The sequence below is a fragment of the Cupriavidus sp. F041 genome (genome assembly GCF_057814235.1).
The window spans coordinates 1-56,171 of the sequence record NZ_JBVASY010000004.1 but is presented as its reverse complement, the minus strand read 5'-3'; the positions used below and the strand labels follow the sequence as shown (position 1 = coordinate 56,171).

The following is a 56,171-nucleotide window of genomic DNA, read 5'->3' as shown; positions in this document are numbered from 1 at the left end:
CTTCGACAACCAGATCATCGGCCGGGTGGAAGCGATCGCCCACCGGCACGGCCACACTGTACAACGCATTGCGAGCGGCGCGGGCCACGACGCACAGATCCTGGCACGTATGTGTCCTGCCGGCATGATCTTCGTGCCGAGTGTCGGCGGCCTGTCCCACAACGTTGCCGAGTTTACCGACGACAGCGATATTGAGGCGGGCGCCAGCGTCCTGCTCGATTTGCTGCTCGAACTAGCCGACCAAAAGGAATAGGAGTCCGATTCATGCCACGCTTTATCAATGTCGCCGCCGCTCAGCTTGGGCCAATTCAACGCGCAGATTCCCGCCGGGACGTCGTCGAGCGCCTGCTCGCGCATCTTCATCAGGCGCATGCCATGGGCTGCCAGCTGGTTGTATTTCCGGAACTGGCCCTGACCACCTTCTTTCCGCGCTGGTACCTGGAAGATCCAGCCGAACTCGATGCTTTCTACGAGCGCGAGATGCCCGGCGCGGAGACCCGCGCGCTGTTCGAGACCGCAGCGAGGCTGGGCGTCGGCTTCTATCTCGGCTATGCCGAGCTTGCGCTGGAACAAGGTGTCGCAAGGCGTTACAACACGTCCATCCTGGTTGGGCAGGACGGCACCATCATTGGGAAATACCGGAAAGTGCATCTTCCCGGGCATGCCGAGCATGAACCCTGGCGCGACTTCCAGCATCTCGAGAAGCGCTACTTTGAACCGGGTCCTGGTTTTGACGTCTGGCGTGCCTACGGCGGTGTGATTGGCATGGCCCTGTGCAATGACAGGCGCTGGTCGGAAACCTACCGGGTGATGGGCCTGCAGGGCGCGGAAATGGTCTTGCTGGGATACAACACCCCGGTACATAACCCGCCCGCGCCAGAGCATGACGATCTGTCGATGTTTCACAACCACCTCGTCATGCAGGCCGGCGCTTACCAGAACGGCACCTGGGTGGTTGGCGTGGCCAAAGGCGGCAAAGAAGAAGGCTGCGAGATGATCGGCGGCACCTGCATCATTGCGCCGTCGGGCGAGATCGTGGCGGCATGCTCGACTAAAGAGGACGAACTGGCAATCGCTCGCTGCGACCTCGATCTTTGCCGCTCGTATAAGACTACGACGTTTAATTTCGACCGCCACCGCCGCCCGGATGCGTATGGGCTGATCACCTCGCGCCGGGGCGCCATCGAACCAGAGCATCTGGCGGCCTGACCGGCAGTCTTACTCAGCTTCCCAAAACAATAATTTCAGCGAGCGCCTTGCGGCGCCCGCAGGGGAGCGTTTTGTCTTAAAAACCAAAGGAGGAACAAGTGAGTGATTCCCTGCAAACGGCCGGCGCCGTCAAGCCCGCTTCGCGCGTTGGGGCAAGTGCGCTGCCCGCGCACGACAATGCCCTGTACAGCAAGGTGGCGTGGCGCCTGCTGCCATTCCTGATGGTGTGCTATATCGCGGCATTTCTGGATCGTGTCAATGTCGGCTTTGCCAAACTGCAAATGCTGGACGACCTGAAGTTCAGCGAAACGGTTTATGGTCTCGGGGCCGGCGTTTTCTTTATCGGATACTTCTTGTTTGAAGTACCGAGCAATGTCCTGATGCACCGCATTGGCGCCCGAAAGACGCTGGCTCGCATCATGATCCTGTGGGGTTGCATCTCCGCAGCGATGGCCATGACGCAGACAGCCACTCAGTTCTACGTGTTGCGCTTCCTGCTCGGTGCGGCTGAGGCTGGTTTTTATCCAGGGATCATTCTGTATTTGACCTACTGGTTCCCATCGCACCGGCGCGGGCAGATCATTGCCGTGTTCATGACGGCAGTGCCCTTTGCCGGCATTCTGGGCGGGCCACTGTCTGGCGGGATCATGCAAGGCCTACACAGTCATGGGGGCTTTGCCGGCTGGCAATGGATGTTCCTGATCGAGGCCGTTCCGTCGATCCTCCTCGGCTTGGCCGTGCTCTGGTACCTGGATGATCGCATCAGCGATGCGGCCTGGCTCAATGCCAGCGAAAAGGCACGCCTGGTCCAGAACCTGGCGGCGGAGAAGGCGGTAAAGGTTGAACATGTGTCCCTATGGAAACTGCTGAAGGACCGGCGGGTTGTTCATATGGCGTTGATCTGCTACTGCACCGTTTCCGGTCTGTCGGGTCTTGCCTTCTGGATCCCGTCAGTCATCAAATCCACCGGAGTTGCGTCCCTATTGGAGATCGGGTTCCTGACCGCGATTCCCAACGCCTGTGCAGTGGTATCCATGGTGCTGGTGTGCCGCCACTCGGATGCGACCCGCGAGCGCCGCTGGCACATGATCATTCCGTTTCTCGTCGGCGGTACCGGCCTCGCCCTGAGTACGCTGTTCAGTCACAACCCTACGCTCGCCGTTGCCATGCTATCGATTGCGGCGGCTGGCTGCATGGTCTGCTCGCCGTTGTTCTGGAGCCTGCCCACCGCCTTCCTGGAAGGCAAGAGCGCCGCCGCCGGCATCGCCGCGATCAATGCGTTTGCCGGTCTAGCTGCCTTCGCCAGCCCATACGCGATTGGCTGGATCAAGGATCTCACCGGCTCGACCAACTGGGGCATGTACTTCCTCGCCTCCTTCACGGTGATCGGCGCCATCCTCGTCTATCGCGTGCCGAAAGCACTGGTGAACCGCTAACCGCCTTGTGTGGGGACGCCCGGCGTCCCTTCTCCCCCCAAATTGGAGTCCAGCATGACAACCGATGTCGTTACCCTGACGCAGGAGATGATCCGCATTCCCAGCCTTTCCGGAAAGGAGGGCAATATGGCAGCACTGATGGTACGGCGCATGCGCGAGTTCGGCTTCAGTTCCGTGACCACAGACCGAAACGGGTCGGTGCTGGGCCTGATTGGCCCGGAGGACGCCGAAGTGGCGCTGTTGTTCGACGGTCACATGGACGTCGTGCCCGTGACCGGTACCTGGCGCTTCGATCCCTTCGGCGGGACCCTTCATGAAGGCCGGATCTACGGTCGCGGAAGTACCGATATGAAGGGTGGGATTGCAGCTGCAATCTGCGGTGTTGCCGCCGCTGCACGCGAGGGATGCCTGCCGCGCCGTGTGGCGGTATCCGCCAGCGTGCTCGAGGAAGTGATCGAAGGCTATGCCCTGTCCTCGGTCCTCGATGCGTGCGCACCCGCTGCGGTTGTCATCTGCGAGCCTTCAAAGCTCCAGATCAAGGCCGGGCAAAAGGGCCGGCTGGAAATCCAGCTCACCTTCCACGGCAAGCCAGCGCATGCAGCCACCCCGCACCTTGGCGTCAATCCGCTGCATGCTGCGGCCCGCGCACTGCTTGCGCTGGAAAAATTGGCGTTGCCCAGCGATCCGCGCCTGGGACAAGCCTTGCTGGTGCCGACCGATATCGTTTCGTCGCCGTACCCTTCGATCTCGATGATTCCGCTTTCCACTACCATTCGCTTTGACCGCCGGACCCTGAGTGGCGAATGCAGAGAGGATATCCTTGGCAGCATCAGCGCCTGTCTGGAAGACGCGGGCTTGAAGGACTTTACGCTGGCTGTAAGCGACGATCAGGTGGAAACGTTCACCGGGGAACGAGCCAGCCCTTCGCGTTGGTTGCCTGCATGGCAGCAGGTCGACGATCACCCGCTGGTACGCGCCGCCGTAGAAGCAGTCACGCGTTCCAACATCGAACCGCGCGTGGGCAGTTGGGCTTTCTGCACCAATGGCTCCGAGTCCGCCGGGCGTCGTCACATTCCTACCATTGGGCTGGGGCCTGGTGCTGAAGAGGATGCTCATACGATAGATGAATCCATTGCTGTTGAGCAATTGGAGGCGGCCTGCGTTGTCTACAAGCACTTGGCGTTGATTGCGGCGGGTAAGGAGTGATTTGGTCGAGCGGCTTTCGCACTGCCGCACGGAGCAATGCCATCTCGCCGCTTTCTTAGAGGCCCGAGACAAGCCGGTTTGTTCTACTCAAGTGGAATACCAGACATCTTGATGAGTTCAGCCCAGCGAGCCGCATCGGCCCTAGTCCGTTGCCCGAGTTCCGCCGGTGTGCTGGACTTTACGATGTAGCCCCCCCGTGGCTTCCATGCGCTTGCGCGCCTGTGGATCCGCCAGCGCGGCGACGATTGAGCGATTCAAGCGCTCCACGATCGCTGTGGGCGTGCCCGCCGGTGCGTAGAAACCAAGCCAGCCGTTCGGCATTGCGAATCCTTTGACTGTGTCGCCGACCGGCGACACACCTGGCAGCGAAGGAATTCGCTCACTGCCCAATAGTCCCAATGCCTTCACCCGACCGGCCTTGATGTACTGAGCGGCGACCGGCAGATTGAGCGCCATGACATCGACCTGGCCACCCAGCAGGTCGTTCAGACCTGGAGGCTCACGCTTGTGCGGCGTTGTGATCCAGTCCACGCCAGCGGTCTTTTTCAAGACCTCCGAAGCGACGCGGGCAGTGGTGTTGCCCACGGCAAACGACACCTTTCCGGCCTCTTTGCGGGCTTGTGCGATCAACTCGGCGACGTTGCCCGCCGGGAAGTTGCTGCGCGCCACCAACACCGCCGGCATTTCGCCTGCCAGCGCCACGGGTGTGAAGTCCTTTTCCGGGCTATAGGGAAGTGTTCTGTAAAGGCTCTGGTTGATGGCGTTGGTCGAATTGGACCCGAGCAGGATCGTATAACCATCCGGTTTGGCTTTTGCTACGTAGCTTGCACCCAGAATACCCCCCACCCCAGCGCGATTCTCAACCACCACGGGCTGACCCAGGTCTTGCCGCATGCGCTCGGCTGCAATGCGCGTCACGACATCACTGATGGAGCCAGCCGCGAAGGCAACGACAATCATCACGGGTCGGGAGGGATCGGTCGGCTGATCGGCCAACGCCGTCATCGGAGCAGCAGCGGCAAGAATCAGTCCGGTCAGGGTACGGTTCACGCGGCGAGTGAAGATGTTGAATTTCTTCATGCTCATCTCCTCAGGAAAGCTCGCGCACCAGCACGTCATCAAACATTCCGCGCTTGACGGGCAGTCGATGTACAGACCCTGATCGACGACCGGCCGTTTTCCGCCTATCAATGGGCAATCCTGATCCTGTGTTTCCTGATCGTCGCGATCGACGGCTTCGATACGGCGGCCATGGGCTATGTCGCACCGACCCTGGTACTGGACTGGGGCATCGACAACTCGACGCTCGGCCCGGTGATGAGCGCCGCGCTGTTCGGCCTGGCATTCGGTGCGATCTTCGCCGGCCCGATGGCCGACCGCGTCGGACGCAAGAAGGTGCTGGTGCTGTCGGTGTTCCTTTTTGGCGCCTGCAGCCTGGCCACCGCTTTCGCGCCCACGCTCTGTTGGCTGACGGTGCTGCGCTTCCTTACAGGACTCGGCCTGGGCGCCGCCATGCCTAACACGGTCACGCTGATGTCCGAGTTCGCCCCCGCCAAGCGGCGCGCCGTGCTGGTGAACACGATGTTCCGTGGGTTCCCGCTCGGCGCGGCGGCGGGCGGTTTCTTTGCCGTGGCAGTCATTCCGCACTTCGGCTGGCAAAGCGTCCTGCTGCTCGGCGGCGTGGTCCCGCTGGTGTTGGCCGTGGTACTGGTCTTCGCGCTGCCCGAGTCGATCCGCTTCATGGTGGTGCACCACTATCCGACCGGCCGCATTGCCGACGTGCTGACGCGCGTGACCGGCGCCAATGTGGCTGGCGTAGAGCGTTTCACCATTTATGAAGCCGCACCCGCCACTCATTCGGCGATTGGCACGGTGCTGGCGCCCCGCTACCGGCTCGGCTCGGTCATGCTGTGGCTGACCTACTTCATGGGACTGGTCATCTTCTACCTGCTGACCAGTTGGCTACCCACGCTGATGAAGGACGCGGGCTTCTCGATCCAGCGCGCCTCACTCCTGACCGCGCTGTTCCCGCTGGGCGGTGGCATCGGCACCATCACGGCCGGATGGCTGATGGACCGGATGAACCCCAACAAGATGGTGGCCGCCATGTACGCGCTGGCCGGCGTGCTGATCTACGCCGCGGGCTATGGCGCCGGAGACCTGGTGCTGCTGGGCGTGCTGATCTTCATGGCCGGTACGGTCATGAACGATGCGCAGGCATCGATGCCCACGCTGGCCGCCGGCTTCTACCCGACGCAGGGCCGTGCCACGGGCGTTGCCTGGATGCTCGGCATCGGCCGCTTCGGCGGCATCACCGGTGCGCTGCTCGGCGGCGAACTGCTGCGCATGCACCTGGGCTTCGACACCGTCTTCACCTTGCTGACGATTCCAGCCTTCATCGCGACCGCGGCACTGGTGGTGAAGTACCTGAGCGCGCGCGGCGTGGCACATGCGACCGATGTGGTCGCGTCGCACTAGGCGGCCGTCAAGGTCGATGGCTGGTCGGGTCAGAGCGACCCGACCAGCGTCCCGAGCGCGATCACTGCGATCAGCGCCAGCACCGGCTCGACGATCCCGACCATCACGATGCCCCCATAGCTCTGCCGATTGGGGCGCCCCAGACAGCGAGCAGCGTGACCACCGCGCCGTTGTGCGGCGGCGTATCGAGTGTGTTGGCACTAATCACCGCTACGTGGTGCAACACGGCGGGGTCCAGTCCGATCTTGAGCGCGCGTGTCAGATAGGTGCCGCCGAGCGCGTCGAGCGTGATTATCAGGCTGCCCGAAGCGGAGCCGGTCAGCGCAGAGAGTACGTTCGTCGCCATGGCCGGCGATACCAGCGGCCCACCCTCGATTGACAGACCCAGTCGCGCACCAGAACCCATCACGGCCCGCAGGCTGATCTGCAGTTGAAGGACGGAGATCGCTGGTTGAGGGCGGAGGGCATGAGCGCATTGTAGGTGGCGCATTGACCTCTCGCGGAGAGACCTGACCGTAGCCCCCGCTTTGGCGCGGTCTCCAAACTGCGGAGACCGCGTCGCTTGATGTGCGGCAGGTCATCTAACCGGACTTCGCGCCGGCCCGCCGGAAGAGATGGAACAGTGGCCCCGTCAGGGCAAGGATTATGATGACCCTTACCGCATGGAAGCCCGTGACGATCGCCACGGACAGGCACAGTGTCTCCGCCGTCATGCCCATGTCGGCCATGCTCGCCGGCGATAACGCCAGGATCAGGGTCGACATGGGCAATCCTGTCAGCGTCGCCGCCCCAGCGGCACCCGCGATGGCGAACGATATGCCTGCCGCGCTGTAAAGGAGAATCGGTGCCAACAGGCCCCACGAATTCCGTAAGGACCCGCGCGAGAACTGGGTCGCCAGGGACGTGGCGATCAGGACTTGCGCGCCCTGGCCAACCCATCGCGGCATCGGGCCCGCCGCGTCGATGCCGGTGCCGGTTGCCACTGCAGTCGCCAGCAGGGGAATCAGCGCGAATGCATTGGGCACCGACATCCTGCGGCCCACGTACGCCAGCATCAGCGAGATGCCGGCAAGAACGAGTAACTTCAGATCCAGCGTCCCCGCCTCCTGCTGGACCAGGCATGAGGCCTGTGGCGCGGAAAGCGCCAGAATCGCCGGCACGCTCGACACGACGAAAATCAGCCGCAGGGCATGGGCGGTAACGACCTGATCGACGTGGGCGCCACGGCGTTCGGCGGCGTTGGCCATTTCCGGGGCGCCGCCCAGCGCAGTGGCAAAGTGGGCCGTGGCGGCGTCCATTGAGCCGAAACGGCTCATGGCCATGCCTCCGAGAGTACCGAATGCGAGTGCACCCAGTGCGCCGAATAGCATCAGCGGCGCGAATGCAACCATCTGGGCCGTCACCGCCGGCGTGAAGTGCAGGCCTAGTGCCACGCCGACGATCCATTGGCCCGCGGACCGGACCCATCGGGGCGTTTCCAGTCGGCCCCCTAGGATGTTGCAAACGGCAACGGTGAACAACGGTCCCGTCAACCAGGGCACCGGGACCCGGACATAATGGCATGCCAGGCCCCCTGCCGCGCCCACTGCCAACGACAGCAATAGGCGAAGTCCGGTGCGTACTCGGGCAAGGCGACTGACAGCAGGCATGTCAGGCTTCGTCGATCACGGGATTGCGCAGTGGCAGGAAGCCGGTGATGGAGACCTCGCAAACATCGCCGTGCTTCATCAACAGTTTCGGCTCGCGTGCCCAGCCGATGCCACTGGGCGTGCCGGTCACGATGACGTCGCCTGCCTCGAGCGTGGCGGTGGCACTGATGATCTCGATCAGCGTTGCCACGTCGAAGATCATGCTGTCCGTGCTGGCGCTCTGGACCACTTCGCCGTTCAGCCGCGTCTGTAGTTCCAGGCCCTTAGCGCCGCGCGGTAGTTCGCTCGTGGTCACCAGTTCCGGGCCAAACGCGCCGGTGGCATCGAAGTTCTTGCCCATGGTCCATTGCGGCGACAGGAACTGGTATTCGCGCACCGACGCGTCATTGAACAGCGCGTATCCGGAAACGCAATCGAGCGCATGCTCCCTGGCGATATGGCGGCCACCCTTTTTCAGCACGACTGCCAGTTCTCCTTCAAAATCCAGGCTGTCCGACACGCGCGGGCGAACGATGGGCTGTCCGTGGCCCACCAGGCTGGTGTGGTAGCGTGCGAAGATGGTCGGATAGGCTGGCTGCTCGAAGCGGCTTTCCTGGGTGTGTTCAGCGTAATTCAGCCCCACGCAGACGATTTTGGACGGCCGCTCCAGCGCCGGGAGGAAGACCATATCCTGTTCCCCAACGAATGCGCCGTCGACATAGTCCGAAGCGAAGGTTTCCAGATCCACCCCCTGGCGCAACAGGGATTCGAGCGACATTTCCCCGAGTACCCGGGCTCCGCCCTCGACTCGCTCTCCGAGATATTTCCTGCCTTTGTAACTAAAACGGACGTAACGCATTTGGACTCCGATACTACGATGATGTTCTTGTTCAGGACGTCGGGAGCACGGCGGCGCACCGCCACGCCGCAGCGCCTTACGCTCTACACATTGATTGCCGTGTCGGACTTCACCTTGCGCCGCAAGGCGAACTTCTGGATCTTGCCTGTCGAGGTCTTTGGCAGCGACTCGAAATAGATAGCCTTGGGAATCTTGAAGCCCGCGAGCAGCGTGCGACAGTGCGCGATCAGCTCATCGGCCTCGACATACATGCCGCTCTTGAGCTCGATGAAGGCGCAGGGTGTCTCGCCCCATTTTGGATCGGGCTGGGCGACCACTGCAGCAGCCAGGACGGCCGGGTGCTGGTAGAGCGCATCCTCGACCTCAACGCTGGAGATGTTCTCACCGCCCGAGATGATGATGTCCTTGCCGCGGTCCTTGATCTTCACGTAGCCGTCCGGGTTCAGCACGCCGAGGTCACCGGTATGGAACCAGCCGCCGGCAAAGGCTTCGCGCGTTGCCTTCTCGTTCTTCAGGTAGCCCTTCATGCAGATGTTGCCGCGGAACATGATCTCGCCGATGGTTTCGCCATCAGCCGGGACCGGTTCCATGGTGTCCGGATCGAGCACGGTGAGCCCGGACTGCAAGTGGTAGCGCACGCCTTGGCGGGCCTTCTTGACGGCGCGCTCCTGCGCGGGCAACAGAGACCAGTCCTCCTGTTCGGCACAGACCGCGGCCGGGCCGTAGACTTCGGTCAGCCCGTAGGTATGGGTCAGTTCGAAGCCCATGCTTTCCAGTGCTTTGAGCACCGCGGCAGGGGGCGGCGCTCCCGCCGCCATGCCCCGCACCGTGCCGCGCAGGCCTTCGCGCATCACTGCGGGGGCATTGACCAGTGCCATGTGCACGATCGGGGCGGCGCAATAGTGGGTTACGCCTTCGCTGCGCATCAGTTCGAAGGCCGCTTCGGGTTCGAACTTGCGCAGGCAGACGTTGACGCCGGCACGCGCCGCAATGGTCCAGGGGAAGCACCATCCATTGCAGTGGAACATCGGCAATGTCCACAAGTACACGGGGTGCTTGGGCATATCCCATTCGAGGATGTTCGAGATGGCATTGAGCACGGCGCCGCGGTGGTGATAGACCACCCCCTTGGGGTCGCCCGTGGTGCCAGAGGTGTAGTTCAGCGCGATGGCGTCCCATTCATCGTCCGGCATGCGCCAGGCGAAGTCGGGATCGCCGCCAGCTAGCAGGCTTTCATAGTCCGTGGCCCCGAATGTGCGCCCGGGTTCGGGGCCCAGGACGTCATGCACGGCAACCACCCGCAGTCCCGGCAACGCTTGCTGGATATGTGTCGCCAGTTCCGCGAATTCCGTGTCGGCGAGCAGGATCCTGGCCTCGCCGTGGCGCAGCATAAAGACCAGGCTGGCAGCGTCGAGCCGGACATTGAGTGCATTGAGCACGGCCCCGGCCATCGGTACCCCGAAGTGTGCCTCGATCATCGCCGGGGTGTTGGGCAGCAAGGCGGCGACGGTATCGCCCTTGGCGACGCCGGCGCGCACCAGCGCACTCGCCAGGCGGCGGGCCCTGGCATAGGTTTCGCGCCAGTTCTGGCGCAAGGGGCCATGCACGATGGCAATGCGCTCGCCATAGACTTCGGCTGCGCGCGCCAGGAAATCAATCGGCGTCAGCGGGACGAAGTTTGCGTGGTTCCTGCCAAGTCCAGTGTCGTAGTCAGTAGGCATGTGTGTTCTCCGCGCGCCTTGCCAGCAAGGCGCCAGGATGGCTGGAATCAGTCGAAAAAATGCCATACGGCAGCAGTTCAGCCGTACGCCGCGTCGAGAATCTCGATCACGTCCTGCGTGGACCGCAGCGGCCTTGGATTGGTCTTGCCCCAGATGTCCTCCAGGGTGTACTCGGCGATGTGCTGGAACTGATCCCGGTGCACCCCGACCTCGCGCAGCGTGCGTGGCATGCCGAGATTGCGGATCAGCAGATCGAGCACCGCCGCCGCCGGCTCGGCCGGGTTGCCGAGACACGCGCTGATGCGGGCCTGGCGATCGCCCACCGTCTCTGCGTTCCACGCCTGAACATACGGCGCCATGACGCAGGAGGTATAGCCATGCGGCACCCCGCAGGTGCCACCCAGCACATGCCCGATCGCGTGGCTCGCGCCCATGGGCACGCCGGAGACGCTAGGAATCTTGGATTGCCAGGCGCCGATTTGACACTTCAGGCGCGCCTCCAGGTCGGCGGGATTCGCCTTGACCCGTGGCAGCCCCGCAGCGAGCAGGCGCAGCGCGCTGTCGGCCATGCCATCGCAAAAGTCATTGGACTGGAGCGAGGCGAGAGTCTCTGTTGCGTGGTCGACCGAGCGGATACCGGTGGACAGCCACAGCCACTCCGGCGTATGCACCGTGATGGCCGGATCCAGTACGATGCAAACCGGTGCCATATTGCGATGGACATAGCCATGCTTTTGCTTGCGCTGCTCGTTCGTGACGCCGGCCAGGGGACTGAACTCCCCGCCCGAGAGCGTGGTTGGCACGCAGATCACGCGCACGTTCGGATTGGCATGGGCCGGCTTCTGCCACTTCCCGTCGTCGTTCATCTTGATGCGGTAGTCATCGAACTGGCTGGCTTGCGTGATGCCGTTCTGCAAGCACAGCGCCAACGCCTTGCCTGCGTCCGTGACGGATCCCCCGCCCACCGTGACGATCAGGTCGGCACCGCAGTTGCGTGCAGCCTCGGCGGCGGCAATCACGTCCCGGCGCGGTACATGGGGGTGGATGCCGTCCCACGTCATCGCGTGGCGCTCGCCGAGCGCCTGCGCGATCCGCGTGATTTCGTCGGTCCGGCGATTCAGCGTGGTGCCCGCAAGAACAAAGACACGCCGGGCATCCCGGTTGCGCGCCGCCTCGGCCACAGCCTCTGCCGCAGGCCTGCCGATGGTGACGCTTTCCGTTGCGCTGAGCGTGATGGTATTCGGTCGAATCATCTTGCTGTCCAGAATGGCGAATGAGTGAATGACAAGGCTTCCGGGCGGAGCATCATTCGGTAGAGATGCCGAGGCGCTTGATCTCTTCGTTCCACTTAGCGGATTCGTCCTTCACCAGGGAAGTGAAACTGATCGCATCCGGAGCCTTCGTCACCTCGATGTACAGATCCTCAAGCTTGGCGCGCACAGCGGGCTTGGCCAGGGACGAGGCAATGGCCTTGCCGAGCCTGTCGACGATTGCGGGCGAAGTCCGTGCCGGGGCGAAGAATCCGAACCAGACCGTTTTTTCCACGCCGCCGAAACCTAGTTCCTTCAGGGTCGGCACATCGGGGAAGAACTTGCTGCGCTCGGGCGCCGCGATGGCGAGCGCCCTGACTTGCCCTGAGATGACGAATGGCGCGGCCGCGGCAGGCGTGACGAACATCATGGTGATCTGCCCGCCGACCAGGTCGATCAGCGCCGGGGAACTGCCCCTGTATGGCACGTGCGACATCGGCACGCCGGCCCGCCTGGACAGCGCATAGGCCTCGACCTGCTGCGGCAGCCCCACGCCGGGCGATCCGTACGTGATGGGCATCCCGCCCTTGCCCAGTGCGAGCAACTCGGCGAGACTCTTGATTCCACTCTTCGCCGAGACCACCAGAACGTCGGGTGCCGTGCCCACCAGAGCGACCGGGGTAAAGTCACTCACCGCATCGTAGGGCTTAGGCTTCACGAGCGCCGGCACGATAGCATTGGTCGCGACATGCCCAATCAGCAGTGTATAGCCATCCGCAGCCGAGCCGACAACGGCTTTGGCGCCGATGATGCCGCCGGCCCCGGCACGGTTATCCACCACGACGGACTGACCCAGGTCATGAGCAATATCGGCCCCGATGACGCGCGCGATGCCATCACTGGCGCCCGCCGGCGGGCCTGGCACGATCACCCTGACCGGCTTGACGGGGTACTCGGCAGCGTTGGCGGCAGCTGCGCCGCACACGGAGTGAAGGATTGCGGCATACATGGCAGCCGCGACTACAGGGGCTTTGCGTTTCATCTTTGTCTCCGGATTCCAGCGGTACCGTGATTGTCCGCGGTGTTTTTAGGAGGCGCAGGCTGCGTTGGATCTCTTGTCCGCTGACGTCCTGCCGCCCCGGAACTGCATCACCGGCGTGCTTATATGCCTACGCCGATCTGTGTCCTGTACATCAGTCGCCGTGATGCAGGGTCGAACGCATCCCGCCGATGCAGGGTGCAGCGGTTGTCCCACATGATCAGATCGCCCGCCGACCAGACCTGGGCCCAGGTGAATTGCGGCTGCGTGGCGTGCGCCCACAGTCTGTCGAGCAGCGCTTCGCTTTGCTCAAGCGTCAGCCCAACGATATAGGCATTGCGGCGGCGCCCCAGCATCAGGTACTTGCGCCCGGTGTCCGGATGCACCGCAATGAGCGGATGGACAGCGCCGACAGTCTTGCGTGGGTCGTCGCTATCCTGGTAGCCAAGACGTAGCTCCCCGGCGCTATTGCGGCTCGCGTCATGGACACACTCGAGGCTCCCCAGCTGTTTCTTGAACTCGGGATCCATAGCCTCATACGCCAGGTACATATTCGCGAAATGCGTATTGCCACCGGTCTGCGGAATTTCTTTTGCGTACAAGCAGGCCCCTTTTGGGGGGTGCTCGTTATATGTCATGTCCGCGTGCCAAACAGCCTCCCCGTCGCCCAGTGCACCCAACGGCTTACCGCCGAAGCGAATGTTGGAGATTACTGTGATCTCAGCGGGCAGCGCTTGGTATTCCCTGCTCATGTCATAACTGACAGTCGGGCGCTTGTCGAGCGGGCCGAAATGGCGCGAAAAGGCCACATGGCTTTCCAGGCTCAGACCGGTCTGGCCGCGGAACCGCAGCACCAGGTGTTCATTCCATGCCGCTTTTATCAGCGCGATCTGCTGTGCGGTCAATGGTTGGTTCAGGTTGACGCCGTCGACGTCGGCACCTAGTGCCAAACCGAACTTCGTGACAGTCAGTTGCTGTTGCGTGGATTCGATTGCTAGGCTCATGATTGCCTCCTATCCGTTGAATATGACCAGAGGTTAGAGCACGCCAATTAATCAGTCCATTCTCATTTTCTGATGTTCTAATTCGATTCACTTATAAATAGGCACACATTGCGTCCAGCAGAGGCCGGCACCATAAACCGCCCGGTCGGATTACAATCGGCTCAGTGCTCTGCGCTGAATGGCCGCACATCCTTGGCGAGTTGCTGGCACACGTCCAAAAAGGTGTTCAGACTCGGTATAGTGCTACGGTGCTTGAGCCGTACCGCGCAAATATTGCGGTAGGCGGAGCGGCTAACGATGCGCCGATACGAAAGCCGCCGCATGTCCACCCGCTCGAGAGCGGCTTCGGATAGCACGCCAATACCCAGGCCGGCATCAATCAGGCCAAGCATCGTGCCGACCTGTGCCACCTCATGTGCGGGGCGAAACAGCGCGCCAAAGCGCGACAATTGCGCATCCACGATCTGCCGCAGGCTGCTGTTGTTGCTGACCGCGACGTGCGCGAAAAGATGGAGATCACGCCAATGCAGGATCTCGCGCGCGGCCAGTTCGTGGTCGCTCGGGAAGATGGCAACCAGGTGATCGTGGAACAGTTCGTTCTGCAGCAGGTCATCGGATTCGCCCGGCGACGGGATCAACGCGATATCTGCCTTCCCGCTTCTGAGCATGGCAACGCAGACATCGGAGAACTCGTCGTGCAGCTTCACGTCGATGTTCGGGTGCAGGCCAACAAAGCGGGAAATGGCATGCGGCGCGAAACCTGTCGCGATGGACGGCCCGGCCGCGATGACAAGCTTGCCGCGCTTGCCTTCGACGAAGTCCTGGATACTGCCCTGCGCCTGCACCATGTTGTCGACCAGCATCTGCGCCATGCCATAGAACTCTTGCCCCACGGCAGTGAGGGAAACGTTGCGGGTGTGGCGATCGAACAGCCGCGCACCCAGCGTTTCTTCGAGCTTGCGGATGTTCATGCTCAAGGCAGGCTGCGAAATATGGCAGGCATGCGCGGCCTGACCGAAGCTTAGCGTATCCGCCACGGCAAGGAAGAACTCGATCTGGCGGAATGACATGGTCATGGTCGATTATGTGAAGTCATGCGTTGGAGGTGGCTTTGTCGCAGTAAGAAAGACCAGCCGGCGAGAAGCCGGCAGTGATGCTGGCTTATGTTGCGAGGGAGTAACTATTCAGCCATCCGGCGTCAGATAGGCGAAGGTACGTTGCCCGAGAATGCAAGGGCCAGCGGCACTGTCACGTTGAGGCATGGCGGCCGCAACGGTGGCACGGGCAGCCCATCGCTCAGAACGCGCCAAACGGATTTTGGGTGGCGCCGGTAAAAAGACGCCACGCATCGAATCGTGCGGCGAGTTGTTTGCGGTAAAGCGACGCGCGCAGCAGATGCCGCTTGATCGCGAAGTGCTGTCGGATCGGGCCGAAGCTCGAGAGGAACGCCTGTGTTCGTTTGCGATCGCGAAAGCCACGCATGCGACGCTCACGTTCACGCATGGGCTGATGGCTGTTCTCGGCCCGATTGTTCAAGCGAGCAGCGGCTTTGACGAACAAGTGTTTGACGTTCGCAAGTTCTGGGATGTCGGCCTTCGCAGCCGGGTAGCTGCGTAATTGGTCGGTGACGATCTTGCGCGGCACGGGATAGGAACGAAGCACTCGTAAGAAGAAGCGCTTGGCTGCAGTCTTGTCGCGTCGCGTCTGCAGCAGGATGTCGAGTTCGGCGCCATGCTCATCGACCGCCCGCCACAGCAGATACGGCTCGCCGCGCAGCGTCACGAACACCTCATCGAGGTGCCAGGTCGAGCCCAGTTCGCGGCGTGCGGCTTTGACACGATGGGCGAAGCCCGCGCCGAACTTGTCACACCAGCGTCGGATCGTCTCATAGCTGACAACAACCTCGCGCTCGAATAGCAACTCCTCGATGTCTCGGAGGCTCAGGTTGAACCGGAAGTACCAGCGCACAGCGTGGCTGATGAGCGCCGCAGGAAACCCGTGGCCGTGATAGAGCGATTTCGTTTTCGTCATCACGCCATCTTACGCGACCGCCTCACAAACGTGACAAAGCCTGACGGCGTGCGTGCCAGCCGTCTTTCCTGTCCAGAACCACAGATCGAAGTCCTGAAGGGGATCGAGGCGTTCGCGCAATGCCTCCAGCTTTGCAAGCTTCTCCATGTGGGAAGCCACCTTCATGCCTTGTCTCCTGAATGCGCGGGCACCGCTGTGCCGCCTTTGTTGTGAAGATAGGCACAGCGCGCCTTGCTGTCAAGAATTTCTATATAGTACTTTGACTTTTCGACTAGTGGATTCCCTAAGTATTCCTTGAAATGCAGGCTTTTCGTTAACTACAGTGCATCAAACACCTGTATAGAAGTCAAAGAAATGCCACGTGCCATCGTACTTAACCCGGCAGACAACGTTGCCACGCTGCTCGATGGCGGCCGTGCCGGCGAGCCCTGCACCCTGCAAGGAGAGGCATCGGGCGAGATGACCCTGCTTAAGGATGTGCCGTTCGGCCACAAGGTCTGTATCGCGGATACCCCGCAGAGCGCCAATGTCCTGAAGTGCGGCCAGGTCATCGGGCGGGCCAGCCGGAACCTGAAGGCTGGCGAACACATGCAAGTGCACAACATCGAGTCGACCCGCGCTCGTGGCGATCTGGAAAAGAGGTAAGCAAATGGCAATGACATTCCTTGGCTACCGCCGCGAGAACGACGCAGTTGGCGTACGCAACTGCGTAGCGGTGATTTCTGTGATGGACAACTGCAACCCGGTCAAGCGCACCATCGCGCAAACCGTCACCGCAGCCACGCCAGCACGAAGCGTATCCAGTAGCTGTTCGATGAAGGTATCAGCGGTGGCTGGCAGGCCCAACAGCCCGAGATACTTGGCACGGTCGCGCTCCCGCTCCTTGGCAGGGATGAGTATTTGGTCGCCATCACGAAACCGCATCGAGTGGTCAATCCACACGCCGCCCCGACGCTGGCAATTTCGTAGCGACATCATCGTGCAGGCAGCGAAGGCCTGATAGCCGCGCTTTGGGTCAGGGTCATGGACGAGGTCATGCCACGCCGTGCCAACGCCAGTCTCCGTAAAGTCTTCTGGCAGAGCATTGAGCTTCCTCGTCTGCAGGTCGCGCCATGCCTTGAGGTTCGCAAAGCCGGGATCGTCCTCCCTGCCGCCGAATTCTAAGTCTGCCAGGCCCGACAGCAGAGCGTGAGCCCGCTGATGGTCACCAGTCAGCGCCGCGCGCACGTGTGACGCAAAGCTCGATTGCGCCGCGTCGGTGACGATGGCCAGGTGCTTCAGAGCTTCATCCACTCGCTGCTTAGTGGACTTGCTCTTGTCTTGCAAGACAGCCTTGGCCTTGAGCGCCTGCTGCCTGTCTTCCACGGCAGAACGGGTGTGCGTCGACTGCGCCGTGCTGGCCGCGCGTCGGAACAAATCCTGGCTGCGTCGGCTGGTCTGGTGCATCGCGATATCGGTGAGTTCCAGCAAACTCATCCGTAGAAAGGAGACCGCGCCAAACCGGGGGCTGACTAAGCGGCAAGGCGATGGTTTTCTTCTCCGGCGATGGAGGGATACCATCGTTCAACGTAAGACCGGAGCTGGTCATTGAGCATGGCCGTCCGGATTTGCAGCAGGTTGTGCGCGTGCCGAGGCCGCCAGGCCATCTGCTGCCGTTTGACGAACCGCTTGCTGACCACTTGGTTGACGGCTGACTCGACAAAACCCGATGCAATGGGCTCCCCATGCCGATAGCGGTCACTGTAGTTCACGATGAAGTGCCGGTTGTTGTCCAGGTAGACGATGAACTCCTCGAGTTTGCCGAGGAGTTTGGCCTCTTCAGGGCTGGCCTCAGCTTCCAGATCCCAGCCCAGGCTTTCCAATCGGCGCAACGCGGGATAGGGGCAGCCGTGCCACAGGTGCCACTTGGAGCCATGCAGCGCCTTGATCAATATTCGTTGCTCGGGCCGTCGCTGTGTGCCGGGCGGCCCTTGATCATCTGTTCGAGGTTCTGTACCCGCATGGCGATGTGGAGCCAATCGAGAACGTACTCACCGCGGTCACCAAAGCCGAGCTGCGCAAACCGTACGGTATCGCCTCCATCCGACAGAAAGGTCACCGGTTGACTAGGTTGCACACCTTCACGTAGCAGGAAATTCAACATACGATCGGCCGGCCGGTGCTCCAGCTTGTGCACGTAGGCAAAACTATGGCCGGCTTCCTAATCGCGCATTGACTTCCCGACGATCACTTCAAACCAGCCGTCCTGCCGGCGCCGGTGGCCGGCCAGCCGAAGGTAGCCGCCGTCAATGCCGACGGCGCGGACCGGACTGGGCTCCGGGATGTCGGGCGAACCGACGCTCGCGGCCACCTCCGCGTGCTGCCGGGCGTCGGTGGCCTGTTCCGCTTCCAGCCGGCGACCGAGCCCGGTGACCTGGCGCCGGATCGAGCTGGCTGCCAGCACATGATCGAGCGGCAACACCTCTTGCAGGACGTTGACGGTCAGACCATACGACATCAGCGCTGCGAACTTGACCTCGAGATACTGCAGTTCTGGACTGACCCGCTCAGGCAAGCAGTTGGCGACCGGACTGAAGGTGGGGGCGTCACCCTGGCATTGCCGACAGGGATACAGCCTGGGACTGTCAATCGACAGTCGCCCGAACGCGCTCCGGAAGACCAAGTGATGGTGGCCCTTGCAAGCCAACTGCGCACCGCACGTGGGACAAACGCTGGTCCGGGCAACTGCCTCGGCAACCTGTGCCGCGACCATCGTGCGCTGCAGCCGACCCAGCAATGATTTCGCCTCCTCCAGATGCAGGCCCAGCGAGCCCACATCAAGGCTGTCTCTCTCGAACTGGGCAATTTCGGTGACGGTGGCTGGCACCCCTCCCTCGTCCTGCACTACGAGTTGCAAGCTGATACGCATGGCCGCCCTCCTCCCTTGGAAGCTGCGGCGACCAGTCTACCCCTCGAGGTGTCGCAACCGATCATTGACGATCTGACGGTCAAAGCGACGATCCAGCCAAGTCAGCCATCGGTCGACCTCATCGCGTAAGTCTTCCAGCACGATTGGACCCTCGCGCAGCGACTCGAGCCAATCGAGGAACTCGTATTCACTGCGTTCGTCCCTGGCCTCCAGATACCTCTCGATCCCGCCAACGTCCTCTGGCGGGCAAGGCCCGCAACCCGCCACGCAATGTGGCAGCCGGCCAGGATGTTGCCGCAGCATACGCCGCTCCACCCGTATCTCGTGGCGCCACCACGCGTTGAAGTCATACACATAGACGAAGCCTTCGTGTTCGCGGAGACGAAACGCGGTCAGCGGCAGTTCGTTTGCCACTGTGGAGAACTGCAGGACGTCCTCATGAGCTTCGCCGTAATGCCTGCCACGAATGCCGAACTGGTGCAGATGTTCGTCCGCCCAGCCCATGACTACTTGGATGACATTGTGCAATTGTGGGAGCGTCAAATACTCGGGAACGAGGACGCGTCGCCAAACCGGCGGGCTCAGGCCGCGCAGAGCAATTCGAAGTTGAAGGATGGAGGTCGCCGCCCCAGGATCGGAAGTCATGCGCGCATTGTAGGTGCCTCATTGGCCTCTCGGCGGTGGTCCGGTCGTTCGCCCCCGTTTTGGCGCGGTCTCCAGGCTGCGGGCGTGCTTCGGTACTCGCCCACCAGGCAAGCCGGATACATGCGTGCAGACCGCTTCTCATCATCAAAAGCTTGCAAAAGGCGTCGGGTCCATACATGCACCAGAGCCGTGCGGCGTTACCGCGTCGCGCCGGAATCGACCGCCGCCTGAACCGCCTTGTAAAAGGCCTGGCGCTGCGGGCCGGCGCTGTCGGGCATGGTCGCCTTGGGCCAATCGCCATTCGATGCAATCACCAGCTTGCGCTTGGGATCGATGAAGATGCCCTGGCCAAAAATGCCCTGCGCGGCAACGCTGCCGTCATCGTACGTCCACCACTGGTAGCCATAGCCGCGGCCGGGCACGCCAATGTCGGCCTGCTTGGTGGTTGCACTGGCGAGCCAGTTGGCCGGCAACACAGGCTTGCCGGCCGCAATCCCGCCTTCCAGGATGAACTGGCCGAAACGCGCATAGTCCGACAGCCGGGCCGAGATGCAGCAGCCGCTGATCTCATTGCCGCTGTCGTTGGTGACCCAGATCGCATCCGCCGCCATGCCGTATGGCTTCCAGATTTTCTCGGACAGATAGGCGGACAGCGTCTTGCCGGTCGCCTTGCTGACCAGCACGCCGATCAGGTTGGTTTCGCCCGTCTTGTAGACCCATTTGGAACCGGGCGCGGCCTCTCTCGGGAGCTTGCGCATATAGCTGACCGTGACGTCCATGCCCGGCTCGGGATTAACATCGTTGAACTGCGCGACGTCCGATTTCGGGTCGGCATAGTCCTCGTTCCACTTGACGCCCGAGGTCATGGTGAGGACTTGGCGAATCGTCACTCCGTCGTAGCCGCTGCCGCCCAATTCAGGGATGTAGCGCGTGATCGGATCGTCGATGCTCTTGAGGTATCCATCCTTGACGGCCGCCCCGACCAGCGTCGAGGCCAGCGACTTGGCAACCGAGAAGGAAGTCCAGCGCCCTTGCGGGCCAAAGACCAGTGCATAGCGCTCAAACCGCACCTTGCCGTCCTGCAGGATGATCAGGCCCGCATTGCGCTGCGCCGCCATATAGGCGTCCATCGTCAGTGGCTTGCCGCCGACGGTCAGCGTTTCGGGAAAGACCGTTCCCTTGGGCAGTTCGCGTACCGCGCCGCCGGCGGCCACGACATTGCCGCGGGCGAATTTTTCGATTTGGCGAAAGCGCGCGTCGCGCTGGTCTTGCGTCCAGAACAGCATATTGGTCTCGGACTTTGGCAGCATGGTGCTGCCGCATCCCCCAAGCGCAAGGCAAATCCCGATGCTGGTGATGGTCAGTTTGCTCATGGAAGCCCTCACTTTCGTAATAAGAGTTGTGATTTGCTTGACGAGATTGAGGCCGCGGCTGCGCAAGAGCCCCACGCTCGCAGCATATTATTAAATGACCGCGTTAAGAATATTAAAACAATATCGTTTTAATATTAAATACTAGTTTTCGGACAACCACCGGGGTAGTCGGACACCAACCCACGATGTCCGAACTCCTCAGAAGTCTCTGAATGCGGGCAGCAGGGCGCGCTTTCAGTTCGGTAACAACGGTTGACGAGCGCACTAAAATCATTGGCGAACGCATTAACAGCATTTCGCCAAAGGAATTTGAAGTGCTTAAAACGGTTAGCGGCCAGAAGATTTCCGTCATGCGCAAATTAAACGTCCGGACGGATCAGGAGCTGATCGCCTTTTGCCTGGAAAGCGGGCTCTTCCAGTAGCGGATGGCGACGAGCCCGGCCCCTTCGAGGCCATGCGGCTCGATGCCGAGTACCTCGGCCCGGTCGGCCACGCGCTGACACACGCCGGCAGGGCCAACCAACGGGTGGGCTAATCCAGCCGGCGCTAGCCTTCATCTACATGTCATCGAGGGGATAGATCGGCCGCCGTACATTCTCGAAAGTCAGCTTGCCGAAGTCGGAGGTCGTCACGCCGATGCTGTCGCACTCGAACACATGCGCCGCCAGGTCGCCGAAGCCGGCGCGCCAGTGAACGCGGCTCTTCATCACCAGGAACTTCTTTCGCGCGGGATCGATGCCAAGCGCCTGGAAGCAACCGGGATCGAAGGGCTCCATGTGCGAGGAGACCACGATCACCTCGATCGCACCGGTATCCAGCACTACCGTCTTGCCGGTGCTCACTTCCACGCCGGCATTCATGGGACCGCACAGACGGAAGCGCCCGTCGCTGATTAGCCGCACGCGCGCGGTCAGCCGGATGGGCTCATTGCGATCTCCCGTCGCCGGCAACGCGGACCGCCCTCCAAGCGCAAGCGAGACCTCGTTGCCGATGCCGGCCAGAATGGCTTCTTCGACGGCAATGGGATCGTGAATCGCATAGAAGACGGCGTCCTTGAGTTCCTGCCGCAAGACCTCCCGGAGCACCGCGGTGGTGTCCATGGTACCGCCCGAAGCAACATTGTCGCAGTGGTCCAGCAACACGACCGGGCTGCTATCGGCCGCCTTGGCGTGGGAAACGGTTTCGGCCAGCGGCGCGCCCTGGTAGAGAAAGCCGGCGCGCTGGTCCCACGCCTGATCCAGCAGCGCCTGGCAAGCCTGCCGCGCGCTGTCGGCGTCGCCATTGGCGCAGATGACCGCGGACAGGCCGGCATTGCGGACATCGGCATGCGGAAAGCCAGTGAACAGTGAGGCGGCGAGGATGCCGTTCCCGGCTTGTTCGAACGCGATGCACGATGCCTGCAAAGACCGGTTGGGCTCGGCATGGGTGCCCTGGCGCATCACATGCGGCAGCATGGGCCGGTTGTCCCATGCCAGCACCGGACGGACTTCCCCCTGGATGGCGCGGCACAGCAGTTCCGCGGCACGCTTGCCGGCGGCCGCCATGTCGATGTGCGGGTAGGTGTGGTATCCGGTCAGCACGTTGGCGCGGGCGATCATCTCCGGATAGAGGTTGGCGTGCATGTCGAGCGCGACGCCGATCAGCGTGTCCGGCTGCACCTCCCGCAGGCGCCGCAGCAGTTCGCCCTCGCCGTCCTCGAAATCGCGCGTCACCATGGCACCGTGCAGATCCAGCAGTATGCCGTCGAACGCCTGGCTGGCCGCCGCCTGCACGATCATGCCGCAGATGCGCTCGTAGGCCTGCGGATCGACCGGCCCACTTGGCGATGCCTCCGCCACCACCGGCACCACCATCTGGGCGCCATGGCGTTGCGCCACCTCGATGAATCCGCCGAGCGCGGTGCCCGTGCCGCGCCGCGCGGCGATCGCCTCGGCGCCGCCGAGGACCGCGCCGTCGCGGAAAAAGCGCTGGAACGGTGTAGGAACAGGTGAAAAAGTATTGGTCTCGTGTTTGAACGAGGCAAGCAGCAGCCGCATCGTTTCTCCTTATGTTGAGATGGTTTCAGCGTCAGGCGATGCGCTCAGGCAACCGCTTGCGGCGGTTGCGGCCAGGATCGCTGCGCGGGACGCATGTCTTCCCAGGCCCTGGCCATCTGCAGAACGCCGAGATCGTCGAAACGCCGCCCGGCAATCTGCAGGCCGATGGGCATGCCGTCTGCCGCGAATCCGCAATTGACCGATGCCGCCGGCTGCTCGGAGAAGTTGTAGACGATCGTGAAGCTTGCTTGATGGATCGGTTCCACGCCCTCGTACTCCACGTGCGTCTGCTCCGCCCCGAACGCGGGTTGCGGAAAAACGGGGGAAAGGACGTAGTCGAAATCGCGCGTGGCGGCGACCGTCGCGGCGCGCAGCGCCATCCCCTGGGCATGCGCGCGGTACAACTGCTCGGCGGTGACGCCCTCGCTGCGTTGCACCGCCCATTGGATGGCGGGAGAGGCCTTGCTGCGCCGTTCCTCGGGCAGCGAAGCAAGGGCCATGCGCGTGCGCATGGCCCAGAAACTGCTGATGCCTTCCAGCATGTCCGGCTCGATCCAGGGCCGGATGGGTTCGACGATCGCACCCGCCGCTTCGAATGCCCTGGCGGCTTTCTCCACCGCGGCGCGTACCTCTGGATCGACCCGGATCCCGCTGTCGAGCTCGAGCCACAGGCCGATGCGCAGGCCCTTGAGATTGCGCTCCAGCCGATTCCACTCAATGGGCTGGTAGGGCAGGCTCATGTGATCGCGCGCATCGGGCAACGACAGGACGCGCATCAGCAATGCGGCGTCCGCCACGGTACGGGCCATCGGGCCGGCGACGCGCGCCGGGTATGGCGGATCGATCGGGATACGGCCAAGGCTCGGCTTGAGTCCAAAGATGCCACAGAAGCCGGCCGGCCCACGGACCGAACCGCCGATGTCCGTGCCCACATGCAACGGGCCATAGCCGGCCGCCGCCGCCGCCCCGGCGCCCGAACTGGATCCGCCCGGATTGCGGCCCAGGTTCCATGGGTTGCGCGTCAGCGGGTGGAAGCTGGACATGGCGGCGCCAAGCATGCCAAGGTCCGGCATCGTGGTCTTGCAAATGAACACTGCACCGGCTTCGCGCAGGCGCGCGGCCACGGGAGCGTCCTTGACCGCGGGCACCAGTTCGGTCGCCGCGCAGCCCAACGGTACCGGAACACCCTGCGTGGCAATGTTCTCCTTGATTGTCACCGGCACGCCGTCGAGCGGGCCCCGCGGCGCACCGCGCTGCCAGCGCGCCTCGGACTCGCGGGCCATCGCGAGCGCGCCCCCGGTGTCTAGCGCATAGGACGCCTGGATGTGCGGCTCCCAGGCTTCCACGCGCGCCAGCACAGCTCGCGTCACGGCCACAGGCGATAGCGCCTTATTGGCGTACAGGTCGAGCAGCGTCGTGGCGCTCAGTTCATGGAGGTCAGTCGTCATGGTTCCATCCTTAGGTGAGGGGGATTCAACCGGCACCGAATGCGTAGCCTTGGCCGGGGGCGGCGGCGAGCAAGGCTTGCGTGTACGGCTGGCTGGGCGAAAGAAAGACTTCCCGGGCGCTGCCTTGCTCGACGATGCGCCCGTGCTGCATCACGATCACGCGATCGCAGATCTGGCTGGCGACTCGCAGGTCATGGGTAATGAAGATAATGCCCAGGTCCAGGCGCTGCTGGATCTCGTCGAGCAGCGCAATGATCTGCGCCTGCACGGAGACGTCGAGCGCCGAGACGGCCTCGTCCGCGATCAGCACTTTCGGTTCGCAGGCGAGCGCGCGAGCGATGCAGATCCGTTGCCGCTGGCCGCCCGAGAACTCGCTGGGATAGCGCTGCAGCGCATCGGGCTTCAGGCGCACCAGATGCATGAGCTCCTCCGCACGGCCCCAGGCCTCGCGCGTAGGGACGCCGAAGTTCAGCGGTCCTTCGACAATCGATGCACCCACCGTGCGCCGAGGGTTTAGAGACCGATAGGGATCCTGGAACACCACCTGCACCGAGCGCCGGAAGTCGGATACCTCGCGCCTTGCCGCCTTGGCCATGGATCGGCCCTGTGCCCATATCTCGCCGGCGGACGGTTCGATCAGACGCGCGATGCAGCGTGCGACCGTCGATTTGCCGGAGCCCGATTCGCCCACGATGCCGACCGTCTCGCCAGGATGGATCGACAGCGCGACATCTTGCACTGCCTGTACCACCCGGTGCCTGCCCAGCCAGCCTTTGCTGACATAGGTCTTGGTCAGCCCGCGCGCATCGAGCAGGGGCGGCGCGGCCTTAAGCGCCGGCCGGTTGGCGGGCCGCAACGAGGGCACAGCGGACAGCAGCATTCTGGTATAGGCTTCGCGCGGGCTGCGCAGTACTTCTTCCTTCGGGCCCTGTTCGATCATCTCTCCCAGCTGGAGCACCGCGACCTCGTCCGCGATCTCGGCGACCACGCCGAAATCGTGGGTGATGAATAGCACGCCGGTGCCGCTCTCGGCCTGCAATTCGCGAATCAGCGTGAGGATTTCAGCTTGCGTCGTCACGTCGAGCGCGGTGGTTGGCTCGTCGCAGATCAGCAGCGCCGGTTTGAGAATCATCGAGATGGCGATCACAATGCGTTGGCGCTGTCCGCCGGATAGCTGGTGCGGATAGGCGCCATAGATTCGCTCCGGTTCGGGCAGCCGCGTGCGCGCAAAGATCTCCAGGACGCGTGCCCGGCGCTCGGCAGGCGCGAGCTCGGTGTGCTCGGCGAGGATTTCGTCCACCTGCGCGCCGCAGGTCATCACCGGGTTGAGCGCGGTCATTGGCTCCTGGAACACCATTGCCATGGCGACCCCGCGCAGCGCGCGCAGGCGCCGCGGGTCGGCCTCCAACAGGTTTTCGCCGAGCAGCTCGATACTGCCGCCGCCCGGCTTGAGCGCGGGTGGCAGCAACCCCATCACGGCATGGGCAATCACCGACTTTCCGGACCCGGATTCGCCAAGCAGGCACACGATGCGGCCCGGCGCCACCTCAAAGCTGATATGCCGCACCGCCTGTGGCCGATCGCCGCCGGCGGGCAGCGTGATGGAGAGGTCTCGTACCACCAGCACCGGTGCGGTGGCCGCGCCTGCCGTTTGGTCTCTGGTCTGCATGGCTCATCTCCCGCGTTTGCTGAATTTAGGGTCGAGGGTGTCGCGCAGTCCGTCGCCGAGCATGTTGACGGCCAGCACGCATATCGCGAGGAAGAGGCCCGGCAGCAATACCGTATGGGGAAAGCTGTTGAACTGCGACCGTCCTTCGGACATGACGTTGCCCCAGGTCGGGATCTCCGGCGGCAGCCCGATGCCCAGGAACGACATGCCTGCCTCCACCAGCATCGCTGCTGCGCAAACGTACGTGCCCTGCACGATCAGCGGTGCGATGGCGTTGGGCAGGATGTGGCGGAACATCAGTGCTGGCAGGGTGCTATCGAGCGCGATGGCGGCCTCCACATACGGTTCTTCCCGCACCGTCAGCACCACCGAGCGCACCAGCCGCGCGACGCGGGGAATCTCGGGAACCGTGATGGCAAAGATTACCGTCATCAGGCTTGGCCGCCATAAGGCCACCAGCACGATGGCGAACAGGATGCCTGGAATGGCCATGATGCCGTCCATCACACGCATCACGACGCCGTCGATACGCCTGAAGTAGCCCGAAAGCGCCCCCGCCACGAGTCCCAGGCAAAGCGAGAGCGCCGCCACGACGCCGCCGACGGCCAACGACACGCGGGTGCCATAAAGGACGCGGCTCCAGATGTCCCGGCCCAGGCTGTCGGTGCCGAACAGGAACCAGCGCTGGATCGGTTCCCCCCCGGAAAGGCTCATGAACTCGCTGTGCGCGAGCGGCGTCAGGTTGGCGGCGGCCGGGTCCATGGCCGTGGGATCGATCGTGTAGAGCCAGGGCGCGCCTGTCGCGAGGATCAGCAGCAGGATCAAGGCGCCGCAGCCAAGGCGCACGCTGGTGTCGCGCCATGCCAGGCGCCACAAGGACGGGCGGCGCGCGGGCACCTGCACCGGCAGGGCCTGCGGCTGGCTCGAAAGCAGATTGGAAGACATGTCGGCGTCTCGATGGTTCAGTAGCGGATGCGTGGATCGAAGAAAACGTAGCTGAGATCGACCAGGAGATTGACCAGTACGTAGACGAAAGAGAAGAACAGCGTCACGCCTTGAATCACCGGGTAGTCGCGCGAGAGGATTGCCTCCACGGTCAGCGCGCCGAGGCCGGGGATGGCGAACACCGTCTCGGTGATGACCACGCCGCCGACAAGCAGCGCGATGCCTAGGCCGATCACCGTGACAATGGGAACCGCCGCATTGGACAAGGCGTGCCGGATCAGCACGCGATATTCGGGGATGCCCTTGGCGCGGGCCGTGCGCACGTGGTCCTCCGTCAGCGCCTCGGCAACCGCGGCGCGCGTGACCCGCGCGATCAGGGCGATGTAGACGATAGACAGCGTGACGGCCGGCGCTACCAGCTGCCGCATCCAGTCACCGAGCCCCTCCGAGACGCGAATGTATCCCTGCACGGGCAGCCAGCCGAGCTTGAGCGCGAAGAGCCAGATCATCAGATAGCCGACCACAAACACGGGAATCGAGAAGCCGAGGACCGAGAAGCTCATCAGGCACCGGTCCAGCACGCCTCCGTGGCGCCAGGCGGCGAGCACGCCGAGCGGCACCGAGATCAGTACCGCCAGCACGATCGTCACGCCCGCGAGGGAGACGGTTGGCTCCAGGCGCTGCAGGATCAGCTCGCCAACACCACGCTTCAGGTAGAACGACTCGCCAAGGTTGCCTTGAGCAAGCTGTGCCGCCCAGGCGAGGAACTGGTGGATAAGCGACTGATCCAGCCCGAGCTGCAGCCGGACGCGCGCGATATTGGCCGCGCTGCCGGCGTCGCCGACGATCACCGCCGCAGGATCTCCCGGCGTCAGTCTCAGCATCAGGAAGACAATGAGCGCCACGATCGCGAGGACGGGCAAGGTCGCGAGCATGCGACGCAACACAAAGGAAGCCATGGTCGACTCAGGTCGTTGCGCTTTGCCGCGCCCACCGGGCGGGGCGCTGCAAAGCGGGGCGGATTGAAGGGAATCGCGCGTACGTGGCGCTGTGTCAGGGAATGCAGTTCAGTGCTTGCGGATGTTCCAGTACACGAATGCTTGTGCCGACATGACGCCGTCCACGATGCCCTTGCGCACTGCCGTCGTCAGGTAGCCCTGGCCGATCGGCGCCATGAGGCCAGTTTCATAGACGCGCAATTGGATCGCTTCGGCCAGGCGCTTGCGCTCCGCCGGATCGGGGGTCGCCGAGAACGCCGACTTCAGCGCCTCCAGCTTGTCGTCGGTCGCCCAGCCAAACCAGCCTTTCTCCCCGGTTCCCGTCAGGAAGGACATGAACATTGGGTTGAGCAGCATGGCATCCGGCCATACGCTGATAAAGGCATTCCATCCGCCTTTCTCTGCCGGATCCTTCTTCGCCCTACGCGTGATCAGGGTGGACCAATCCATGGTCTGGAGGTCGACGTTGAAACCGGCCTGCTTCAGCAGCTGGGCGTAGACGACCGGGTACTTGTTGAGCGAGGCAAGGTCGGAAGCGTGGAGCAGCACCACCGGCTTGCCGTTGTAGCCGGCTTCCTTGAGCAACTGCCTCGCCTTCTCGAACTGCGGCTTGCCGGTAAAGTCGCCGGCGTTCTGGCTTGCGTACAACGTGCCGCAGGGGTAAACGGAGATGCAGGTGCTGTAGAGTTCGCGATGCAGCCGCTGTGCGCGCATCATCGCTTCCTGGTTGATGGCAAGGAGCGCAGCCCGCGCGATACGCGGATCATTGAATGGTGCGACGAGATGGTTCAGGTGCAGGGTCGCCATGCCGCCCGTCATCTTCAGTAGCTCCACCGCTGGACTCTTCTTTAGCGCGTCGTATTGCCCGGACGGCAACAGTTCGACCATGTCCACCTCGCCGTTCAGCAGCGCGTTGACCTGCGTCTGCTCGTCCTTGAGAATGACCCATTCGACGCGGTCCACATAGACCCGCTTGCCGCCCGCCGTGCCCGACGGCGGCTCCTGCCGCGGCTGATATCGCGGGTTCCTGGCATAGACCACTTTCTCGCCGGGACGGAACTCGTCCTTCTTGAAGATGAAGGGACCGGACCCGGTGTAGTCGTCGATCTGTTTGTCGGCCGGCGTATCGGCTACGCGCTTGGGCATGACAAACGGCGCACTGGTGTCCGGCTTGGCCAGGGCATCCAGCACCAGTGGGAACGGCTGGCGGAAGACAAGCCGGAACCCGTTGGGAGGCACGGCCTCGATCGTTTCCAGCGCGGCGAACATGCGCTGGCCGAGCGGATCGCGCTTGGCCCATCGCGAGAGGGAGGCAACCACGTCGTCACCTGTTACCGGCTTGCCGTCGTGAAACGCCAGGCCCGGGCGGAGCGTGAACGTCCAGGCCAGGTTGTCTTTGCTGACCGTGAACTTATCCACCATCTGCGGCTGTACCTTGCCTTGCGCATCCAGGCCGAACAGCGTGTCGTAGATCATGTAGCCATGGTTCTGCGAAATGGTGGCGGTGGTCCAGATCGGATCGAGTACCTTGAGATCCGAAGTCGGCACCGCGCGCAATGTCTTGACTGGCTCCTGCGCGACTGCCGTGCCCGCAGCGGCAGCGATCAGTGCAGCCGCCGCGAATCCCCTCAACGATGGATAGAACATGGATACCCCTCCTGGGGATTGACGAATCTATGCGGCCCGCCTCGGCTTCGCGCTGCCGGCGCTCTTCGCGTGGCGTTCGAGCGCGTCCGTCAGCTTGTCGATGCAGCGGTTAAATGTCTTGAGCTCCGACTCGGTCAGGGTGGCAAGGAAAGTCTCTTCGAGCGTGTTGCCGCGCTCGTAGGTCCGCTTCACCATGCTTTTGCCATCGGGGCTCAGGAACAGATTGATCTGCCGGGCATCGAGTTCGCCGATCTGGCGGTACAGGAACCCCTGCTTGACAAGGGCGCTTACGATCTTTGACACCAACGTCTTTTCGAGCAAGGACAGCTCGATAAGCCGGCTCAGTGTCAGTCCTGGTTCCAAGGCAACCAGGCGCAGCACGCGCAAATCCCGCACCGTGACGCCGAACTCTTTTTCGTAGTACTTGGATCCCGTCGCTTTGCTCAACTCGCTCAACCGGTCCAACCGGAACGACAGGTACTCGAGGATGGGATGGTCAGAGGACGACATGGCGGGATAAGGAATAAGTAGATATCGACAATAGATTCTGTTCGCATTTGTTGATGGATGCAACTAAGTACAAACACTGAGCGGGGGCGTCATCTTCCGCGGAGACGCTTGCATGCTAATGGGGTGGTCCCAAGCTGAAAGCGGAGAGCGCGCCAAACCGGGGGCTGAGATCAGTCATCGCTCAAGAGCAGATGTTCATCGTCCGGCCCATGACAACCTCGATGGCATTGCGAAGTTACCCCGTGCGCTATGTGCTCGGGGGAACGAGTACGCGCCGCCAAACTGGCGCGCTCTGGACGAATTGTGCCTCTGGATCGGTGAGCATCTGCATATGGACCTTACGGTGGAGATACTGGCAACCCGGCTTTCAACCAGCGTCAGGACGCTGATACGCATGTTCCAGCGAGAATTGCAGACCACTCCCGCGAGATACGTTGAAGACGTCCGGCTCGACGCGGTCTGTCGTTCGCTTGAGCTCGGGGAGCGATCGATGGAAGAGATCTGTCGTCGGAGCGGTTACCACAGCGTCGACGTGCTAAGGAAGGCATTTACACGCCGCTTCGGGGTGAGCCCAAAAGAATACGCGCGGCGGTTCGCGACAAGCAGCGAGCTACCTCTGGTCGGCTAGCATTGGCCGGTTGGGCGTGACCGTGCTCAGTTCTGCGCAGAGACATACTGCGTCATACGTTCAAATTTGAAATCTGGACCCGGGTCAGCAAGCGCTGTCAAGCCGCGCAGAGCAATTCGGAGACCGCGACAAAACGGGGGCAACGACGATGTTCTCTACCGAGAGGCTAATAAGCCATCTGCAATGCGCGCATGGCTTCCGATCCTGGGCGGGCAACCTCCGTCCTTCAACTTCGAATTGCTTCGCGCGGCTTGAGCCCGCCGGTTTGGCGGCGCGTCCTAGTTCCCGAGCACTTGACGCTCGCGCAATTGCACAATGTCATCCAGGTAGTCATGGGGTGGACGGACGAACACCTGCACCAGTCACCATTCGTGGCACGCGCTACGGCGAAGCCCACGAAGGCGTCCTGCAATTCTCCACGGTGGCAAACGAGCTGACGCTGGCCGCGTTTCGTCTGCGCGAACACGAAGGCTTCGTCTATGTGTACGACTTCAACGTGTGGTGGCGTCACGAAGTACGGGGGGGAGCGGCGCATGCTGCGGTAGCGTCCTGGCCTGCTGCCACGTTACGTGGCGGGTTGCGGGCCTTGTGATCAAGGGCCGGCCAGCACACAGCGATGGTCCGAGCAATGCGACATTGATCAAGGCGCTGCAAGGTGCCAAGTGGCACTTGTGGCACGGTTGCCCCTATCCAGCGTTGCGCCGGAGTGACCGCTATCGCCACGGGGAGCCGATTGCATCGGGCTTCGTCGAGTCGGCCGTCAACCAGGTGATCGGCAAGCAGTTCGTCAAACGCCAACAGATGGCTTGGCGGCCGCGCCACGCGCACGCACTGCTACAAATCCGGACTGCCGTGCTCAATGACCAGCTCCGATCGCACGTTGAACGATGGTATCCCTCCATCGCCAGAGCAGAGAACCACCGCATTGCCGCTTAGTCAGCCCCCGCTTTGGCGCGGTCTCCCGAAATTGGCATCGAATTGGCATGAAATGGCTCCTCGATTTCATCTGGCGGCACTCGTATGGTCAGTTCAGCGTCGCTGACTTGGTTTTGGACACCATCCTTAGGCGCAAAACAAAATTCTTGTGTTTATTGGGGAACCAAGTCATCCAAAAATGGTATATAGGCGTTGGTCTCTGTGGTGATCGTAACAGGTACTCCTACACAATCAGACCAGATGAAGACCGAGCAGCCCAAAAAATACATCACTTGTTTGGTCGCCATGTACATCCTGTGCGGCTTGATTTATATGGGCTGGCGCGTGGAGGCGATCAATATGACCGCCCCGCTGCTCTCGATTCCGCTTTACGCGGCGGAGATGTACGGGTATGTCAGCGGCTTGCTCTTCGTGCTGATGACCTACCGGCTGAGCGTGCGCGAGGCGCCGCCGCCCGAACCGGGGATCTCGGTCGACGTCTTTGTTCCAACGTATAACGAATCAGTAGACCTGATCCGCCGAACCCTGCTCGCGGCCAAGCGGATGGACTACCCGCATGTCACCTGGCTGCTGGATGATGGTCGCCGCGAATCGATGCGTGCGCTGGCGGAAGAACTGGGCTGCCGCTATCTCGCCCGCGACAATTCCGCGCACGCCAAGGCCGGCAACCTGAACAACGCCCTGCAGTACAGCCAGGGCGAGTTCGTTGCAATATTTGACGCTGACCACGCGCCTCGCCATGACTTCTTGGTAAAGACGCTGGGTTATTTTCGCGCCCCCAAGGTCGCCTTCGTGCAGACGCCGCAGGACTTCTTCAATATCGACTCGTTCAACCACCGGCTGGGCAAGAGGAGGGTCTGGGACGAACAGGCGCTGTTCTTCAAGGTCATCCAGCGCGGCAAGGATGCCCTGAACGCGGCGTTCTTTTGCGGCAGTTGCGCCGTCATCCGCCGTTCCGCTATCGAGGCTATTGGTGGCTTTGCGACAGAAACCGTGACGGAAGATGTCCATACGGCCATCAAGCTGCACAAGCTCGGCTACCAGTCTGTGTACCATGCGGAGTCGCTGGCGTTCGGGCTGGCACCGCACAGTATCGACACCTACCTGAAGCAGCGCATGCGCTGGGGCATGGGTGCGATGCAGGTCTTCCGCCGCGAGAACATCCTGTTTAGCCGGGGGCTGACGCTGGGCCAGCGGCTCAACTACTTTGCGTCGGCGCTGTTCTTCTTCGAGGGCTGGCAGAAGCTGATCTTTTTTTCTTATGCCACCGGCCGTCTTCCTGTTTGGCGTGTTGCCGATCGTTTCGCCGCTTAACACGTTCCTACTGCTGTTCAGCCTGTATTACCTCCTGTCGATACTCGTGCATCTGGAACTGGGACGTGGCTATAACTCATCTCCTTATACAAAACGCAGCCCGACTTCGGCATGAAGAAATTCGTTTACGTTCAATGACATAGCACAGGGGCTTGTAAACTTCACCGCGATAGCGTTTACTTCCGCATTTTTGGCGGACGCATGAAGGCAAAGTCAGCGGGTTGGGGGCACGAGGAGTTGGAGGGATTGGACTTGGGGGATGCGAGGCGCAATGAACGAGCGAAGACGCTGGTGACGCGGTTTGCTGCGAATCCGACGGCAAGCATTCCTGTCGCGTGCAATGGCTGGGCCGAGACAATGGGGGCCTATCGATTTCTCGAGAATGAGGAAATCGATTGGCGAGGCATCCTGGAGCCCCATTGGCAGCGCACGGAAGAGCGCATGGGCGCGCACGGGGTGGTGCTGTGCCTGCAGGACACTACGGAGCTGTAACGCGGTGCACCGCGTTACAGCTCAAATGCTGAGCATATTTTAATGCGGAGTCGTCGTTGATGAAGGCTCCGCTTGTGAGTCAAGTTGTCCGTTTGTCTCTCCGCATAAGGGAACTCGATTTCAGAGAGGCGATGAGCTCATCCGTTGCCTTGAATCGGCCTGAACGCAGCTTCGGCGCAATAATTCCTTCGAGCGCTTCCAGTTTCACCGAAGGGTCCGCGCGGGTGTATATCTCAGTCGTTTGCATATGTGCATGTCCAAGCCAGAGGGAAACCTTTCTGAGATCCTTGGTGGCTTGTAACATCGTCAGCGCACAGGTATGCCGAAGTACATGCGGAGATATGCGCTTTGTGGATAGCGATGGGCATCGTACTGCTGCCGCTCGAACATGTTTGTGAAGGATGTATTCGAACCCGGATCGAGTCATCTGTTCACCACGCGCATTGAGAAACAGTTCGGGTGCGGAGACCGTGTCGCGTACTGCGAGCCACGCCCGTAACGCCGTGGCGGTCTCCTTCCACAAGGGCAAACAGCGCTGCTTTCGCCCCTTCCCATGCACAAGGACGCTGGGATGCGGCTGGAGTTGCAGGTCATTAAGTCGCAGTCCGATCAATTCGGAAACACGCAAACCTGCGGCAAAGCAAAGATGAATCATGGCCCGGTCCCGGATGCCATCGCACAGGGTCGGGTTGGGCGCATCTAAGATGGCCTGCATTTCGTCTACGGTAAGGTGTCGTACAAGACGGGTATCGGTCCGCTTTGCCGGGATTGCCAAGATGCGAGTGATTTGTTCCAAAGCCGACGGAGTTCGATACTCCATGAAATGCATGAACGACTTGATTGCGGCCAGTCGAGTGTTTCTGGAGTTTGCTCCATTGCCGCGAACCGTTTCCAGATGGTTGAGGAAGCCAAGAACCAGAGGCGCATCAATTTGCTCAAACTGCAATGCCGATGGCGGAACCTTCAGCGTGGCCGCAGCATACTCAAAGAGCAGCCTGAACGCGTAGGCGTACGATTCGCTGGTATTCTCGCTGGCACCGCGCTCGATCGGCAGGCGTTGTCGGAGAAACGCCGTGATATGGGGGGCAACGGGAATCATGGCCGATCCCCCATGACGAAACGCTCGCAACGCTCTGCGATACCGCTCATCAGCTCCGGCGTCGCTTGCAAGTACCAGTAGGTGTTAGCCACCTTGGCGTGGCCGAGATAGGTCGACAATGCGAGCATGTGTTTCGTGATATTGTCGCGCTCATCTGGGCATGCTTCCAGCGCCCTCACTGCAAACGTGTGCCGTAACGAATGTGGTGTGGGTCGAGACATGCCTGGGCCGCAGCGTAGACCTATCTTCGTCGCTGCAGCACGAAATGCGATTTCGACATCGTTGATAATCAATGGCTTTCCCGCCGTCGAAATGAACACGTGATCGTCGAACGGTGCATAGGGCACCCGCCGTTCGAGATAACGCTCCAGCCCGGCCCGAGCGCTTTCGTGCAAGGGAACGATGCGGCTTTTACGAAACTTGGAACATCGAATCAGCAGTCCATCTGAAGTGATATCCTCGTAGCGTAAGCCGATGGCTTCCGATACTCTTATCCCGGTGCACGCGAGTAATGCGAACAGTGTGCTGTAGGTATATCGCCGTAACGTCTCGCGCCCCGACTGCGAGGCTGCGCGAATGAGGCCACGGACCTCATCCGGGGAAAGGATGTATGGGACAGGTCGGATCTGTCGCCCGCTGCCAAAGACCGGCGGGGGCACTTCGTGACGAGGATCTTCGGCTCGCGCGTACCGGGCAAATCGAATCACCTCCCCGAGTCGACGCGCTCGCCGCACCACCAGGCGCGCCGATCCAGCCCATTCGATAGCAGTATCAGCACACACGTGGGATTTACCCATAGCGTCGGAGTAAGTGGCGAAACTGCGCAACAGCTTGCCCTGTGTCTTGAGTTCGAACCCACAGGCACGGCGCACTTGCAGATAGGATTGCACGGCTTGCATTAGCATGGTCCTTCCCCCGGCCACGGTTGGGCGATCTGCCGCAACGAGGCGATGTCCACCTTGGCGTAAAATTCCGTAGTCGCGACAGATTGGTGCCGTAGTACGGAGGCGATATCCTGCAGGGAAGCGCCTTGCGCCAGCATCGAGGTTGCAACTGAATGGCGCAGTACATGAGCGGCACCTCGGGTCAAGCACGTGACGCCAGCTCGCCGCATCGCCTTCTTGACTATGATGGAGATGGCAGCATGATCTGCAAAAGCCTGGAACGGGGCACAAGTGCGCACAAATAGAGCATCGGCATCCGTTCGAGGTCGGCCCTTTTGAAGATATTGCACAATGGCCAGGCCAACTTCCTGCGTCAGAGGCAAGAGAGTCTGCCGCCGATTCTTACCCGTGACGGAGATTGATGCCCCTTTCCAGTCGATATCGTCGAGACGCAGATGCCAAACATCGCTGGCACGAAGTCCCAAGCGTGCCAGTAGCAACAAAATCGCACGGTCGCGCCGACCGATGGGCGTCACCGTGTCACATGAATCGATAATCTGTTCGACTTGATCGACCTGTAAATATCGTGGCAGGCCAGACAGTCGCCAATGCGCCAGTGCGGGTATCGCTCCCTCAAGACCAATAGCGCATTTGCTTTCGGCTATGTAAAACCGGACAAGCATGCGCAATGCGGTCGTGCAATGCTTCGCCACCGCCGCCCCCTTCTTCCTGCTTTGTTCTAGAATGAACTGGCGCAATTCACTTGCATCCAGTTTGGGTTGGGCATCTCCGATACGAGCGAACAAATCTCGAAGCGCAATGCCGTAGTTGTACAAAGTCGCATCGCTGGTTCCACGCTGCTGGCGCATCCATTGGCAGAATGCGGAGAATTGAACGGATTTCAGATCAGCCGCAAGGGCGGCAAGCCCGGTTGGGCGGTGGCTGATTCTACCTTGGTGCATCAGGAACATTCGCGCACCGCACAACGAGACAACGGCGCGCTGATTGCCAAATCCATGGCATTGGCATCGGCTCAAATGCTCGGCGAAGCGTTGAAGAGCCAATTCATCAAGTTCAAGGGTCGATATACCTTCTCCGTCCGACCAATACAGGAAATGCGATGCCGCAGTGATATGGGTGCAGACGGAAATCTTTGCGTAGCCGCGCTGCTGAAGGTACTGCGAATAACCTTCAAGCAGCGAGCCACCGGGACGAGAGAGAAGCCGTTGAACGTGCGACGGTGATTTGAAGTACTGACTCAGCATGACGTCCTCCTTGAGTGGATGTCTCCGGTCGAGTGGCCAGAAGGACGTCAACATTATGCGGAGCAACGCCGGAAAGGTGACACTCGAAATGCCTTGATATCCGGTCCACCTACGTCGATTTCGCCGAGCTACTAAGCATTAAAATTCACACCGCATTTGAGCTGGATTTCAATGGCCAAGAGATAGAAGGCCTTGGCGAGTTGAACTATGAAGCGCGGCGGGGGATGTACTTGCATCCGACCTATGCGGTGACGCCTGATCGTGAGCCGCTGGGGGTGCTGGATGCATGGATGTGGGCTCGCTCGGAGCGGGATGAAGCGGGCCGAAGGGCGGGACCGAAGGAGAGTGTGCGCTGGATCGAGGGCTACGAGCGCATCGCTGAGATTGCGTCGCGCCTGCCGCATACTCGTCTGGTGTATGTGGCGGACCGGGAGGCCGATATCCTGGCTTTAATGCGACGCGCTCACGAACTGGGCACGCCGGCGGATTGGCTGATCCGTGCTCAGCACGACCGTAGTCTGGCTGGGGGCGAGAAGCTCTGGCAGACGGTGGCAGCCGGCGCGGTCGTGGGTGAGATCCAATTCACCATGGCCGCTCGCCACGGACAGAATGCGCGACTGGTGAAGCAGGAAATCCGTGCACAACGCGTGGACCTGCCGGCTGGCAAGGCTGGTGCGATCAGCGTGACGTGTCTGTTGGCCCGGGAAGTCGACGCGCCCAAAGGCGTAAAGCCGGTGGAGTGGCGCTTGCTGAGCAATCGGGAGGCAACGGAGTTGCCGCAGCTTCTCACTTTGATTGACTGGTACCGGGCGCGCTGGGAAGTCGAAGTCTTCTTCCATGTGCTCAAGAATGGCTGCCAGATTGAAGCCCTGCAATTGTCGGCCATTGATCGACTGGAGCGTGCGCTGGCGTTGTTCATGATCGTGGCTTGGCGCATCGCGCACCTGATGCGGCTTGGCAGGACCTGCCCGGATCTGGATGCTGCGTTGTTCTTCGATCCGGACGAAATCCGCGGTGCCTATCTACTGACGAAAAAGCGCGTCCCTGATCGGCCCCCACGGCTTAACGAGGTATTGCGCCTGATTGCGGGACTCGGCGGCTTCCTGGGCCGCAAAGGTGACGGCGAGCCAGGTGCCAAGGCTATCTGGACCGGGCTGCAGCAAGTGATGATCGCCGCTCAGACTTTGCAGGCGCTTCGGGATTGAAGGCCTGACGTTCTGTTCTGTATAAGGAGATGACCGTAGCCCCCGCTTTGGCGCGGTCTCCGATCATCGCAACATCAAGTCCAGGGTCAATGCGATGCTCGGCTTCAAACGCTTCAGGACTGCGGCCGTTACGATCTCCGGAATCGAGTTGATGCATCGCATTCGAAAAGCTCAGTTCAATCTGACGAACCTGGGCCTTAAAGATACCACTGCGCCCGCTGTCTAGACGGCGGTACTCTCAGTTCGCTGAGGTGCACCGCAAGCGGCTGCACTTCGCTGGTCTTCTCTATTTGCACCAGAGCCTCGAGCCCCAACGCGCTGACGAGCGCGGCGAGTTGCGCCGCGCTTAAGTGGGGCGGCAGCGCGCTGGTCGGTTATTCAATGGCTCGCGAATCCGTGTCAGCTGCCATCACCACTAACTATCTGCGGCCCCGCAACCCACGGGGAGACAGTGGTGATGTCCCGCCCATCTTCATTGCATGTGTTGCCCGCCGTTGATGGCGATATTGGATCCTGTTACATAGGCCGCATCCTCCGAGCACAGATATGCAACCAGGGCCGCCACTTCCTCCGGCTTGCCAAGACGACCCACGGGAATCTGCGGCAGGATCTTTGACTCCATGATCTCCTGCGGCACCGCGGTGACCATCTTGGTAGCCAGGTAACCGGGCGAGATGGTATTGACCGTCACCCCCTTCCGTGCTACTTCCAGCGCCAGCGACTTGGTGAAGCCGTGCATGCCGGCCTTGGCGGCGGCGTAGTTGGTTTGACCGAAGGCTCCCTTGGAGCCATTAATGGAGGCGATATTGATGATGCGGCCCCAGCCACGCTCGACCATGCCGTCGCACAACGGCTTGGTGACGTTGAACACCGAGTCAAGATTGGTGCGGATGACTGCATCCCAGTTCACCTTATCCATTTTCTTGAAGGCCATATCGCGGGTGATACCCGCGTTGTTCACAAGAATATCGACCCGACCCAGGTCGGCCAGGATCTGCGCCATGCAGGCCTGGCTCGGTATGCGCGCAGCTCCCGGCCGCTGGCGGCCATGGCAGCAAGCCAGGTCGGCACGTTCGTGTTCCCCGGCGAATGGGTTACGACTACGGTGTAGCCCGCGTCGTGCAGCCTAATGCTGATAGCCTCTCCGAGGCCGCCCATGCCGCCTGTCACAACTGCAATTCGTTTCGTCATACTGTCTTTCGTTCATCGTGAAGTTGATTGACTCCAGGCACCCTTTGTGGTCCCGACTAAATTCCTTTGGCCTTCGACCGAGCCAGTCTGCACGCGATAAAGTGAACGTACTCCGTCCCACCTGACCAACTCGTCGGCGTTTCGAGTTCTGCTTCTGTCTTATTGGCACACGGACTGTAAGCGCTCTACTCCCTCTGACCGGAAAGCTTCGAAGGACATAGCGAGCACCGCCCCTACTAACCTGGCGGCACTTGTGGCGCCGTGAACTGAACTAGGGGGAGGCCCGGTACCGGAGCCTTCGACAGCTGGCATACGGAACCGGAAGACCAAGGCCCAACGAGGACTGCCTGTCTTGCGCAAATCGTCGGCAAGCCTAGCGGACTTGCCTAAGCGGCGCACCACGACAGCGCCGTGGTGACCGATGCACAAGTTCTGCCTAATGACTTGGTTTGCCGCGGTATTTACGCGGCAGCGCGCTTGGCGGTAACCGACGTAGCCTTGTTCGCGCCATCAAAGTTGGTCTTGGCGGCTTCTGCAACTTGCTTGGCTACCTTTTGCACCGCGTCATAGGTACCGTTGGTCGCGGCAAACGCCGCTTGCAACACTGTGGTGGCCGCTTCCGATCCGGCCGGCGCATTCTTGACGACATTGTCAACAAACGCTTGCACGCTGGTGCTGTGTTGTTGGTATTGCGTCTCAAGCACTCTCGCGAACTCCGCCTGCGTGTTCGAAGCGATCTCATACAGGTGGCGCGCATACCCAATTACCGTGTCGGCTGCAGGCTGCGTGAGGTTGCCCGGCACAGCAGCCAAATCCCTCAGATCCTTCCCGGCCAGCACAGCTTGGATGAGGTCCTGGCTCTCGATAAGCGACGATTTGGTTGTCTGCAGGTTCAGTTCGGCCAATTTCTGGAAGCCCTCGAAGGCCGTGTTCGTTAGTGCAAACAGGCTGGCGAGATTCGCTTTGTGGGTTACCGCAAATGGATCCAGCGAAAAGAAAGTCATGTGTTTTCTCCTGTAGATCGACGAGGCGCGTATCCGACAATCTGTGATGTCGCCGGTACAAGGTCGATGTGGGTTTACTGATGGGCAAAGCCGTTACTTTGTATTCGGAGGGGCGACCAGTCCCCTAAAGCGAAGCAAGGCAGTCGTCTTACGCGGACCGCTCGCGGATCCGTTGGGCTGTAGCTGGTCTGCCGCCAGCAAGCTGTGCAGAGTTGCCGTTGTCTAAGCGGAAATGCGGCAGGTCAATGGATACCACCACAACGGATGATCCCTGCAATCTCGGCGCGAGATACTGTCAGTTCCTCGCCCCGTTCGAGCCCATCGAAAGCTAGCATAGAAATTGCCTCGCGCTCAATGCCAACGAGGACGCAAGTCCACGATTCCGGACCTGCACTGGCTATCACACGCAGATCGAACGCGACTTCGGGGTCTATGCTGCTATGCACCGTGATCAGATCTCCCACGGCCGGGTCATCCCCGCGAACGAGTCGACGGCCCGTCGCCTGCGCTAGGCTACAAGTTAGCTCTATGTAGCCTTTGGAAAACCTACCTTCCTGCACGGCGCCACTCCCGATCGAAGTCAAATTTTACAAAGTGTAGATCTCTCGACATCGGGAGCGCCATACAGGATTATTTAAACCTGATTTCGTCTTTTCCCCGACTGCCGAAAAGATTCACTGTGCGCCGTCGCCGTTCATGCAGTCCGGGTCTCAAGCTGCATGGCCAAACATTGCGAGACCAGCCAGCCCTGCCCGGCAGCATGAACGCAGCGCGCCAATCGTGCCACTCGTTGAAAAAAGGGCAGTATTGTGGCGAACGCAGAACGAAGCCAATTGTGCAGCAGTCTGCTGCACAAATTTGCCCCTTGGTCTGCTAGGTAGCGTTGGCGGACTTGCTACCGCAGGAAGCCGCCCATCCGCTGCCTTTGAATGGATTTGAGGAAAACATGACCCTCGATAGTGATCAGCGCGCGATGGCACCCCGGCGAGAGCTGCTCCCGTCTAGCGAGTTGGCGCTCTACCAGCGCATTGAAATCGGCTGGATCGAGGTCAACCGGATTGATCGCGTCCTTGATTAACATCAGCGTTGCAAGTTCATGCGGGGTCAGCATCAGTGTCTCCTGAGCGTAGGCACTACGGTGCTTCTTGAACGTGCTACATGAGGTTGCCGGCGTGCTGTAATGCAATATCGTCGGACTTGCTGTCGGCTGATCGTGCAGGGTCAGCGGAATGTCATACTAGTCTTACTGCAGTAGGGAAATCAAGGAAACCCCACTAAGGTCGGGAAATCCAATCACCAAACGCAATCGCCGGAGGAACAGATCGCGCAGTTTGTTCATGGCACTGAGTATGTTCGAGTTTGAATGGGCGGCTGCGCGCCGACGAAGATCCGAGCCGGAACGTTACCTGACGCGAATTGGGGGGGATCGTACTTTCGTAACCGCGCAATTCAGCACACTGTATTGAGAGTCGTTCTCGGCGAACAGGCGGGCTCGGCCCTATTGCGACGCTCGAGCAGGATCGGCAATGTCCGATGGAGGTACCAGGAATCGCGCGCCGGGGCAGTGCCGGCGCCCTGTCATGTCATCAACCGGGGTTCGTCATTGCGCTCTGCTGGCTGGCGTAGTTGAACGGCAGCAGGTCGCTGATGTCGGCGTCCGCCGCACGCTGCGGCAGCTCGGTGAGAACGTGAAGCAGATACGCATACGGCTCGACGTTGCAGGCGCGGCACGTGAGCATCAGGCTGTAGATCGTCGCGCTCGCCTTCGCACCGGCAACCGTGTCTGCAAAGAGCCATGCCTTTCGCGCGGTTGCAAAGGGTCTCACGTCGCGCTCTATCACGTTGTTATCGAGGGGTGCACGCCCATCGATAACATAGCGGCTGAGGTATTCCCACTGATTGCGCGTGTAGCTGATCGCCTTGCCCAGCAGACTTTCAGGCAGAACCTGCGGTGCCAGTTCGTCCAGCCATTTCCTGAGCGCCTCCAGTAGCGGTACGCTGTGTTCCTGCCGCAGTCGGTAGGTGTAGCCGGCCCGTGTCTCGCCCTCTGGCAGTTCTCTGCGAGCAAGTGTCTCGACCTGATACAGCGCCTTGAAGTACTCGAGCGCCTGCTGTGCGCGACCGCCGGGCTTCTTCTGGCCCTTGTGCGCGTCGACGAACAGTCGTCTCGAATGTGCAAGACACCCGAAGTGCGTGACGGCTTTGAGCGTGCGCCAGGCGCTGTAGCCGTCGGTCATCAGCATGCCTTCGTAGCCGGCGAGAAACGCCTGCGGATATTGCTGACCACGCCCCGGCTGGTAGTCGAACAGCACCACAGGCTGTTCGCAGTCCTGTGCGCTTCTGTAGAGCCACATGTAACTCTTGCTCTGCGCGGTCTTGCCTTCTTCCTTGAGCACTTGCACCGTCGTCTCGTCGCCGTGGATCAGCGGCTGCGACAGCAGCGTCTGGCGCATCGCCTCGTACAACCGGCTGTAGTGCAGTTCGGCAGGCCTGATGATCCAGTTCGCCAGCGTGCCGCGGCCCGCCGGAATGCCCGCACGGGCCAGCGCGTCTTCCATCCGGTATAGCGGCGTGCCATCCACGTACTTGCCGGTCGTCACCGTCGCGATCATCGCCGGACTCGCGTTGCTACCTGGCAGCGGTTGTACTGGCATCGGCGCGACCACGATCGGCGTGCGCTCCGCGTTGCGCTCGCAATGGCGGCACGCGTATTTGAACCGTACGTGCTGCAACACCGAGGCCTTTACCTCGATGTGCAACTGCTCGCTCGTCTCCTCGCCCATGCGATGCAGCGGGCTCTGGCAGCATGGACAGATTTTCTGTTCCTCGGGCAGGTCGTACTCGATGCGCTGGCGCGGCAACGACGCCGGCAGCGGCTTGCGTCCCCGCTTGCGGTGTGCAGACTCATCGACTTCCGGAAGTCCCGTATCGGGCAGCGTGAACGCGTCATCGGGATCGTCGCCAGCAGGTTCTGTCGCGGCGATCTGCTCGGCTTCGTCAAACACCCGATCCTTGAGCTTCTCGCTGCTCGGCGCGTAGCGTTTGAGCTGCGCGAGGCGGAACTGCTCTTCGAGCTGCTCGATACGCTGCGAGAGTTGCTGGGCTAGCGACTCGAGATCCAGATTCTTCTTCTCGAGTTCTCGGATATAGGCCTGGACGTCAGGCGGCAGATCAGGGATGAGGTCATGTGCAGGCATGCCATTCACGATAGCGCAATCGCATCGCCAACAGGTTTACGTCGAATCCATATCAATGGTATCGGCCAATCCCCTGGCGAGCAGCCGCCTCGCGAAGCCTATGGCCAGAGCCCGCACCCTGGCCTCCCTCACGCTGACTCAGCTCGCGTGCCGGTAGCGCCGCGAAGGGTGTCGGCGAACGGCTTCGATGTCGATACCTTCAAGCAGCCAGTGCAGTTGCTCGGTGGTGAGTTCCATCACCGCCTGCTGGCGGCGTGGCCAGGCGAAGTGGTCTGCTTCCAAACGCTTCATCAGGAGCCAGAATCCGGAGCGGTCATAGAGCAGAAGCTTGACCCGATTGCGGCCGCGGTTATGGAACGCGAAGACGGCCCGGGCGAACGGATCGAGTTGCATCGACTGCTCGACCAACGTCACCAGACTGTTCAGGCCGGCCCGGAAGTCGATAGGCTCGCGGTGCAGATAGACCCGCAGGTCAGCGTCGAGGCGGAACATCAGGTGTCCCCCAGCGCCGCGATCATCGCCTTCACGAGCGTCCCATCTTTCGGTGTGCATTCGAGCTCGATGGTTACGCCGTTTGGCAGCCGTGCCGACAGGCGTGCCAATTGTGGCGAAGATGAAGATTGCGGCACGGGAACAGATGTCGATTCCGGCGATGCCGGCCGTGACCGCTGGGCTTGAGGAGGTACGCCGCGAACCTCTACTACCGGAACGAAGGCCGATGGCGCGCCTTCGACGGCGCTATCCATGTCAATACCACCTTGTCTTTCTGCTTTGTACTGCTTGACCCAGCGCCACAATTGGTTCGTGTTCACCCGGGCTCGGATCGCCATGCTGGCAACCGATACGCCGGGTTCAAGGCAAGCCTCGATCAATCTTCGCTTGCCCTGCCTGTCGTAGCTGCGTTTCCCGTTGGCGCCGACATTGGTCACTCGCAGCGGCAGGAAGTCAAAATCGCTATCGTCCATGAATTGTGCCCACGAAAAAAATCGTGGGCACAATCCTGCGCCTTTCGGGGCGTCAACGCTACGTGCGGAGAAAATCGCGCTTACGTACTTTCCGTGAAAGCAATGGCGGTAGCAGGGTGCAGAGCCGCTTGTAGCAAGGTTTCTCGGCGCAATGAACCACACGCGGCCGGAGTATTCGTAAGTCCTTGATAGATCAATACTTTCCGGGGAAAGCCGCCTGAAAATACTTAGATGGACCCGACGCCTCCCTCGGGGGACACTGTCGGCTTCAACCTGACACGTGGAGGTTCGTCATGGAAATCGACATCCTTGGCATCGATCTCGCCAAACAAGTGTTCCAACTCCATGGCGCCGACCACCGCGGACGGCCCGTACATCGAGCAAAGGTCTCGTGTCTCACTCCTGGAGGCGGTACGCACACTGAAGCCAGGGATGGTCGTTATGGAAGCCTGCAGCACAGCGCATCACTGGGCACGGCGCTTCCAGTCGCTCGGCATTGAAGTCCGGCTGGTTGAGAAAGCCGTCCGCGTTCTGACAGCCCGATAGATTGGGGGCAGGGCGAGTCGCGGGTAGCTCCCTTCCAGCGTCCCTCTCGCTACTTCCCGCCGACGGCCGAAAACGAACTCTCCCCCCGGAGTAAGGGCATGAATGTTCATGACCGTACCGGAAAACGGACTACACAATATACAGCAGGCCGAATGCCAGAAGGCAGGCAGCGAGAATGAGGTAGTAACGACTGCCGTGAACACGCTCACCTGCACGATATTCGTGATGGGAGTGCTGGATATGGGGCTTCATAGTGCGTCAAATAAGGGCATAGGTGAAATCTGAAGCTTAGCCAATTCCTTAGCTGGCTCAACTAAGCAGATTCTGTGCCAGCCTGTCGTCTGCCCACCTCAGTGCCTCCCTTGCGGCCTCTGGATACGAAGACAGCGTCTAAACTCTCAAAAAATCGGAGGGACGAGCCATGTGCAACAACTACGCCCCTGTGCAGCGCCAGCTGCTGCGCGACGTCTACGGCGTTGAGCCGCTGCCGCTCGACTATCCTCCGGAGACTTGGCCAGACTATGCCGCGCCAATCATCCGATCAAACCTGGACGGCCGCCGCGAAGTGCTGATAGGCACTTTCGGTATGGTCCCGAAATCCCGCATCCCCCCTGGGGTAAAGAAGTTCGACACCACAAATGCCAGATCGGAGACCATTGGCGAGAAGCGTTCGTTTTCGGGTGCATGGAAGCTCGGTCAAGTTTGTCTGGTTCCGGCCACCAGCTTTTACGAGCCAAACTACGAAGGCGGCTCAAAGTCGGTGCGCTGGCGGATCTGGCTTAAAGATGAGCCAGATTTTGCGATAGCCGGACTATGGCGAGCATGGCCGCGGGAGGCCGGCGCCGAGGTGTTCAGCTTCACAATGCTGACCATCAACTCGGACAAGCACTCCCTGATGAACCGCTTCCATGCCCCGGGTAAGGAAAAACGCATGATCGTGATTGTGCCGCGGGCGGAATGGGATGATTGGCTGACCTGCCGGGATCCCGAGCGGGCGCGCAGCTTCATGCGGCCCTACCCGGCAGAGCTGATGGCTGCCGAGCCGGCGCCGCGCAGTGTGAAAACAGCATGACGAATGGATACTCACCTCCCGGCCGATGTATCTACTGCGACGCGCTAGATGATTTGACCAAAGAGCATATTATTCCGGCCGGCTTCGGAGGCAACTGGGTTTTGCCGGCGGCGAGTTGCGGCAAATGCGCGGCAAAGACAAGCGCTGCAGAACTGCATGTTCTGCGTGTCATGTTTGGCGACTTTCGAGCAACGGCCGGTGTTGGCTCAAATCGTCGCAAGAAGCCTGGCACACGGAATGCGGTGCGAGTTGATGCTGACGGGGCCGAGTTCGCTGTTCCCACTCCTATTGCCGACCTGCCTGCGATCTATCCAGCTCTGGAGATGCCAATACCAGGAATTCTCACCGGCGCCACGACGACCGACATGTATCCCGAAATGAAGGTACACCTCTGCACCGTCCAGGCTGATTTGGGCAGACGGATCCAACAACTAGGGAAATGGAAATCCGAGACTGTACTGGCGCCGACGAAATTCCTTTCGGTCATCGCGAAGATTGCCCACAGCTATGCGGTAGCAGAGCTTGGGCTGGATGCAATCGCATTCCTTCTGCGTGACCTGATCCTGGACAAAGCAAAGCGCCCTTGGGAACTGGTCGGCGGGCCGGACCCCACCGTCTCGGTTCCATCGATTCCTGGCGCTCAGCACATAGTTACTTTGTATGCTCGTGAAGATGGCTATGTTGTGGCGCGGGTACATCTCTTTTCGGGGATTGGAATGCGCCCATATGACGCAGTCGTGGGGCGGCGGAAATAGTCCTCCGCTGGAACTGAGCCTGGAAGGTATCGTGGGGAACCGGGCCGGCAGCAAGTATGCGGCTGGCGTGCGCTCCCGCGACTGGGTGAAGGTCAAGCTGCCTGAACGATTGCGGCGACGACCCGGCGCTGAAGTCCGGCATGGCCTCGCCGTGTGAACACCGGATCCGGACCGAGCCCAAGCGCCGCGACGAAGCGGCCGTGAGGGAGTTTGCCTACGCCATGCACGTGAAGATGGCCAGTAGCCGCGAGAAGGGTCAGGGTGGCTGGTACGACCCCACGCAGTGCACCGTCGAGTATCTCGGCAACCTGCTCGTTACCGCAGTGCTGAAGGGCGACCCGGTCGACGTGGGCAACTTCGCCATGATGCTCCACCAGCGTGGCGCGCCCCATACCGTTCTGACGCAGGCGCTGTTCAAGTACTGCGAAGCGGCGAATTCCCCTCTGGAAGATCCAGGCTGCGCCACCGATGGCGACGAATGCTGGAGCGCCAATGGCCAGGATTACAACCGCGACACACTCGAGGAGCTGCTCGCAGAGAATGACCAGTTCAAGCCAGGCGACACTATCCATGTCGGCCAGTCCGCGCACCCAGATCCGGCCAACTATGTCGACGCCGATGATGTTATCGACGACGCGGCCAATCGCGGTTACGACGATGGCGGCGAATTCGCGGAAGACTATCCCGGCGATATCAGCGAAGAAGCCAAGGAGCAGTTGAACCGCTTCCTGCGCGCTTGGCTGCGCACCTACTGCGCCCCGTCGTTCTACACGGTAGAGAACGAACGCTCCTACGTACTGACCGCCGCCGACTTCGCGGGCCGCCAAACGAGCGAGGAGCTGCCATGACTCGCACCATCATGCGTGAAGCCGCAGACCAAAGATGGCGTGAGTGCAGCCCCCTATTGGCCGAGGGAGGCAAGCAGGCTATCGACGTATCGCTGCGCCCAGAGAATTGCGTGATCCTGCGCCGCTTGACTGGATTCATAGCGTCCGAGCGCCACCGTGGACTCCGCGAAAACCTGGGGGCCTACTTGATCCATCGAGAAGCCACGCCAAAGCGCCCCCTTGATGCGCGTGTGCCGGGCGCTGGCAAAGAGATAGGCGTGGTGAGAGTGCGCCGCGCCCAAGACCTGCACCACCCGCGCCAGCAGCCGCTCGGTCCCGGCTCGCATGTCGATGGGCTCGACGGCTAGCCACAACGCGTCGATGCGGATCATCGCAGCCAGTCCCTGGGCAGTTGGGCACATTGCTGCACCGGCCAGCGCACGATCAGCGTGCCGGCTGCGCGTTGAATCTCAATGTGGATTACCTTGTGCGTCGCCGGCGCCGGCGTCTCGCATCGGTCTGCATCAGCGAGTTGCTCGGCTGCGGGCGAGGGCAGCACCTGTAGCGATACAAACGCGCTGCCGTTCTGCAGCGTTCCAGCATCTGGCGCTGACGGTCTTCGCGCATCCATCGGTGCGCCATGTTGGGGTTCAGGCCGTGGCTGAGTGCCACGCCAGCCACCGAACCGCCCTCCTGGCGGATCTGTTCGAGCACCGTCGTCTTGAATTCGGCGCTGTACTCGCGCCTGCGCGGCCGCGCAACTGTCGACACATTATCCATCGTCTCCACGATCTCCTTCGTGGGGACAATGCAGGATCGCTTCGACCAACTCAAGGTGGGAAAGCTGGACGCATACAATTGCCAGAGCCCAAAACCACCGTATTGCCGCTTAGTCAGCCCCCGCTTTGGCGCGGTCTCACGTGGACGATGCCAAAGGGATCGGTGACTGATTTGTGCGGTCGGATACCGATCATGCACCATCGCCGTAGATCGTGCCCGTCGTCCCCGCATCGTATATCGTTAGCTGAAGTGAGCTCCGTCCCGGCCCGTCTGATTCATCGGACCATTCGCTGCACTGGACATTATTGCGGCCAGACTTCTTGGCTTCATAAAGTAGGGCATCGGTGGCAGCGATCAAGGATTCCTCGGTCACGTCTTTCCCCACAACCGAAAAATTGACGGCTAACACACCAAAGCTGGCCGTAGTTGCAATGCTCCTGCCAGCAGCGTCGACCGCTGGATTGTCCGCAATCGCAGCACGTAGACGTTCCGCAACGTACAAGGCACCGTCAAGGTCCGTTTGCGGTAAGGCCAGAAGAAACTCCTCACCGCCATAGCGCACGACACTATCAACATGCTTGCGCGTCATCGCCTGAAGCATGGCCGAAATATGTTGGAGCACAGTGTCGCCGCTCTGATGACCATAGGTGTCGTTGATCGACTTAAAGTGATCTATATCGCACACCATCAGCGTCAACCAAAGCTCCTGCCGCCGCGCCCTAGCGATTTCCGTCGGCAGAAGAGCGTCATGCAGATGGCGTCGGTTGTAGGAGTCAGTGAGATGATCGCGAACAGAAAGACTCCTGAGATCCATCAAGACCCGGTACTCGTCCCGCCAAAGTCGCTGGTAGCGACGTACCGCCACAATCCCGAAACTGTTGGCAAGCAGCAACAGCATCGACATTGTGAGTGCATCAGATGGTGTTAAGTTTCCCACCTCCACCGCTATCACGATAAAAATTGCCGTGGCAGCGAACGCGATGAACTTCGCAATGAGCAGACGATTGGGAATGAACAGATAGACGACGATCAGCATGATGCACAAGGACATCGCATGCCACGGAATTTCGTGAGGGCGAAACCAGACGATGAGCATGAATGTTGCCATTCCGACAATTTCAGCGGCGCTCGCCGCAAACCAGAGAGTGCCTACTGATTCCGGGTGATCGCGGATCAGGTGCAAGCCCAACATTGCCGTAATGGCGACGAGCATGCGAGCTACCAACAGGAGCAATGCCACACGCCCGTATCCCAGAGCAGCGACATCCGTCAAAGCAAATGCAAGATAGAAGAGAGAACAGAAACTCAGCGTCAGGCGCAGGGACCCCTGACTGCGGTTCACGTGATGGAGTTGGAAGGCGCGTTCGGTTTCTGGACTGCGGAATTCCACGCGCAACGGGTCTACTGCAAATTCAGAAGGGAATTCCGGGTTCACGGTTTTGTGTGCCAACGTATGTTTGGAAATACTTTATTACAATACCGCCAACATCGCAGTGATCTAGCTTGCCTGCCGTCGACGGCTGTCCCGGAAACGCAACATCAATTGCTCAGCGTGGCGCAGGGCAGCAGAGGTTCTTCTCTCTGGTGAGTCTGCCGTTCTCGTTTCGCAGCCAGATGCCGTCAGGCTGCACCTTGTGAGGGACCAAGCCGCTGTCGCGGATGTGGGCTTCAAGGGCGTCGATGGTGATGTCGGATTCAGTGAAGATTTTCGTCAAATTGGTCTCCTGTTCGATATTCGGTGGAACGATGCCGGGACGACATCTGTCACAACGCGGTCCCGGCTGGCGCTCATCAATCCCCGCCAGTGAAGCAGTTGCACTCTATGGAGAGGCTGTCGACTCTCATCAAGGACCGCAAGATCGTTCCGGCAGACAGGATATGCAACCGGCCGACACCAGGGTACGAGTGGAGCGGGCTGAAGTTTCGGTCTGGTGTCATCGGGACCACGTTCGACGGCGCCGCGCTTGCACACGGAAACGAGGTAGATGGAATGGGCTTCAGGCGGCAGGGTTGGCTCAGTCCGGCGCCGGCCCGAACCTATCCAATATCACGTCGTGCTCGAACTCTGCCGGCCAGAATTCTCGAAGGCCTGTGGCGTATTCCATCAACACGCCAGTTTCGGGGCAAAGTACGCTGACCAGGCGACCCCCCGGCGCGCTGTCGTCAATGCAATCGCATACGCTGAAGTCGGCTGCAATGAAGCCGTGGCGCCTGCACGCGCTGGCAAACGCGTCGCGCTCAGTAGTGGGAAACGTCTCTAAATTCGCCACCACCCGAAGAGATTTGGGCCAGAACCTAGCCCGCCAGCCGTCGGACGGCCGGACTGATCTGCTGCTTCGTTCGAACATGGGCATATCCCAACCGGAGATCGGCATAGCCCATGGCTTCAACGCGCTGCGCCGCGGTCCGAGTCGTCCAGTGCAGCGATTGATGCACTGCACACCGCCGAGACCCGCATCAATCCAAGACCTGCCCACCGTCACTCTGTGCACGAAAAACAAGGGGCCCCCTATCAGACTGCCCCCTACTCCTGACTACTGCCGCTCGAGAATGTCGCGCCCGATCACCTCACCGAATCGCCCGCAGCCTCGCATTGACCGCATTCACATCAAAGCCAACTGGGTCGAAAACGCCGCCAACCCACGACCGGAAGTCGTTGTGCTGTTCGTGGGTCTTGTCCCGGAATGCTGCAAGGAATTCCGCGTAACCGTGTGGCCCACCAACGTCTTCCGGAGGGCAAGCGTTTTCGCCAGCCTGGCAAACCGGCAGCGCCAGCGCCAGGTCGGGGTAGCCGACTGATTCGACAATGACGCGGTGCTGCCAGTCATCGCCAAAGTCATAGCGGTACTCGAATTCGGTGGCCGAGCCGAGCGCATTGTTCAGCCGGACGCCCTTCTCCGACCGCAGGCCTTCATCCGAGACGTCCTTATCCTGTACACCGAACCGCTCGCCGTTGATGTCGAATTCATGCAGGTGAGTGTCCTCCCAGCCCATCACGGAATGGATCACCTTGTGGAGCTTGGGGAGTTGTATATCGGCTGGGACAACAAAGCGACGCCAGACCAGAGGCTTGACGTGAAGCAGTTCGATACGAAGGGTTGTGGCAAGTTTGAGCATAGGCGGAAGAGATCATACAGTGGTCCGGAGACCAAGCTAAAGGGCTTGCACGGTGAAACTTCTCAGCCACGACCGAGCGGCTCCCGATGGCCGCGATCGACTTGAGCGCGTCCGGCAGGCCGGGGTGGTCGATGGTCACGCGCATCTTGCCGCGCAGGTCCGCCCAGAACTGCGCGAGCACCTCGGTGGGCGTGCCCATGCTGCCCTTGCGCACCAGACCGTAGAGCTTGTTGGCGGTGGGGGTGATGCCGGGGTCATGCCAATCTTCCGCCGGATTTATAGTCATCGCGAATCGTCATCGGGTAGTCCCGGCGCGTCCGGGAAGCGACCCATCCGATCGCTTCGTTAGGATCCGGCCTATAGAGAAAGACTCTTCTGCGGTCGGATCGCTTCACACGCGCGACTAACGTCTTTCCGATCAGATCGGTGCGATCTTGTAATGCCTCGCTCGTGAACGTTCTCTCGTCAATGGCGACGTAGGGAGGACGAACTGTGGTGGTCTAATTTCCTCAGACAGGTCGATGGCCACGACGCGAGGTGCCAGCGCGCGCACGAGAGCTAGCAGTCCTGCCTCGTCGCTTCCCACGCCGAGCTTGTCCGCCGCGTCCCCGTCAATTAGCCAATAACCCGCGCACGGCATCCACCAATTGCTTGACAACAGCAATCAACTCGTTCACGAAGGCTTGGTCAACCGTCAGATCTCCTTCATATTCTGCGAGGTTCCGCTTGTAATGCGCAACGTCGAGCAAGCGCCATCGCTCCGCCGGCCAGTGAAGAGTGTGCTGCAGGCATTGAAAAACCAGATAGCGGTTATCCGAGCGGTAGCCATGCTGGCGTAATGCCGAAAGCGCGGCCGCGTGGGCCGCGTTATACGCCAGATCAAACTGGCTCTCGATGGAAAGGGACGCATTCTGCGCATCCCCCAAGCGAATTTCGGCGGAGCGCAACAACGCGGCGCACTCTCTCGCGTCAGGAGGCTCGGCCTTCAGTTTCTTGACGCGTTCAAGATTTTGCAGTTCGGGCGAGGGATTCGAGCTCATCCGGATTGCCTTTGACGAAGATCTTCGGTTGGTCAAGCACGCGCATCACGAACGCACGCCCCTCTTGGACTCGCCTGACGAAATCCTCCGGGCTGAAGACGGTGGGATTCACCTTCCGGCCTAGGCGCTCGCTGGCGCGGTCCAAGGCCGTGAGCGCTTCACCGAAGGTAAGGTCCTGAGCGATGATCAGCACATCGATGTCGCTGCCCGCGTGGTCGGAAGCCTTCGCCACCGATCCAAAAACAAAAGCCAGTGCAACATGGGCCCACAGGGGCTGCAATGCCTCTCGCAGGATCTCGCCGACCCCTAGAGTCTTGCTGATGATACTTCGCAATTCCTCGAAGATCGCGGCTTGCCGGTTGGCTTGATAGTGCCGCTGATTGCCGACCCGATGGGACGTAATCAGGCCCGCACTTTCCAGCTTGGCGAGTTCGCGGTGGACGGCGCCGACCCCGGCTTGGGCGAGCGCGACAATCTCGTTCGCATAAAATGAGCGGTCGGGTGCCCCAAACAACACAGCCATCACCCGTTGTTGGGACTTGGTAAATAGTGCATCGGCAAAGGAAGATCCCATAGAGGGAATGTTATCTCCCAAATTGGGTTTTATCAATCCCAATATCGAGAAAAAGGCCGCCCATCCACTGATTGCGGCCACCCCTTGGCGTCCTTTGGAGCTGGATCCGACTACGTTTCGGCAAACACACGTACCACGACTTCAGGGCGCCCTCCATGTAACTTCCACCCAAGTCCGAGGTGCCTTCCAAGCGGAGGGGTGCGGCGCCTAACCCACCCGGAAATGTTCCACGGTCTGCCCGGCGTGGATCGCCCGCTGCAGCCAGTCGGGCATGGCACCGCGGCCGTCCCAGCCCTGCCCGTGCGCGTTGCGGTAGCGCAGCGCTCCTGGCGTTGGAGTCGGCGGCGGCTCGGCAAAGCAGCCCGCGGCCTGCAAGTGGGACAGCGTCAGACCGTGCTGGGCCATCTGGATGCGGATCCAGGTAATCGCTTGCGCGCGCTCGATTTCGATCGACATGGTGTAGGTGAAGAAATTTGGGGCAGCGTCGGATCCCGCGTTGTGCCGTCTGGCGGGAGCGTTGGATTTCAGGGTTGTTCCACGTGATGGCCGCGGTGGGAATCATTGCCGCCGGGAGGACGTGGTCGCCCTCGCTGCTTAAATTTTAATCAAATCGGCTGATACCGTCAGCCATCTGCCCCCGCGCGGCTTGTCCACAGGCTTATCCCGTTACGCGGTGAACAAATCCCCGCCCTCGGGTGCCTCCTCAGGCCAGCCCGGGCTTGAACTTGGTTTTCGTCGCCGGCACCCGGCGCCTGGGCGACACCAGGCGGCGGGTCGCAGTGGTCTCCACTTCAGCGCGCTCGGCCCGCCGCAGCGCCCCTTCGAGTTCGGCTCGCAGGCCTCCCTGTGCCGCCTCGCCATGTTCGAGCGCCTGCCCTGCCTCCGCCAGTTGCCGGTTGAGCGTATCGCGCTCGGCCTGCAGCCGCGCCCGCTCCTCCGCGCCGGCCACGGCGGAGTCCTGCGCCCGCGCCTGCAGTGCCGCCATCTCAGCACGCAATTCCGCCACCACCTGCTCGCCCTTCTGGCGCAGCGTGCGCTCCTGGTCGATCTCCCGCAGCGCGCGGCGTTCGGTGGCGCTGGCCCGCTCCTGCGCGACGGCCACCTGCTCGCGGGTGTGCTCCAGCTCCGTCGAGAATTGGGTACGCAGCTCCTGCAGTTGCCGCTCGAGCGCCTCGATCTGGCGCTGGCCGGCCTCATGGCGCGCCTGCGCGGCCGCATGGGCCTGGCGTTCGGCCTCCAGGTCTCCCTGCAGCGCCGCACGTGCTTGCTGCTCGGCGTCGAATTCGGCTTGCGCCGCCGTCGTCTCCTGCTCGGCCACGACCACGGCGGCCCGCGCCTGGTCGCGCTGCGCCTCCACCTCGCTCGCCTGTAGCCGCGCTTCGGCCCGCAGCGCGGCCAGTTCGCCGGCGGCGGCCTCGTTGGCGGTCTGCCAGATCGATTGCACGGCGTCGGCCGCGATCGCCTTGAGCGCGTCCGGCAGCCCGGGCTGGTCGATGGTCACGCGCATCTTGCCGCGCAGGTCCGCCCAGAACTGCGCCAGCACCTCTGTGGGCGTGCCAATGCTGCCCTTGCGCACCAGGCCGTAGAGCTTGTTGGCGTTGGGGGTGGGAGACCGCGCCAAACCGGGGGCTGACTAAGCGGAAAGGTCACCGGTTGACTAGATCCTATGTAGCAGGAGAGGCAATCAACGGATAGATAGAATCAGCGTGTCGAGGCTTGACCTAATGGAGGGCATCATGCGCACAGATCTGGCAGATACGACGTACACCGGGCACATGGTGCTGGCGGTGTCACTTGAGCTGGCGGCGGCCAAGTGGATGGTTGCACTGCACGACGGCCGTCGTGATAGTCCTACAGTACACACTGTCGCGCAACCGCAGGCTACGCTGCGGCTGCAGGCAGCGCTGGCCCTGACTGAACGGTACAAGGAGGAGTGGTCGCTGCCGGCGGATGTACGGGTTGTCGTGAGCTATGAAGCCGGCCAGGACGCATTCTGGATCTGTCGCGCGCTGCAGGCTCGCGGGATCGAATGTCATGTCGTCGATCCCGCGAGCATTCCCGTTGAGCGCCAGAAACGGCGCGCGAAGACGGATCGCCTCGATGCGATCAAGCTGGTGATCAACCTACGTGCCTGGCTGCGCGGCGAACGCGACCGGATGCGCGCAATCCGGGTGCCCTCTTTGCAGGACGAAGCGTCCCGCCATCTCATGCGCGATCGCGGACAACTGCAAAAAGAAATCCTGCAACACCGCGACCGCATGCGCAAACTGCTGGCCACATTCGGTTGCTGGGATGAGGTCGACAGCAGGAAGTTCGCCGGCCGACTCGCCCGCGGCGAGGTACGGTGTCACGATGGCACACCACTGCCAGCAGAGCTAAACGATCGACTGGTACGCGAGTGCGAACGGCTAGCAGTAGCCGAGCAGCAACTGACCGCACTGGAGCAGACGCTTCCGACGAAGCTGCCTGCGCCAGCACGCGCCCGGGTCGATCACCTCACTCGCCTGAAAGGCATCGGACCGGTTGGCGGCTCGCGACTGGCGCTCGAGCTGTTCTGGCGGGAATTCAGCGACCGCCGCCAGGTCGGTGCGTGCGTTGGCCTTGTACCGCAACCCTACGACAGCGGCGAGAGCCAGGTGGACCAGGGCATTAGCAAACAGGGAAACCGACGGGTGCGGGCACTCCTGATCGAGATGGCGTGGTCCTGGATCCGCTACCAGCCAGAGAGCGCACTGACGCAGTGGTTCAACCAGCGCACCCAGAGCACAGGCCCGAACCGAAGGGCCCGACGGATTGCGATCGTCGCGGTGGCACGACGTCTCGCGATTGCGATGTGGCGCTATCTGAAGGATGGCGTGATCCCCGAAGGGGCACAACTGAAGCCGGCTTAATCCATTGAGGTTTGGAGGAAGATGCAGGGGATGGTGATACGCAATCCATACAGCCTGAAGTGAACATGCCCGTAACAGACCCGGGTTGCACAGGCAACCGATTTTCTAGATGGGGCATGCTCCCGGTGACAATTCCGGCGTAATGCGCATGCAGGATGAGGCTGGCTTCACGCCAGCGGATAGAAGGTGGTGAGACGTCATTTCTCACGAGCGCAAGACCCGGCTTCGGGCCATCGTGTTTCACCGCAACGGAGCCAACCCGCTCTGTCGCGATAAGGGAGGATTCGTATATCGATCAATCAGTCAGTTTGCAAAACGGCTTGACAAGGGACTGCTCATAGAAGGGCCT

The 56,171-nt window shown here is 61.3% G+C and carries 52 protein-coding genes and 11 pseudogenes (1 of these 63 running past the window's edge); 22 read left to right on the top strand and 41 right to left on the bottom strand.

The window, feature by feature from the left end:
- The 4 genes from ACZY0R_RS41495 to ACZY0R_RS41480 form a co-directional block, all read left to right on the top strand.
- Positions 1-253, top strand: partial view of a Zn-dependent hydrolase gene (locus ACZY0R_RS41495; protein ID WP_488867436.1) — the 3' portion only. The gene continues 1,004 nt to the left of window position 1, outside the view; only the last 253 of its 1,257 coding nucleotides appear in the window; its start codon lies off the left edge, out of view; it ends in the stop codon at positions 251-253.
- Between the two features lie 11 nt (positions 254-264).
- Positions 265-1,209 carry an N-carbamoyl-D-amino-acid hydrolase gene (locus ACZY0R_RS41490; RefSeq protein ID WP_488867434.1) on the top strand — a complete coding sequence of 315 codons (945 nt, stop codon included), beginning with the start codon at positions 265-267 and terminating at the stop codon, positions 1,207-1,209.
- Between the two features lie 110 nt (positions 1,210-1,319).
- On the top strand, positions 1,320-2,645 hold the full coding sequence (locus ACZY0R_RS41485) for an MFS transporter (RefSeq protein ID WP_488867801.1): 1,326 nt from the start codon (positions 1,320-1,322) through the stop codon (positions 2,643-2,645).
- Between the two features lie 54 nt (positions 2,646-2,699).
- Positions 2,700-3,851: a YgeY family selenium metabolism-linked hydrolase gene (locus ACZY0R_RS41480; RefSeq protein WP_488867432.1), complete on the top strand. Its 1,152-nt coding sequence runs from the start codon at positions 2,700-2,702 to the stop codon at positions 3,849-3,851.
- A gap of 141 nt (positions 3,852-3,992) precedes the next feature.
- Here the strand turns inward: ACZY0R_RS41480 and ACZY0R_RS41475 are convergent, their stop codons facing one another.
- Complete coding sequence (locus ACZY0R_RS41475) at positions 3,993-4,931, bottom strand: Bug family tripartite tricarboxylate transporter substrate binding protein (protein ID WP_488867430.1); 939 nt, start codon at positions 4,929-4,931, stop codon at positions 3,993-3,995.
- Positions 4,932-5,009: 78 nt separating this feature from the next.
- Between ACZY0R_RS41475 and ACZY0R_RS41470 the strand changes: the two genes are divergently transcribed.
- Positions 5,010-6,329 (top strand): MFS transporter, encoded by a 1,320-nt coding sequence (locus ACZY0R_RS41470; RefSeq protein WP_488867799.1) that lies wholly within the window; start codon positions 5,010-5,012, stop codon positions 6,327-6,329.
- Positions 6,330-6,432: 103 nt separating this feature from the next.
- On the opposite strand, the gene ACZY0R_RS41465 is transcribed toward ACZY0R_RS41470, so the two are convergent.
- From ACZY0R_RS41465 to ACZY0R_RS41420, 10 genes are all read right to left on the bottom strand, one after another.
- Positions 6,433-6,675, bottom strand: a complete 243-nt coding sequence (locus tag ACZY0R_RS41465; protein ID WP_488867428.1) for a hypothetical protein — start codon at positions 6,673-6,675, stop codon at positions 6,433-6,435.
- A gap of 235 nt (positions 6,676-6,910) precedes the next feature.
- A complete protein-coding gene (locus tag ACZY0R_RS41460; protein WP_488867426.1) occupies positions 6,911-7,978 on the bottom strand; it encodes an AbrB family transcriptional regulator in 1,068 nt (355 codons plus the stop codon).
- Position 7,979: 1 nt separating this feature from the next.
- The gene (locus tag ACZY0R_RS41455; RefSeq protein WP_488867424.1) at positions 7,980-8,816 is read right to left on the bottom strand and encodes a fumarylacetoacetate hydrolase family protein; all 837 of its coding nucleotides are present in this window, start codon (positions 8,814-8,816) and stop codon (positions 7,980-7,982) included.
- Positions 8,817-8,899: 83 nt separating this feature from the next.
- Positions 8,900-10,537 carry an acyl-CoA synthetase gene (locus ACZY0R_RS41450; RefSeq protein WP_488867422.1) on the bottom strand — a complete coding sequence of 546 codons (1,638 nt, stop codon included), beginning with the start codon at positions 10,535-10,537 and terminating at the stop codon, positions 8,900-8,902.
- Positions 10,538-10,614: 77 nt separating this feature from the next.
- A complete protein-coding gene (locus tag ACZY0R_RS41445; RefSeq protein WP_488867420.1) occupies positions 10,615-11,790 on the bottom strand; it encodes an iron-containing alcohol dehydrogenase in 1,176 nt (391 codons plus the stop codon).
- A gap of 52 nt (positions 11,791-11,842) precedes the next feature.
- Complete coding sequence (locus ACZY0R_RS41440; RefSeq protein WP_488867418.1) at positions 11,843-12,829, bottom strand: Bug family tripartite tricarboxylate transporter substrate binding protein; 987 nt, start codon at positions 12,827-12,829, stop codon at positions 11,843-11,845.
- A 119-nt stretch (positions 12,830-12,948) separates the two neighbouring features.
- The gene (locus tag ACZY0R_RS41435) at positions 12,949-13,830 is read right to left on the bottom strand and encodes a TauD/TfdA dioxygenase family protein (RefSeq protein ID WP_488867416.1); all 882 of its coding nucleotides are present in this window, start codon (positions 13,828-13,830) and stop codon (positions 12,949-12,951) included.
- 161 nt (positions 13,831-13,991) lie between these two features.
- A complete protein-coding gene (locus tag ACZY0R_RS41430) occupies positions 13,992-14,906 on the bottom strand; it encodes a LysR family transcriptional regulator (protein ID WP_488867414.1) in 915 nt (304 codons plus the stop codon).
- A 220-nt stretch (positions 14,907-15,126) separates the two neighbouring features.
- Positions 15,127-15,861 carry an IS6 family transposase gene (locus ACZY0R_RS41425; RefSeq protein WP_488867412.1) on the bottom strand — a complete coding sequence of 245 codons (735 nt, stop codon included), beginning with the start codon at positions 15,859-15,861 and terminating at the stop codon, positions 15,127-15,129.
- Positions 15,862-15,870: 9 nt separating this feature from the next.
- Complete coding sequence (locus tag ACZY0R_RS41420) at positions 15,871-16,026, bottom strand: hypothetical protein (protein ID WP_488867410.1); 156 nt, start codon at positions 16,024-16,026, stop codon at positions 15,871-15,873.
- A 189-nt stretch (positions 16,027-16,215) separates the two neighbouring features.
- Between ACZY0R_RS41420 and ACZY0R_RS41415 the strand changes: the two genes are divergently transcribed.
- Both ACZY0R_RS41415 and ACZY0R_RS41410 read left to right on the top strand, forming a co-directional pair.
- Entirely contained in the window at positions 16,216-16,506 is a 291-nt protein-coding gene (locus ACZY0R_RS41415) for a UxaA family hydrolase (protein ID WP_488867408.1), read from the top strand.
- 4 nt (positions 16,507-16,510) lie between these two features.
- A pseudogene (locus ACZY0R_RS41410) lies at positions 16,511-16,591 on the top strand (hypothetical protein); the annotation flags it as partial.
- Positions 16,592-16,632: 41 nt separating this feature from the next.
- On the opposite strand, the pseudogene ACZY0R_RS41405 reads toward ACZY0R_RS41410, so the two are convergent.
- The 4 genes and pseudogenes from ACZY0R_RS41405 to ACZY0R_RS41390 form a co-directional block, all read right to left on the bottom strand.
- Positions 16,633-17,352, bottom strand: a pseudogene (locus ACZY0R_RS41405) (Tn3 family transposase); the annotation flags it as partial.
- 20 nt (positions 17,353-17,372) lie between these two features.
- Positions 17,373-18,769, bottom strand: a pseudogene (locus ACZY0R_RS41400) (ISKra4 family transposase).
- A 36-nt stretch (positions 18,770-18,805) separates the two neighbouring features.
- A complete protein-coding gene (locus ACZY0R_RS41395; RefSeq protein ID WP_488867406.1) occupies positions 18,806-19,414 on the bottom strand; it encodes a plasmid pRiA4b ORF-3 family protein in 609 nt (202 codons plus the stop codon).
- 197 nt (positions 19,415-19,611) lie between these two features.
- Positions 19,612-20,787, bottom strand: coding sequence for a serine hydrolase domain-containing protein (locus ACZY0R_RS41390; protein WP_488867405.1), 1,176 nt, complete (start codon positions 20,785-20,787; stop codon positions 19,612-19,614).
- Positions 20,788-20,999: 212 nt separating this feature from the next.
- On the opposite strand from ACZY0R_RS41390, the gene ACZY0R_RS41385 reads away from it, so the two are divergent.
- Positions 21,000-21,209 carry a hypothetical protein gene (locus ACZY0R_RS41385; RefSeq protein WP_488867404.1) on the top strand — a complete coding sequence of 70 codons (210 nt, stop codon included), beginning with the start codon at positions 21,000-21,002 and terminating at the stop codon, positions 21,207-21,209.
- A 135-nt stretch (positions 21,210-21,344) separates the two neighbouring features.
- Here ACZY0R_RS41385 and ACZY0R_RS41380 read toward each other — a convergent pair whose 3' ends face one another.
- The 7 genes from ACZY0R_RS41380 to ACZY0R_RS41350 form a co-directional block, all read right to left on the bottom strand.
- Positions 21,345-22,823, bottom strand: a complete 1,479-nt coding sequence (locus tag ACZY0R_RS41380) for a M81 family metallopeptidase (RefSeq protein WP_488867402.1) — start codon at positions 22,821-22,823, stop codon at positions 21,345-21,347.
- Positions 22,824-22,867: 44 nt separating this feature from the next.
- Positions 22,868-24,271, bottom strand: a complete 1,404-nt coding sequence (locus ACZY0R_RS41375; RefSeq protein WP_488867400.1) for an amidase — start codon at positions 24,269-24,271, stop codon at positions 22,868-22,870.
- A gap of 25 nt (positions 24,272-24,296) precedes the next feature.
- Positions 24,297-25,940, bottom strand: coding sequence for an ABC transporter ATP-binding protein (locus tag ACZY0R_RS41370; protein WP_488867398.1), 1,644 nt, complete (start codon positions 25,938-25,940; stop codon positions 24,297-24,299).
- A gap of 3 nt (positions 25,941-25,943) precedes the next feature.
- Positions 25,944-26,885 carry an ABC transporter permease gene (locus tag ACZY0R_RS41365; RefSeq protein WP_488867396.1) on the bottom strand — a complete coding sequence of 314 codons (942 nt, stop codon included), beginning with the start codon at positions 26,883-26,885 and terminating at the stop codon, positions 25,944-25,946.
- A gap of 17 nt (positions 26,886-26,902) precedes the next feature.
- The gene (locus ACZY0R_RS41360) at positions 26,903-27,844 is read right to left on the bottom strand and encodes an ABC transporter permease (protein ID WP_488867394.1); all 942 of its coding nucleotides are present in this window, start codon (positions 27,842-27,844) and stop codon (positions 26,903-26,905) included.
- Between the two features lie 108 nt (positions 27,845-27,952).
- Positions 27,953-29,530 (bottom strand): ABC transporter substrate-binding protein, encoded by a 1,578-nt coding sequence (locus ACZY0R_RS41355; protein ID WP_488867392.1) that lies wholly within the window; start codon positions 29,528-29,530, stop codon positions 27,953-27,955.
- Positions 29,531-29,557: 27 nt separating this feature from the next.
- Positions 29,558-30,040 carry a MarR family winged helix-turn-helix transcriptional regulator gene (locus tag ACZY0R_RS41350; RefSeq protein ID WP_488867391.1) on the bottom strand — a complete coding sequence of 161 codons (483 nt, stop codon included), beginning with the start codon at positions 30,038-30,040 and terminating at the stop codon, positions 29,558-29,560.
- 112 nt (positions 30,041-30,152) lie between these two features.
- Between ACZY0R_RS41350 and ACZY0R_RS41345 the strand changes: the two genes are divergently transcribed.
- The 6 genes and pseudogenes from ACZY0R_RS41345 to ACZY0R_RS41320 all read left to right on the top strand — a co-directional run.
- Complete coding sequence (locus ACZY0R_RS41345) at positions 30,153-30,668, top strand: helix-turn-helix domain-containing protein (RefSeq protein ID WP_488867389.1); 516 nt, start codon at positions 30,153-30,155, stop codon at positions 30,666-30,668.
- A 191-nt stretch (positions 30,669-30,859) separates the two neighbouring features.
- Positions 30,860-31,105, top strand: coding sequence for a plasmid pRiA4b ORF-3 family protein (locus ACZY0R_RS41340; RefSeq protein WP_488867387.1), 246 nt, complete (start codon positions 30,860-30,862; stop codon positions 31,103-31,105).
- A complete protein-coding gene (locus tag ACZY0R_RS41335; protein WP_488867819.1) occupies positions 31,006-31,260 on the top strand; it encodes a hypothetical protein in 255 nt (84 codons plus the stop codon). The genes ACZY0R_RS41340 and ACZY0R_RS41335 overlap by 100 nt, the downstream gene beginning before the upstream one ends.
- A pseudogene (locus ACZY0R_RS41330) lies at positions 31,197-31,604 on the top strand (ISKra4-like element ISBte1 family transposase); the annotation flags it as partial. The gene ACZY0R_RS41335 and the pseudogene ACZY0R_RS41330, both read left to right, overlap by 64 nt.
- A gap of 240 nt (positions 31,605-31,844) precedes the next feature.
- Positions 31,845-32,997: pseudogene (locus ACZY0R_RS41325) on the top strand (glycosyltransferase family 2 protein); the annotation flags it as partial.
- 122 nt (positions 32,998-33,119) lie between these two features.
- Positions 33,120-33,407, top strand: a pseudogene (locus tag ACZY0R_RS41320) (IS4/Tn5 family transposase DNA-binding protein); the annotation flags it as partial.
- Positions 33,408-33,489: 82 nt separating this feature from the next.
- Here the strand turns inward: ACZY0R_RS41320 and ACZY0R_RS41315 are convergent.
- The 3 genes from ACZY0R_RS41315 to ACZY0R_RS41305 are packed head-to-tail and all read right to left on the bottom strand — an operon-like array spanning position 33,490 to position 36,658.
- Positions 33,490-34,509: a tyrosine-type recombinase/integrase gene (locus tag ACZY0R_RS41315; protein WP_477111631.1), complete on the bottom strand. Its 1,020-nt coding sequence runs from the start codon at positions 34,507-34,509 to the stop codon at positions 33,490-33,492.
- A complete protein-coding gene (locus ACZY0R_RS41310; protein ID WP_477111632.1) occupies positions 34,506-35,408 on the bottom strand; it encodes a tyrosine-type recombinase/integrase in 903 nt (300 codons plus the stop codon). The genes ACZY0R_RS41315 and ACZY0R_RS41310 overlap by 4 nt, the downstream gene beginning before the upstream one ends.
- Positions 35,408-36,658, bottom strand: a complete 1,251-nt coding sequence (locus ACZY0R_RS41305; RefSeq protein ID WP_477111633.1) for a site-specific integrase — start codon at positions 36,656-36,658, stop codon at positions 35,408-35,410. The genes ACZY0R_RS41310 and ACZY0R_RS41305 overlap by 1 nt, the downstream gene beginning before the upstream one ends.
- A 158-nt stretch (positions 36,659-36,816) precedes the next feature.
- Between ACZY0R_RS41305 and ACZY0R_RS41300 the strand changes: the two are divergent.
- Positions 36,817-37,863, top strand: a pseudogene (locus ACZY0R_RS41300) (IS4 family transposase); the annotation flags it as partial.
- A 61-nt stretch (positions 37,864-37,924) separates the two neighbouring features.
- Positions 37,925-38,089, top strand: a pseudogene (locus tag ACZY0R_RS41295) (DDE-type integrase/transposase/recombinase); the annotation flags it as partial.
- A 246-nt stretch (positions 38,090-38,335) separates the two neighbouring features.
- On the opposite strand, the pseudogene phbB reads toward ACZY0R_RS41295, so the two are convergent.
- The 6 genes and pseudogenes from phbB to tnpA all read right to left on the bottom strand — a co-directional run bounded on the left by phbB (position 38,336) and on the right by tnpA (position 44,220).
- Positions 38,336-39,054 (bottom strand): annotated as a pseudogene (gene phbB, locus ACZY0R_RS41290) (acetoacetyl-CoA reductase).
- Positions 39,055-39,515: 461 nt separating this feature from the next.
- Positions 39,516-40,058, bottom strand: coding sequence for a TIGR01841 family phasin (phaP, locus tag ACZY0R_RS41285; protein WP_488867385.1), 543 nt, complete (start codon positions 40,056-40,058; stop codon positions 39,516-39,518).
- Positions 40,059-40,953: 895 nt separating this feature from the next.
- On the bottom strand, positions 40,954-41,169 hold the full coding sequence (locus tag ACZY0R_RS41280) for a hypothetical protein (protein ID WP_488867383.1): 216 nt from the start codon (positions 41,167-41,169) through the stop codon (positions 40,954-40,956).
- A gap of 475 nt (positions 41,170-41,644) precedes the next feature.
- A complete protein-coding gene (gene tnpC, locus ACZY0R_RS41275; RefSeq protein ID WP_488856669.1) occupies positions 41,645-43,255 on the bottom strand; it encodes an IS66 family transposase in 1,611 nt (536 codons plus the stop codon).
- A gap of 138 nt (positions 43,256-43,393) precedes the next feature.
- Positions 43,394-43,747 (bottom strand): IS66 family insertion sequence element accessory protein TnpB, encoded by a 354-nt coding sequence (tnpB, locus tag ACZY0R_RS41270; RefSeq protein WP_488856668.1) that lies wholly within the window; start codon positions 43,745-43,747, stop codon positions 43,394-43,396.
- The gene (gene tnpA, locus ACZY0R_RS41265) at positions 43,747-44,220 is read right to left on the bottom strand and encodes an IS66-like element accessory protein TnpA (RefSeq protein ID WP_488856667.1); all 474 of its coding nucleotides are present in this window, start codon (positions 44,218-44,220) and stop codon (positions 43,747-43,749) included. The genes tnpB (ACZY0R_RS41270) and tnpA overlap by 1 nt, the downstream gene beginning before the upstream one ends.
- Positions 44,221-44,513: 293 nt before the next feature.
- Between tnpA and ACZY0R_RS41260 the strand changes: the two are divergent.
- The 5 genes and pseudogenes from ACZY0R_RS41260 to ACZY0R_RS41240 all read left to right on the top strand — a co-directional run.
- A pseudogene (locus ACZY0R_RS41260) lies at positions 44,514-44,733 on the top strand (IS110 family transposase); the annotation flags it as partial.
- Between the two features lie 135 nt (positions 44,734-44,868).
- On the top strand, positions 44,869-45,051 hold the full coding sequence (locus tag ACZY0R_RS41255; protein ID WP_488867381.1) for a hypothetical protein: 183 nt from the start codon (positions 44,869-44,871) through the stop codon (positions 45,049-45,051).
- Positions 45,052-45,187: 136 nt separating this feature from the next.
- Positions 45,188-45,838, top strand: coding sequence for an SOS response-associated peptidase (locus ACZY0R_RS41250; RefSeq protein ID WP_488867379.1), 651 nt, complete (start codon positions 45,188-45,190; stop codon positions 45,836-45,838).
- A complete protein-coding gene (locus ACZY0R_RS41245; RefSeq protein WP_488867377.1) occupies positions 45,835-46,593 on the top strand; it encodes a hypothetical protein in 759 nt (252 codons plus the stop codon). Before ACZY0R_RS41250 ends, ACZY0R_RS41245 begins: the two co-directional genes overlap by 4 nt.
- Before the next feature lie 140 nt (positions 46,594-46,733).
- A complete protein-coding gene (locus tag ACZY0R_RS41240) occupies positions 46,734-47,441 on the top strand; it encodes a hypothetical protein (protein ID WP_488867375.1) in 708 nt (235 codons plus the stop codon).
- A 53-nt stretch (positions 47,442-47,494) separates the two neighbouring features.
- Here ACZY0R_RS41240 and tnpB (ACZY0R_RS41235) read toward each other — a convergent pair whose 3' ends face one another.
- From tnpB (ACZY0R_RS41235) to ACZY0R_RS41190, 10 genes and pseudogenes are all read right to left on the bottom strand, one after another.
- Positions 47,495-47,812: an IS66 family insertion sequence element accessory protein TnpB gene (tnpB, locus tag ACZY0R_RS41235; protein ID WP_488867373.1), complete on the bottom strand. Its 318-nt coding sequence runs from the start codon at positions 47,810-47,812 to the stop codon at positions 47,495-47,497.
- An 88-nt stretch (positions 47,813-47,900) separates the two neighbouring features.
- Positions 47,901-48,200, bottom strand: coding sequence for a transposase (locus ACZY0R_RS41230; RefSeq protein WP_488867797.1), 300 nt, complete (start codon positions 48,198-48,200; stop codon positions 47,901-47,903).
- A gap of 190 nt (positions 48,201-48,390) precedes the next feature.
- A complete protein-coding gene (locus tag ACZY0R_RS41225; protein WP_488867371.1) occupies positions 48,391-49,635 on the bottom strand; it encodes a GGDEF domain-containing protein in 1,245 nt (414 codons plus the stop codon).
- 112 nt (positions 49,636-49,747) lie between these two features.
- Positions 49,748-49,915 (bottom strand): hypothetical protein, encoded by a 168-nt coding sequence (locus tag ACZY0R_RS41220; protein ID WP_488867369.1) that lies wholly within the window; start codon positions 49,913-49,915, stop codon positions 49,748-49,750.
- Positions 49,916-50,768: 853 nt separating this feature from the next.
- Complete coding sequence (locus tag ACZY0R_RS41215; RefSeq protein ID WP_488867367.1) at positions 50,769-51,317, bottom strand: plasmid pRiA4b ORF-3 family protein; 549 nt, start codon at positions 51,315-51,317, stop codon at positions 50,769-50,771.
- Between the two features lie 81 nt (positions 51,318-51,398).
- Positions 51,399-51,567: pseudogene (locus ACZY0R_RS41210) on the bottom strand (DNA-binding protein); the annotation flags it as partial.
- Positions 51,568-51,928: 361 nt separating this feature from the next.
- Positions 51,929-52,357, bottom strand: a complete 429-nt coding sequence (locus tag ACZY0R_RS41205) for a hypothetical protein (protein WP_488867365.1) — start codon at positions 52,355-52,357, stop codon at positions 51,929-51,931.
- Positions 52,320-53,012: a nucleotidyltransferase domain-containing protein gene (locus tag ACZY0R_RS41200; RefSeq protein ID WP_488867363.1), complete on the bottom strand. Its 693-nt coding sequence runs from the start codon at positions 53,010-53,012 to the stop codon at positions 52,320-52,322. Before ACZY0R_RS41200 ends, ACZY0R_RS41205 begins: the two co-directional genes overlap by 38 nt.
- Before the next feature lie 126 nt (positions 53,013-53,138).
- Positions 53,139-53,387, bottom strand: coding sequence for an H-NS histone family protein (locus tag ACZY0R_RS41195; protein WP_488867361.1), 249 nt, complete (start codon positions 53,385-53,387; stop codon positions 53,139-53,141).
- A 247-nt stretch (positions 53,388-53,634) separates the two neighbouring features.
- Positions 53,635-54,552 carry a DNA-binding protein gene (locus ACZY0R_RS41190; RefSeq protein ID WP_488867359.1) on the bottom strand — a complete coding sequence of 306 codons (918 nt, stop codon included), beginning with the start codon at positions 54,550-54,552 and terminating at the stop codon, positions 53,635-53,637.
- Positions 54,553-54,667: 115 nt separating this feature from the next.
- Between ACZY0R_RS41190 and ACZY0R_RS41185 the strand changes: the two genes are divergently transcribed.
- Entirely contained in the window at positions 54,668-55,822 is a 1,155-nt protein-coding gene (locus ACZY0R_RS41185) for an IS110 family RNA-guided transposase (protein WP_488859803.1), read from the top strand.
- The last annotated feature ends 349 nt before the right edge of the window (positions 55,823-56,171 follow it).

Coding starts and splice junctions, on each gene's coding strand:
- ACZY0R_RS41490 (WP_488867434.1), top strand. CDS start 265: ATGCCACGCTTTATCAATGTCGCCGCCGCTCAGCTTGGGCCAATTCAA.
- ACZY0R_RS41480 (WP_488867432.1), top strand. CDS start 2,700: ATGACAACCGATGTCGTTACCCTGACGCAGGAGATGATCCGCATTCCC.
- ACZY0R_RS41475 (WP_488867430.1), bottom strand. CDS start 4,931: ATGAAGAAATTCAACATCTTCACTCGCCGCGTGAACCGTACCCTGACC.
- ACZY0R_RS41465 (WP_488867428.1), bottom strand. CDS start 6,675: ATGGCGACGAACGTACTCTCTGCGCTGACCGGCTCCGCTTCGGGCAGC.
- ACZY0R_RS41460 (WP_488867426.1), bottom strand. CDS start 7,978: ATGCCTGCTGTCAGTCGCCTTGCCCGAGTACGCACCGGACTTCGCCTA.
- ACZY0R_RS41455 (WP_488867424.1), bottom strand. CDS start 8,816: ATGCGTTACGTCCGTTTTAGTTACAAAGGCAGGAAATATCTCGGAGAG.
- ACZY0R_RS41450 (WP_488867422.1), bottom strand. CDS start 10,537: ATGCCTACTGACTACGACACTGGACTTGGCAGGAACCACGCAAACTTC.
- ACZY0R_RS41445 (WP_488867420.1), bottom strand. CDS start 11,790: ATGATTCGACCGAATACCATCACGCTCAGCGCAACGGAAAGCGTCACC.
- ACZY0R_RS41440 (WP_488867418.1), bottom strand. CDS start 12,829: ATGAAACGCAAAGCCCCTGTAGTCGCGGCTGCCATGTATGCCGCAATC.
- ACZY0R_RS41435 (WP_488867416.1), bottom strand. CDS start 13,830: ATGAGCCTAGCAATCGAATCCACGCAACAGCAACTGACTGTCACGAAG.
- ACZY0R_RS41430 (WP_488867414.1), bottom strand. CDS start 14,906: ATGACCATGTCATTCCGCCAGATCGAGTTCTTCCTTGCCGTGGCGGAT.
- ACZY0R_RS41425 (WP_488867412.1), bottom strand. CDS start 15,861: ATGACGAAAACGAAATCGCTCTATCACGGCCACGGGTTTCCTGCGGCG.
- ACZY0R_RS41420 (WP_488867410.1), bottom strand. CDS start 16,026: ATGAAGGTGGCTTCCCACATGGAGAAGCTTGCAAAGCTGGAGGCATTG.
- ACZY0R_RS41415 (WP_488867408.1), top strand. CDS start 16,216: ATGCCACGTGCCATCGTACTTAACCCGGCAGACAACGTTGCCACGCTG.
- ACZY0R_RS41395 (WP_488867406.1), bottom strand. CDS start 19,414: ATGACTTCCGATCCTGGGGCGGCGACCTCCATCCTTCAACTTCGAATT.
- ACZY0R_RS41390 (WP_488867405.1), bottom strand. CDS start 20,787: ATGAGCAAACTGACCATCACCAGCATCGGGATTTGCCTTGCGCTTGGG.
- ACZY0R_RS41385 (WP_488867404.1), top strand. CDS start 21,000: ATGCGGGCAGCAGGGCGCGCTTTCAGTTCGGTAACAACGGTTGACGAG.
- ACZY0R_RS41380 (WP_488867402.1), bottom strand. CDS start 22,823: ATGCGGCTGCTGCTTGCCTCGTTCAAACACGAGACCAATACTTTTTCA.
- ACZY0R_RS41375 (WP_488867400.1), bottom strand. CDS start 24,271: ATGACGACTGACCTCCATGAACTGAGCGCCACGACGCTGCTCGACCTG.
- ACZY0R_RS41370 (WP_488867398.1), bottom strand. CDS start 25,940: ATGCAGACCAGAGACCAAACGGCAGGCGCGGCCACCGCACCGGTGCTG.
- ACZY0R_RS41365 (WP_488867396.1), bottom strand. CDS start 26,885: ATGTCTTCCAATCTGCTTTCGAGCCAGCCGCAGGCCCTGCCGGTGCAG.
- ACZY0R_RS41360 (WP_488867394.1), bottom strand. CDS start 27,844: ATGGCTTCCTTTGTGTTGCGTCGCATGCTCGCGACCTTGCCCGTCCTC.
- ACZY0R_RS41355 (WP_488867392.1), bottom strand. CDS start 29,530: ATGTTCTATCCATCGTTGAGGGGATTCGCGGCGGCTGCACTGATCGCT.
- ACZY0R_RS41350 (WP_488867391.1), bottom strand. CDS start 30,040: ATGTCGTCCTCTGACCATCCCATCCTCGAGTACCTGTCGTTCCGGTTG.
- ACZY0R_RS41345 (WP_488867389.1), top strand. CDS start 30,153: ATGCTAATGGGGTGGTCCCAAGCTGAAAGCGGAGAGCGCGCCAAACCG.
- ACZY0R_RS41340 (WP_488867387.1), top strand. CDS start 30,860: ATGGCTTCCGATCCTGGGCGGGCAACCTCCGTCCTTCAACTTCGAATT.
- ACZY0R_RS41315 (WP_477111631.1), bottom strand. CDS start 34,509: ATGATTCCCGTTGCCCCCCATATCACGGCGTTTCTCCGACAACGCCTG.
- ACZY0R_RS41310 (WP_477111632.1), bottom strand. CDS start 35,408: ATGCAAGCCGTGCAATCCTATCTGCAAGTGCGCCGTGCCTGTGGGTTC.
- ACZY0R_RS41305 (WP_477111633.1), bottom strand. CDS start 36,658: ATGCTGAGTCAGTACTTCAAATCACCGTCGCACGTTCAACGGCTTCTC.
- phaP (WP_488867385.1), bottom strand. CDS start 40,058: ATGACTTTCTTTTCGCTGGATCCATTTGCGGTAACCCACAAAGCGAAT.
- ACZY0R_RS41280 (WP_488867383.1), bottom strand. CDS start 41,169: ATGCTGACCCCGCATGAACTTGCAACGCTGATGTTAATCAAGGACGCG.
- tnpC (WP_488856669.1), bottom strand. CDS start 43,255: ATGCCTGCACATGACCTCATCCCTGATCTGCCGCCTGACGTCCAGGCC.
- tnpB (WP_488856668.1), bottom strand. CDS start 43,747: ATGTTCCGCCTCGACGCTGACCTGCGGGTCTATCTGCACCGCGAGCCT.
- tnpA (WP_488856667.1), bottom strand. CDS start 44,220: ATGGACGATAGCGATTTTGACTTCCTGCCGCTGCGAGTGACCAATGTC.
- ACZY0R_RS41255 (WP_488867381.1), top strand. CDS start 44,869: ATGTTCATGACCGTACCGGAAAACGGACTACACAATATACAGCAGGCC.
- ACZY0R_RS41250 (WP_488867379.1), top strand. CDS start 45,188: ATGTGCAACAACTACGCCCCTGTGCAGCGCCAGCTGCTGCGCGACGTC.
- ACZY0R_RS41245 (WP_488867377.1), top strand. CDS start 45,835: ATGACGAATGGATACTCACCTCCCGGCCGATGTATCTACTGCGACGCG.
- ACZY0R_RS41240 (WP_488867375.1), top strand. CDS start 46,734: ATGGCCTCGCCGTGTGAACACCGGATCCGGACCGAGCCCAAGCGCCGC.
- tnpB (WP_488867373.1), bottom strand. CDS start 47,812: ATGATCCGCATCGACGCGTTGTGGCTAGCCGTCGAGCCCATCGACATG.
- ACZY0R_RS41230 (WP_488867797.1), bottom strand. CDS start 48,200: ATGGATAATGTGTCGACAGTTGCGCGGCCGCGCAGGCGCGAGTACAGC.
- ACZY0R_RS41215 (WP_488867367.1), bottom strand. CDS start 51,317: ATGCTCAAACTTGCCACAACCCTTCGTATCGAACTGCTTCACGTCAAG.
- ACZY0R_RS41205 (WP_488867365.1), bottom strand. CDS start 52,357: ATGAGCTCGAATCCCTCGCCCGAACTGCAAAATCTTGAACGCGTCAAG.
- ACZY0R_RS41195 (WP_488867361.1), bottom strand. CDS start 53,387: ATGTCGATCGAAATCGAGCGCGCGCAAGCGATTACCTGGATCCGCATC.
- ACZY0R_RS41185 (WP_488859803.1), top strand. CDS start 54,668: ATGCGCACAGATCTGGCAGATACGACGTACACCGGGCACATGGTGCTG.